54 protein-coding genes (2 of these 54 cut by a window edge) are annotated in these 55,918 nt (G+C 60.4%); 36 read left to right on the top strand and 18 right to left on the bottom strand.

The window, feature by feature from the left end:
* The 3 genes from GRAN_RS11855 to GRAN_RS11865 all read left to right on the top strand — a co-directional run.
* Window positions 1–173, top strand: the 3' portion of a protein-coding gene (locus GRAN_RS11855) for a permease (protein WP_241654523.1). Its footprint begins 139 nt before the window's first position; the window shows 173 of its 312 coding nt (coding positions 140–312); its start codon lies off the left edge, out of view; the stop codon is at window positions 171–173.
* Window positions 174–266: 93 nt separating this feature from the next.
* Complete coding sequence (locus GRAN_RS11860; RefSeq protein ID WP_277751224.1) at window positions 267–725, top strand: MarR family winged helix-turn-helix transcriptional regulator; 459 nt, start codon at window positions 267–269, stop codon at window positions 723–725.
* Complete coding sequence (locus tag GRAN_RS11865) at window positions 722–2,650, top strand: chloride channel protein (protein ID WP_128913268.1); 1,929 nt, start codon at window positions 722–724, stop codon at window positions 2,648–2,650. The genes GRAN_RS11860 and GRAN_RS11865 overlap by 4 nt, the downstream gene beginning before the upstream one ends.
* A gap of 13 nt (window positions 2,651–2,663) precedes the next feature.
* Here GRAN_RS11865 and uvrC read toward each other — a convergent pair whose 3' ends face one another.
* Complete coding sequence (uvrC, locus tag GRAN_RS11870; RefSeq protein WP_128913269.1) at window positions 2,664–4,703, bottom strand: excinuclease ABC subunit UvrC; 2,040 nt, start codon at window positions 4,701–4,703, stop codon at window positions 2,664–2,666.
* 91 nt (window positions 4,704–4,794) lie between these two features.
* Here uvrC and GRAN_RS11875 point away from each other — a divergent pair, with 91 nt between their 5' ends.
* From GRAN_RS11875 to menC, 4 genes are all read left to right on the top strand, one after another.
* The gene (locus tag GRAN_RS11875) at window positions 4,795–5,487 is read left to right on the top strand and encodes a YoaK family protein (protein WP_128913270.1); all 693 of its coding nucleotides are present in this window, start codon (window positions 4,795–4,797) and stop codon (window positions 5,485–5,487) included.
* Between the two features lie 70 nt (window positions 5,488–5,557).
* Window positions 5,558–6,409, top strand: a complete 852-nt coding sequence (gene mazG / locus GRAN_RS11880) for a nucleoside triphosphate pyrophosphohydrolase (RefSeq protein ID WP_241654525.1) — start codon at window positions 5,558–5,560, stop codon at window positions 6,407–6,409.
* Window positions 6,406–7,236, top strand: a complete 831-nt coding sequence (locus tag GRAN_RS11885; RefSeq protein WP_128913271.1) for a GNAT family N-acetyltransferase — start codon at window positions 6,406–6,408, stop codon at window positions 7,234–7,236. The genes mazG and GRAN_RS11885 overlap by 4 nt, the downstream gene beginning before the upstream one ends.
* A gap of 55 nt (window positions 7,237–7,291) precedes the next feature.
* Window positions 7,292–8,422 carry an o-succinylbenzoate synthase gene (menC, locus tag GRAN_RS11890; RefSeq protein ID WP_128913272.1) on the top strand — a complete coding sequence of 377 codons (1,131 nt, stop codon included), beginning with the start codon at window positions 7,292–7,294 and terminating at the stop codon, window positions 8,420–8,422.
* A gap of 6 nt (window positions 8,423–8,428) precedes the next feature.
* On the opposite strand, the gene GRAN_RS11895 is transcribed toward menC, so the two are convergent.
* The gene (locus GRAN_RS11895) at window positions 8,429–9,397 is read right to left on the bottom strand and encodes a hypothetical protein (protein ID WP_128913273.1); all 969 of its coding nucleotides are present in this window, start codon (window positions 9,395–9,397) and stop codon (window positions 8,429–8,431) included.
* Window positions 9,398–9,603: 206 nt separating this feature from the next.
* Between GRAN_RS11895 and GRAN_RS11900 the strand changes: the two genes are divergently transcribed.
* Together GRAN_RS11900 and GRAN_RS11905 are read left to right on the top strand one after the other, a co-directional pair.
* Complete coding sequence (locus GRAN_RS11900; protein WP_128913274.1) at window positions 9,604–9,972, top strand: bactofilin family protein; 369 nt, start codon at window positions 9,604–9,606, stop codon at window positions 9,970–9,972.
* A gap of 19 nt (window positions 9,973–9,991) precedes the next feature.
* A complete protein-coding gene (locus GRAN_RS11905; protein WP_128913275.1) occupies window positions 9,992–10,636 on the top strand; it encodes a class I SAM-dependent methyltransferase in 645 nt (214 codons plus the stop codon).
* Between the two features lie 146 nt (window positions 10,637–10,782).
* Here the strand turns inward: GRAN_RS11905 and GRAN_RS11910 are convergent, their stop codons facing one another.
* Window positions 10,783–11,031, bottom strand: a complete 249-nt coding sequence (locus tag GRAN_RS11910) for a hypothetical protein (RefSeq protein WP_128913276.1) — start codon at window positions 11,029–11,031, stop codon at window positions 10,783–10,785.
* Between the two features lie 170 nt (window positions 11,032–11,201).
* A complete protein-coding gene (locus GRAN_RS11915; protein WP_128913277.1) occupies window positions 11,202–13,607 on the bottom strand; it encodes an APC family permease in 2,406 nt (801 codons plus the stop codon).
* 374 nt (window positions 13,608–13,981) lie between these two features.
* Here GRAN_RS11915 and lnt point away from each other — a divergent pair, with 374 nt between their 5' ends.
* Both lnt and prfB read left to right on the top strand, forming a co-directional pair.
* Window positions 13,982–15,646 (top strand): apolipoprotein N-acyltransferase, encoded by a 1,665-nt coding sequence (gene lnt, locus GRAN_RS11920; protein WP_128913278.1) that lies wholly within the window; start codon window positions 13,982–13,984, stop codon window positions 15,644–15,646.
* A 4-nt stretch (window positions 15,647–15,650) separates the two neighbouring features.
* Window positions 15,651–16,779 (top strand): peptide chain release factor 2 gene (gene prfB, locus GRAN_RS11925; protein ID WP_128913279.1). Its coding sequence is split into 2 segments (ribosomal slippage): window positions 15,651–15,719 and window positions 15,721–16,779, totalling 1,128 coding nucleotides; the frame shifts between segments, so codons are not numbered across the junction.
* 41 nt (window positions 16,780–16,820) lie between these two features.
* Here the strand turns inward: prfB and GRAN_RS11930 are convergent.
* Complete coding sequence (locus GRAN_RS11930; RefSeq protein WP_128913280.1) at window positions 16,821–17,774, bottom strand: hypothetical protein; 954 nt, start codon at window positions 17,772–17,774, stop codon at window positions 16,821–16,823.
* Window positions 17,775–18,419: 645 nt separating this feature from the next.
* Between GRAN_RS11930 and eno the strand changes: the two genes are divergently transcribed.
* On the top strand, window positions 18,420–19,712 hold the full coding sequence (eno, locus tag GRAN_RS11935; protein ID WP_128913281.1) for a phosphopyruvate hydratase: 1,293 nt from the start codon (window positions 18,420–18,422) through the stop codon (window positions 19,710–19,712).
* A 160-nt stretch (window positions 19,713–19,872) separates the two neighbouring features.
* On the opposite strand, the gene GRAN_RS11940 is transcribed toward eno, so the two are convergent.
* A complete protein-coding gene (locus GRAN_RS11940; protein ID WP_128913282.1) occupies window positions 19,873–22,311 on the bottom strand; it encodes an ABC transporter permease in 2,439 nt (812 codons plus the stop codon).
* Window positions 22,312–22,574: 263 nt separating this feature from the next.
* On the opposite strand from GRAN_RS11940, the gene GRAN_RS11945 reads away from it, so the two are divergent.
* The 4 genes from GRAN_RS11945 to GRAN_RS11960 all read left to right on the top strand — a co-directional run bounded on the left by GRAN_RS11945 (window position 22,575) and on the right by GRAN_RS11960 (window position 26,086).
* Window positions 22,575–22,862, top strand: a complete 288-nt coding sequence (locus GRAN_RS11945; protein WP_128913283.1) for a hypothetical protein — start codon at window positions 22,575–22,577, stop codon at window positions 22,860–22,862.
* Between the two features lie 113 nt (window positions 22,863–22,975).
* Window positions 22,976–24,595 carry a 2,3-bisphosphoglycerate-independent phosphoglycerate mutase gene (gpmI, locus tag GRAN_RS11950; RefSeq protein ID WP_128914151.1) on the top strand — a complete coding sequence of 540 codons (1,620 nt, stop codon included), beginning with the start codon at window positions 22,976–22,978 and terminating at the stop codon, window positions 24,593–24,595.
* A 150-nt stretch (window positions 24,596–24,745) separates the two neighbouring features.
* Window positions 24,746–25,750, top strand: a complete 1,005-nt coding sequence (locus tag GRAN_RS11955) for an MBL fold metallo-hydrolase (RefSeq protein ID WP_128913284.1) — start codon at window positions 24,746–24,748, stop codon at window positions 25,748–25,750.
* Window positions 25,751–25,825: 75 nt separating this feature from the next.
* Window positions 25,826–26,086, top strand: coding sequence for a helix-turn-helix domain-containing protein (locus GRAN_RS11960; protein ID WP_128913285.1), 261 nt, complete (start codon window positions 25,826–25,828; stop codon window positions 26,084–26,086).
* 170 nt (window positions 26,087–26,256) lie between these two features.
* On the opposite strand, the gene GRAN_RS11965 is transcribed toward GRAN_RS11960, so the two are convergent.
* Window positions 26,257–27,171, bottom strand: a complete 915-nt coding sequence (locus tag GRAN_RS11965) for a metallophosphoesterase (RefSeq protein WP_128913286.1) — start codon at window positions 27,169–27,171, stop codon at window positions 26,257–26,259.
* 66 nt (window positions 27,172–27,237) lie between these two features.
* Here GRAN_RS11965 and GRAN_RS11970 point away from each other — a divergent pair, with 66 nt between their 5' ends.
* From GRAN_RS11970 to GRAN_RS11995, 6 genes are all read left to right on the top strand, one after another.
* On the top strand, window positions 27,238–28,350 hold the full coding sequence (locus GRAN_RS11970; protein WP_128913287.1) for a M24 family metallopeptidase: 1,113 nt from the start codon (window positions 27,238–27,240) through the stop codon (window positions 28,348–28,350).
* 30 nt (window positions 28,351–28,380) lie between these two features.
* Window positions 28,381–28,902: an acetyl-CoA carboxylase biotin carboxyl carrier protein gene (gene accB / locus GRAN_RS11975; protein ID WP_128913288.1), complete on the top strand. Its 522-nt coding sequence runs from the start codon at window positions 28,381–28,383 to the stop codon at window positions 28,900–28,902.
* Window positions 28,903–28,997: 95 nt separating this feature from the next.
* Window positions 28,998–30,353: an acetyl-CoA carboxylase biotin carboxylase subunit gene (gene accC / locus GRAN_RS11980; RefSeq protein ID WP_128913289.1), complete on the top strand. Its 1,356-nt coding sequence runs from the start codon at window positions 28,998–29,000 to the stop codon at window positions 30,351–30,353.
* Between the two features lie 27 nt (window positions 30,354–30,380).
* Window positions 30,381–31,016 carry a thiamine phosphate synthase gene (gene thiE, locus GRAN_RS11985; protein WP_128914152.1) on the top strand — a complete coding sequence of 212 codons (636 nt, stop codon included), beginning with the start codon at window positions 30,381–30,383 and terminating at the stop codon, window positions 31,014–31,016.
* Window positions 31,017–31,097: 81 nt separating this feature from the next.
* Window positions 31,098–32,588 carry an APC family permease gene (locus GRAN_RS11990; RefSeq protein WP_128914153.1) on the top strand — a complete coding sequence of 497 codons (1,491 nt, stop codon included), beginning with the start codon at window positions 31,098–31,100 and terminating at the stop codon, window positions 32,586–32,588.
* Window positions 32,589–32,692: 104 nt separating this feature from the next.
* Window positions 32,693–34,291 carry an amino acid permease gene (locus GRAN_RS11995; protein ID WP_128913290.1) on the top strand — a complete coding sequence of 533 codons (1,599 nt, stop codon included), beginning with the start codon at window positions 32,693–32,695 and terminating at the stop codon, window positions 34,289–34,291.
* 137 nt (window positions 34,292–34,428) lie between these two features.
* Here the strand turns inward: GRAN_RS11995 and mug are convergent, their stop codons facing one another.
* Window positions 34,429–35,139 carry a G/U mismatch-specific DNA glycosylase gene (mug, locus tag GRAN_RS12000; protein WP_338323450.1) on the bottom strand — a complete coding sequence of 237 codons (711 nt, stop codon included), beginning with the start codon at window positions 35,137–35,139 and terminating at the stop codon, window positions 34,429–34,431.
* Between the two features lie 252 nt (window positions 35,140–35,391).
* Here mug and GRAN_RS12005 point away from each other — a divergent pair, with 252 nt between their 5' ends.
* From GRAN_RS12005 to GRAN_RS12015, 3 genes are read left to right on the top strand one after another with little or no spacing between them, the layout of a single operon-like run.
* Window positions 35,392–35,859, top strand: coding sequence for a DoxX family protein (locus GRAN_RS12005; RefSeq protein WP_128913291.1), 468 nt, complete (start codon window positions 35,392–35,394; stop codon window positions 35,857–35,859).
* A gap of 2 nt (window positions 35,860–35,861) precedes the next feature.
* Window positions 35,862–36,485 carry a sigma-70 family RNA polymerase sigma factor gene (locus GRAN_RS12010; protein ID WP_128913292.1) on the top strand — a complete coding sequence of 208 codons (624 nt, stop codon included), beginning with the start codon at window positions 35,862–35,864 and terminating at the stop codon, window positions 36,483–36,485.
* Entirely contained in the window at window positions 36,476–36,742 is a 267-nt protein-coding gene (locus GRAN_RS12015; protein ID WP_128913293.1) for an anti-sigma factor family protein, read from the top strand. The genes GRAN_RS12010 and GRAN_RS12015 overlap by 10 nt, the downstream gene beginning before the upstream one ends.
* Here GRAN_RS12015 and GRAN_RS12020 read toward each other — a convergent pair.
* On the bottom strand, window positions 36,739–37,194 hold the full coding sequence (locus GRAN_RS12020; protein WP_241654526.1) for a hypothetical protein: 456 nt from the start codon (window positions 37,192–37,194) through the stop codon (window positions 36,739–36,741). The genes GRAN_RS12015 and GRAN_RS12020 overlap by 4 nt on opposite strands.
* Window positions 37,195–37,482: 288 nt before the next feature.
* Here GRAN_RS12020 and GRAN_RS12025 point away from each other — a divergent pair, with 288 nt between their 5' ends.
* Window positions 37,483–38,079: a redoxin domain-containing protein gene (locus GRAN_RS12025; RefSeq protein WP_128913294.1), complete on the top strand. Its 597-nt coding sequence runs from the start codon at window positions 37,483–37,485 to the stop codon at window positions 38,077–38,079.
* 171 nt (window positions 38,080–38,250) lie between these two features.
* On the opposite strand, the gene GRAN_RS12030 is transcribed toward GRAN_RS12025, so the two are convergent.
* Window positions 38,251–38,820 (bottom strand): TetR/AcrR family transcriptional regulator, encoded by a 570-nt coding sequence (locus GRAN_RS12030; RefSeq protein ID WP_161570947.1) that lies wholly within the window; start codon window positions 38,818–38,820, stop codon window positions 38,251–38,253.
* Window positions 38,821–38,993: 173 nt separating this feature from the next.
* Here GRAN_RS12030 and GRAN_RS12035 point away from each other — a divergent pair, with 173 nt between their 5' ends.
* Genes GRAN_RS12035 through GRAN_RS12045 form a run of 3 tightly spaced genes read left to right on the top strand, consistent with a single transcriptional unit; the run spans window position 38,994 to window position 45,201 of the window.
* Window positions 38,994–40,304, top strand: coding sequence for an efflux RND transporter periplasmic adaptor subunit (locus GRAN_RS12035; RefSeq protein ID WP_128913296.1), 1,311 nt, complete (start codon window positions 38,994–38,996; stop codon window positions 40,302–40,304).
* An 8-nt stretch (window positions 40,305–40,312) separates the two neighbouring features.
* Window positions 40,313–43,474: an efflux RND transporter permease subunit gene (locus GRAN_RS12040; RefSeq protein ID WP_128913297.1), complete on the top strand. Its 3,162-nt coding sequence runs from the start codon at window positions 40,313–40,315 to the stop codon at window positions 43,472–43,474.
* The gene (locus tag GRAN_RS12045; protein WP_128913298.1) at window positions 43,471–45,201 is read left to right on the top strand and encodes a TolC family protein; all 1,731 of its coding nucleotides are present in this window, start codon (window positions 43,471–43,473) and stop codon (window positions 45,199–45,201) included. The genes GRAN_RS12040 and GRAN_RS12045 overlap by 4 nt, the downstream gene beginning before the upstream one ends.
* Before the next feature lie 78 nt (window positions 45,202–45,279).
* Here GRAN_RS12045 and GRAN_RS12050 read toward each other — a convergent pair whose 3' ends face one another.
* Complete coding sequence (locus GRAN_RS12050) at window positions 45,280–46,560, bottom strand: phosphoserine transaminase (protein WP_128913299.1); 1,281 nt, start codon at window positions 46,558–46,560, stop codon at window positions 45,280–45,282.
* 294 nt (window positions 46,561–46,854) lie between these two features.
* Window positions 46,855–47,595 carry an SDR family NAD(P)-dependent oxidoreductase gene (locus tag GRAN_RS12055; protein ID WP_128913300.1) on the bottom strand — a complete coding sequence of 247 codons (741 nt, stop codon included), beginning with the start codon at window positions 47,593–47,595 and terminating at the stop codon, window positions 46,855–46,857.
* A gap of 224 nt (window positions 47,596–47,819) precedes the next feature.
* Between GRAN_RS12055 and GRAN_RS12060 the strand changes: the two genes are divergently transcribed.
* The 4 genes from GRAN_RS12060 to GRAN_RS12070 all read left to right on the top strand — a co-directional run bounded on the left by GRAN_RS12060 (window position 47,820) and on the right by GRAN_RS12070 (window position 50,521).
* Window positions 47,820–48,782: a LysR family transcriptional regulator gene (locus GRAN_RS12060; RefSeq protein WP_128913301.1), complete on the top strand. Its 963-nt coding sequence runs from the start codon at window positions 47,820–47,822 to the stop codon at window positions 48,780–48,782.
* A 61-nt stretch (window positions 48,783–48,843) separates the two neighbouring features.
* Complete coding sequence (locus GRAN_RS12065) at window positions 48,844–49,128, top strand: PadR family transcriptional regulator (protein ID WP_241654527.1); 285 nt, start codon at window positions 48,844–48,846, stop codon at window positions 49,126–49,128.
* Entirely contained in the window at window positions 49,125–49,994 is an 870-nt protein-coding gene (locus GRAN_RS25505) for a hypothetical protein (protein ID WP_161570948.1), read from the top strand. Before GRAN_RS12065 ends, GRAN_RS25505 begins: the two co-directional genes overlap by 4 nt.
* A complete protein-coding gene (locus GRAN_RS12070) occupies window positions 49,991–50,521 on the top strand; it encodes a TlpA family protein disulfide reductase (RefSeq protein ID WP_161570949.1) in 531 nt (176 codons plus the stop codon). Before GRAN_RS25505 ends, GRAN_RS12070 begins: the two co-directional genes overlap by 4 nt.
* A 3-nt stretch (window positions 50,522–50,524) precedes the next feature.
* On the opposite strand, the gene GRAN_RS12075 is transcribed toward GRAN_RS12070, so the two are convergent.
* Window positions 50,525–51,154, bottom strand: coding sequence for a TetR/AcrR family transcriptional regulator (locus GRAN_RS12075; protein WP_206662758.1), 630 nt, complete (start codon window positions 51,152–51,154; stop codon window positions 50,525–50,527).
* A gap of 106 nt (window positions 51,155–51,260) precedes the next feature.
* Here GRAN_RS12075 and GRAN_RS12080 point away from each other — a divergent pair, with 106 nt between their 5' ends.
* The 3 genes from GRAN_RS12080 (at window position 51,261) to GRAN_RS12090 (ending at window position 53,120) form a co-directional block, all read left to right on the top strand.
* Entirely contained in the window at window positions 51,261–52,013 is a 753-nt protein-coding gene (locus GRAN_RS12080; RefSeq protein ID WP_128913304.1) for an SDR family oxidoreductase, read from the top strand.
* An 85-nt stretch (window positions 52,014–52,098) separates the two neighbouring features.
* Window positions 52,099–52,593, top strand: a complete 495-nt coding sequence (locus GRAN_RS12085; RefSeq protein WP_128913305.1) for a DinB family protein — start codon at window positions 52,099–52,101, stop codon at window positions 52,591–52,593.
* 119 nt (window positions 52,594–52,712) lie between these two features.
* Window positions 52,713–53,120, top strand: coding sequence for a DUF2256 and DUF3253 domain-containing protein (locus tag GRAN_RS12090; protein ID WP_128913306.1), 408 nt, complete (start codon window positions 52,713–52,715; stop codon window positions 53,118–53,120).
* Here the strand turns inward: GRAN_RS12090 and GRAN_RS12095 are convergent.
* From GRAN_RS12095 to murI, 5 genes are all read right to left on the bottom strand, one after another.
* Complete coding sequence (locus GRAN_RS12095; protein ID WP_128913307.1) at window positions 53,117–53,620, bottom strand: DinB family protein; 504 nt, start codon at window positions 53,618–53,620, stop codon at window positions 53,117–53,119. The two genes, GRAN_RS12090 and GRAN_RS12095, sit on opposite strands and share 4 nt — an antisense overlap.
* 32 nt (window positions 53,621–53,652) lie before the next feature.
* Entirely contained in the window at window positions 53,653–54,429 is a 777-nt protein-coding gene (locus tag GRAN_RS12100) for an enoyl-ACP reductase FabI (RefSeq protein WP_128913308.1), read from the bottom strand.
* A gap of 76 nt (window positions 54,430–54,505) precedes the next feature.
* Complete coding sequence (locus tag GRAN_RS12105) at window positions 54,506–55,390, bottom strand: aldo/keto reductase (RefSeq protein ID WP_128913309.1); 885 nt, start codon at window positions 55,388–55,390, stop codon at window positions 54,506–54,508.
* A gap of 33 nt (window positions 55,391–55,423) precedes the next feature.
* Window positions 55,424–55,810: an EVE domain-containing protein gene (locus tag GRAN_RS12110; protein ID WP_128914157.1), complete on the bottom strand. Its 387-nt coding sequence runs from the start codon at window positions 55,808–55,810 to the stop codon at window positions 55,424–55,426.
* 18 nt (window positions 55,811–55,828) lie between these two features.
* Window positions 55,829–55,918 carry the final stretch of a glutamate racemase gene (murI, locus tag GRAN_RS12115; protein WP_241654528.1) on the bottom strand. Its footprint extends 732 nt past the window's final position, so 90 of the gene's 822 nt are visible here — the last part of the coding sequence; its start codon lies beyond the right edge, outside the window — the gene reads right to left on this strand; it ends in the stop codon at window positions 55,829–55,831.

The following is a 55,918-nucleotide window of genomic DNA, read 5'->3' on the forward strand; positions in this document are numbered from 1 at the left end:
TTCCGGCTCTCGGCGCGCTCGCCGGCACCGCAGATACCATTCGCTGCATGCAACGGCAGTGGAACTTCTACCACGGCGGCGTGATCCTCTGCATCTACATGGATCTGATGGCCCTCGTAGCGATCGGCTTTCTCCTGATCTACCCCTACGCAGACTGGATCAGCTTCCACTAAGTTCCCGTTCGGGACTTCTGTAACGATTCGATTTCTGTTGATGACTCTTCAAGGTATGTCGTGGGGCGATATAATACTCCTATGAGCAGGTCAATGCAGGAGGAGCCTCCAAGCGCGACATCGTTGAGATTGCAGGAGCTTGCCGAGTTCCGGTTCCAGGTTCGTCGTTTTATAGGATTCAGTGAGTCAGCGTCCGAGGCCGTTGGCGTTCCCGGTCAGCAGTATCAGATGTTGCAGGTCGTGGCGACAACTCCGGCTGGCACGCGCGCCACGATCTCGTACGTTGCCGAGCGGATGGTGCTTCGGCATAACAGCGCGGTGGAATTGGTTACCCGGGCCGAACGCGCCGGGCTCGTCAAGCGGGTAGGCGACGACTCCGATCACCGGAGATCCGTGGTCGAGTTGACCGATGCAGGCAGGACGGTGTTCCTTCATCTCGCCGAAATCCATCTGCAAGAGTTGAATCGGGTCGGCCCGGCAATTACCGAAGCGCTCGAGAAGCTGATCGGCAAGCAGGTCGAGGCCGGCAACCTGACCGAGGTGGCGCGATGAAGCCCTCGCCGACAGCTACGCTGCGCGATTACTCGGCCGACTCGCGCATCCTTTATGTCAGCGTTCTCGCTGCCGGGCTCGGCGCCATCAGCGCAGTCCTTGCGTGGGCGTTGCTCGAAGCCATTGCCCTCTCGACGAACCTCTTCTACTTCCAGCGATGGAGCTTCGTCGAAGTTGACCCGTGGCAGAGCCATCTGGGCTGGTGGCGTGTGTTCCTGCCCGTCCTTGGCGGCCTTCTGGTCGGCTTGATTGCGCGCTATGGTTCGCCCAAGGTACGTGGACACGGCATGCCCGAGGCCGTCGAAACGATCGTCTTCAACGGCGGTAAGGTGCAGCCTCGGGTCGCCATCCTCAAGCCCCTCGCGACCGCCATCTCGATCGGATCGGGCGGACCGTTCGGCGCGGAAGGCCCGGTCATCATGACCGGCGGCGCGGTCGGCTCCGTCCTCGGCCAGCTGCTCCCCATGACCGACTCCGAGCGAACCGTGCTGATGGTCTCCGGAGCCGCGGCCGGCATGGCCGCGACGTTCAATTGCCCCATGTCCGCCGTCCTTCTCGCGGTCGAGATCCTGCTCTTCGAGTGGAAGCCGCGCAGCCTGGTGCCGGTCGCGATGGCATGTGTCACCGCTGGCGCGGTGCGTCGTCTTTTGCTCGGCCCAAGCCCGATCTTCCAGATGGTTCCGACCGGTGCGCCGGTGTATCACATGGCCATGCTTGGGGCGCTCGTCGTCGGGATTCTCGCGGCGTTCGTCGCCTTTGGCTTGAGCCGCGCCATCCATTTTTCGGAGGAGATGTTCGAGCATCTCCCCATCCACTGGATGTGGTGGCCCGCGATCGGCGGTCTCGGTGTTGGTCTCGGCGGATTGATCTTTCCGCAGGCCCTTGGCGTGGGCTATAGCGTCATTCAGCAGATGATCTCCGGCAACGCCGCCTGGCAACTGCTCGCGGGGATTCTTGTCGTCAAGAGCTGTATCTGGATCTTCTCGCTCGGCTCGAACACCGCCGGCGGTATTCTCGCGCCCCTGCTGATGATTGGCGGCGCATTAGGCGCAGCCGTCGGACACCTGATGCCGGCCATGAGCACCGGGGCCTGGGCCCTCGTCGGCATGACCGCCGTCCTCACCGCGGCCATCGGCTCTCCACTCACAGCGGCGATGCTCGCTGTCGAACTCACGCACAACGGCGGACTGATGCTTCCCGTGCTTCTGGCCTGCGTGTCGGCCTATGCCATCTCGGTCCTGATCCTGCCGCGCAGCATGTTGACCGAGGGCCTCAGCCGCAAGGGCAAGCACCTCAGCCGCGAGTACGGGGTCGATCCGCTCGAACTCGTCATGGTGGCGCAGGCGATGCACACCAGCGTCTTCGCCCTCAGCGCAAGCGCCACGCGCCGCGATGCCTTCGAGTGGCTGCGCAAGATGGAAGAGCGCGGCGCGGAGGCCTGGTCGCACTGGCAGAGGCTCTTTCCTCTGGTCGAACCCGACGGAACCCTCGCTGGTCTCCTGACACGGACCCAGATGATGCAGGCGGCTCGCCAGGCCGACCTCGATCGAGCGCTGCTCCACGATGCGAACCGGAGACCCGCGACGATTGCTGGCACCGACACTCTCCGGCAGGCAGCGGTAGCCATGGCCGAATCGAAGCTCTCGCACTATCCTGTCGTGGACCCGTCGAACAAGTTCATGGGGCTGCTGACGATCGAAGATCTTCTCCTCGGTCGCAGCCGTGAAGCGCTTCGTGAAGGGGATCGGAACCGTGTGCTGCGGCTCCGCTGGCCATTTGCTCCAAAGGAACATGCGAAGGTGGCAAGGGTCGGGAAGAACAGCGCTCCTCCAAGTGAGCACGCCGCGAAAGAAACTCAGCTGGAGAAACACGGCGAAGAGGTCCTGACGGAAACTGCCGCTGGCCACATGGACTCCAGAGACTAACCACTCTGCTGAACTAACTCAGAACGCGCAGCACTGGCGCAGCCTTGTCCGGGGCTGCGCCGTTTCCGTTCTCGACGCCGTCGAAGTAAGCCCGTATCTTTGTCGCGACTCCCGGAGCTACCACCGCCGTCAGCGCATCGAGGCTCGCTTGGCTAATCGCGCGCACGCTGCCGAAGTGCTGCACAAGTCTCTGCCGCGTAAGCTGTCCCACGCCTGGAATGGTGAGCAGTTCGCTGTCCCGGTCGCGCATCTCGCGGCGCTTGCGATGGTAGCTGACGGCAAAGCGATGGCTCTCGTCGCGAATCTTCTGCATCAGGTGCAGCACCGGCGAGCGCCGGTCGAGCACGACGGGATCGCTCTCCTGCCCGTAGACGTAGATGATCTCCTCCCGCTTCGCAATCGAGGCAAGCGGCTGCAGCGTCACGCCAATTTCCTCGAGCGCCGCATACGCCGCATGCAACTGCCCCAGGCCGCCATCGATCAGGATCAGCGAAGGGAAGGTCTTCTTCTCATCGAGCAGCTTCTTGTACCGCCTCTGGATCACCTCGCGCATACTCGCGAAGTCGTCGACGCCGGTCACGGTCTTGATCTGGAACTTGCGATAGTCGGCCTTCTTCATCGCGCCGTCCTCCCACACCACCATCGACGCAACCGTCTCCGCCCCCTGGATGTGCGAGATATCGAAGCACTCGATGCGGCGCGGCAGCTCTTCCAGCGTCAAAGCCTCCTGCAAGGCTTCCTGGATCGCCTTCATCCCCGGCTGCAGCACGCGGAAGCGCTGATCGTACGACTGCTTCGCGTTCTGGCAGACAAGATCGACCAGCGACCTCTTATCCCCTCGCTGCGGCGCAAGAATCTCCACCCGGTGATGCGTCCTCTCGCTCAAAGCCTCCGACAGCAAGGCTCGATCGGGAAAGTCCACCGGCACAAGCACTGACCTGGGAACATAGCTCTGATCGAGATAAAGCTGCTTCAGCAACGCCGAGAAGAAAGCCTTGGGAGAGAATGCCTCGCCAAGCTCCGAGATCGCCGTATGCTGCGTCCGCTCGCCCTCTTCCTCGATCTCAGGCGCAGCCACCACGGGGTTCGGTTCCAGCTTCGCCTCCGCCTCCACTTCAACAGGCGCATCCGCAGGCTCGCCAAGGTTCCCGGGCGTCTCGCCGAAGTCGTTTAGCGTGGCTGAGAGCACCTCCTGCAGATCTTCCCAGAAGAAGTCCCGACGATCGACGATCTTTCCTCCGCGCATGTGGAAGAGATTTACCGCAAGCATCTCCTGCTCGTAGTGAAAGCCGAAGACATCCGCGTCTTCGTTGTCAGCGGTAGCGATGCGTTGCTTGTCCTGCATCTGGTGTACGGTGACGATCTGGTCGCGTAGCCTGGCGGCAAGCTCGAACTGTTCGTTCATCGCCGCATCCATCATGCGTTCGGTCAGCGCGTTCTCAAGCTCCTGCGGCTTGCCATCGAGAAACAACTGCACATCGCGGATGGTCTGCTTATAAAGCTCGGGAGTCGTCAGCCCATCCACGCACGGGCCAAGGCAGCGCTTGATGTAGTACTGCAGGCACGCGCGGGGATGATAGCGCGAGAGGTCAACCTTGCAGCTCGGAATGAGGAAGCTGCGATGAATCAAATCGACAAGCCGATGCGCCAGGTTCCCTGGGAAATAGGGCCCGAAATACTGCCCTCCATCCTTGCGCAGCTTGCGCGTGACGAAGACCTTCGGATAGCGGTCGCCCATCGTGAGCTTGATGTAGGGATACGTCTTGTCGTCGCGCAGCAGGATGTTGAATCGCGGCTTGCGCTGCTTGATGAGGTTGTTCTCAAGCGCCAGGGCCTCGCGCTCGTTGTCGACCGTGATGTACTCGATGTCGACGGCCTCGCGCATCAGCGAGCCCGTCTTCGCGTTCGCCTGCGACGCCTGCAGAAAGTACGAACGCACCCGCGAACGCAGGTTTTTCGCCTTGCCGACGTAGATCACTACCCCTTCGGCGTTCTTATAGAGGTAGCACCCCGGCTTGGTCGGGATGGTTCGAATTTTCTCCTGGAGGTCCATCGTCCTGTTCTAGTTTAGTGGGTTTGCGGCGGCGGCGGTTGAGCCTGCGGCGGATCGATTCGTGCCGTTCCGGCATCTACACTGACAACGCATGGCAGAACCGGAAACCCCGCTCGACACGATCCTCGGCGCCTGCCTGCTTGCCTCGACCGGCGGCATGCTCGACGTCATCGTCTACCTCAACCACGGCCACGTCTTCGCCTGCGCGATGACCGGAAACGTCGTGCTGATGGGCATCGCCGCGCTTCAGCACGACTGGTTGCAGGTGGCCCGGCACGTCTCCCTGCTCGCCGCCTTCTCACTCGGGGTCTTCGCATCGATGTTTCTGCGATCACGCCACGCCATCATCACCAGCCTGACGCTCGAGATCCTGGCTCTGATCCTCGCGGGAGCGCTCCCGGCTGACTTCTCCCCGGTCTTTTTCGCGGCGTACATCGCGCTCTTCGCCTCGCTTCAGTCGGCGACCTTCCGCCATGTCAATCACTCGTCCTATAACTCGACGTTCCTCACCGGTAACTTGCGCACGGCGATCGAAGGGGCCTACCTCCAGATCTTCCCGGCTGCAAAGGGACCGACCGAAGTGCTCACACCCGCGGAAAAGGGACGCGCCCAGGCCCACGAACTCGGCTTCGTCTGCCTAGCGTTCTTCCTCGGGGCGCTCTTTGGCGCGTGGTGCGCTCCGCGCTTCGCGAACCGCAGCTTCTGGGCCGTGCTTCCCGCGCTCGTCGCTGCCTTGATCCTGACAATTCGCAATCAGCGAGAAGCGTCTCAGCAGGCAGCTTGATCTCGCCGGATGCCAGTATGCCGGATTCCCCGCTCCATCCGGTAAACTGAAAGCAATGCGTCCTGACGCCATGCCAGCCCTGCCCGAACTCCCGGAGATGACAGAGACAGGGGTACGTGTCGCCGAGGCCGCTGCCCTGATGGCTCATCTGCGCGGACCGAACGGGTGCCCCTGGGACCGCGAACAGACCTTCGATTCCATCAAGCGCAACACCCTCGAAGAGACCTATGAGGTCTTCGACGCCATTGAGCGCCGCGCCTGGCCCGACCTTCGCGACGAGCTTGGCGACATGCTCCTGCAAGTCCTCTTCTACTCGCAGATGGCCTCGGAAGCCGGGCACTTCACCCTCGCCGACGTTGCCTCCGGCCTCTCGTCGAAGCTCATCCGCCGTCATCCTCACATTTTCGGCGATGCCACCGCCGAGACCCCCGGCGCGGTCCAGAAGACCTGGGATGCGGTCAAGCGAGAAGAAAAGCGCCTCGCCGGAACCACCGCCAAGGGCCTCCTGGACGATGTCTCGCGCGCCATGCCCGCGATGATTGAGGCAAGCAAACTCGGCTCACGCGCCGCCCGCGTCGGCTTCGACTGGCCCAACCCCGATGGCCTTATCGACAAGCTCCGCGAAGAGACAGCCGAACTCCAGGCCGAGCTCCCCACCGCCGCAAACCCAGCCTCGACAGATGCCCTCGAAGACGAGCTTGGCGACCTGCTCTTCACCGCCGTCAACCTCGCCCGTCATTTGCATCTCGATCCCGAGACCGCCCTCCGCCGCGCCAACGCGAAGTTCCGCCGCCGCTTCAACGCGATGGAGCAGGCCGCCGGCGGACGCGAAGCTCTCGAAACCCGCACACCCGCCGAACTTGAAAGCCTCTGGGCCGAGGCCAAAGTGGCGACCAACACCACGGAAGGCACGACCGCATGAACGCCGAAGATACTCTGCTCCGCGATAAACGGGACATCAGCCCCGTGTCCCTCCGCATCGCCCCGCTCACAATCCAGGACGAGTTCGAGCGCTGTGTCGAGCTCCAACTCGCAGTGTGGAAGTACGACGCGGCCGACCTCATCCCGCGCCGCGTCTTCCTGCTCGCCCAGCGCATCGGCGGTCAGGTCTTCGGAGCTTTCGACGAAAGCAGGGAAGGGCAGCCCGACGCCATCGTCGCCTTCGCCATGAGCCTTCCTGGCTACCGCGACGGCATGCCCTACCTCCACTCGCACATGCTTGCCGTCCTGCCCGAGTACCGCAACTTCGGCATCGGCCGCCGCCTTAAGCTCGCCCAGCGCAACGACGCCATCGCCCGCGGTTTCGATCTCATGGAGTGGACCTTCGACCCCCTCGAGATCAAGAATGCCCACCTGAACATCGCCCGTCTCGGCGCTATCTGCCGCCGCTACGCCCCCGATTTCTACGGTTCGTCATCCTCCCCGCTTCAGGGTGGGCTGCCCACCGACAGACTTTATGCCGAATGGTGGCTGCGTTCCGAGCGAGTCCAGCGTATCCTGAACCCCGACACGGCAAAACAGACGGACGAGGCTCCCCGCACGCGCGTCACCGTCCCACATCAGATTCAAAGCTGGAAGCAGGACCCCGCGCACAATGCGGATGCCCTCGCGCTCCAGACACGCAACCGCGAGGCGCTTCAGGCAGCCTTTGCTTCGGGCCTCGCAGTCACCGGATACGAACGTACCCCAGAGGGCGATGGAGCTTTTCTGCTTGGTCCCACGACCCTCAATCGATCGAACCCTACGTAAGCACCCCTTTCACCCAGGCCGTTTGGCCAGAAACACATCAGGACAGGAACGACTCATGCTCAAAATCGACCGCATCCACCTTCGCGAGATCAACATGCCGCTCGCTCATCCGTTTGAGACAAGCTTCGGACTCACCACCACGCGTCGTATTCTGCTGGTTGAGCTTGAGGCCGAGGGGCTCACCTCCTGGGGCGAGTGCGTCGCGGGCGAGCACCCCTACTTCTCCGACGAGATGATCGACACCGCATGGATGATCACCGAGACCGAGCTCGCGCCGCGCCTTCTCGGCACGACGGTCGAAGGCGGTGGATCGGTCCCTCATCTTCTGAAGCAGGTACGCGGACACCGCATGGCCAAGGCTGCTCTCGAAGACGCCATCTGGGACCTGGAATCGCAGATCGAACAGATCCCTCTCGGGCAGCTTCTCGGGGGCACCCGCGAGACCATCCCGTGTGGCGTCTCCATCGGCATTCAGCCCAGCCCGGCGCACCTGATGGACAAGATCGCGACCGAACTCGAAGCCGGCTATCAGCGCATCAAGCTGAAGTGCAAGCATGGCTGGGATGTCTCCATCTTCGAGGAGGTCCGCAAGCGCTGGCCCGAGATCCTTCTCTCCTGTGACGCCAACTCCGCTTACCGCCTCCGCGACATCGACCACATCGCCACGTGGGACGAGTTCAAGCTCCTCATGATCGAGCAGCCGCTCTGGTACGACGACTTCTACTTCCACTCCATGCTGCAGAAGCGCATCGAGACCTCCATCTGCCTCGATGAATCCATCCGTAACCGCCGCGACGCCCTAGCCGCCATCGACATGGAGTCCTGCCGCATCATCAACATCAAGGTCGGCCGCGTGGGAGGCTTCTCCGAGGCCATTGCCGTCCATAATGCAGCCTCCGAGCGCGGAATTCCCGTCTGGTGCGGCGGCATGCTGGAGACCGGCATCGGCCGCGCGCATAACATCGCTCTCTCGTCCTTGCAGAACTTCTCGCTTCCCGGCGATGTCTCCGCTTCAAGCCGCTACTGGGCCGAAGACATCATCGAGCCGGCAGTCACAGTCAGCAAATCCGGCGAAATCATCGTTCCCACGGTACCCGGATTGGGCTATGCCGTCCGCAAGGATCGCATCGAAGCCCTCACCGTTCGTCGCGCCACGATCACGGCAAACGCTGCAGTCCTGGTTTAGCGGAGGTTATTTCGGCAGAGGGGTTGCCAGGAGAGTCCGGATGGCGTCCTGGTAGCTCATCTCGTTCACCGGCGTATGATCGCGTGACTCGACGTGCTCGTTCTGACGAATCGTCTTCAGCATGAGTGCGCGCACCGTGATCTGCTCCGTGAACTTTGTAAAGATCCACTTTCCCCCGAATGGCGCCTGTTCGATCGTAAGCTGACCTCCCGGGTAGATGTGCGCCAGCATGCCCCAGCCGAGGTTCACTCCCTGGAAGATCTCGCCTTCCATCCGAACCATGTGGTGCGTCTTGATATCGATCCACACCCTCCCCTGGAGGCCCGTGAGTGCCTCCGCGGTCGTGCTTGGTGGCTTCCATGCCGGATTCGGCTTGAAGTCGATCACCACCTGCTGTCCAGCCGGATGGTCGATCTGTGGCTGACCGGGCGTATAGCTGTACAACATTGCGTCGGGGAGCATCTTGATCAGCTCCGCCGCTCGCTTCTTTCCACTGACATCGTTGGCGATGTGCTTTTGAAAGGCGCCGGGGGAGGCGATCATGTCGTTCAACCGCTCCTGCTCGGCTTTATCTTCCGCCTCGGTGAGAGGACGATCATCGCGCTCGATCAGCCTCGCCACGGAGCCGTCCCTGCTCTCGATCACATCGCGGAGCATCACACCCTTCTCGTCGGCCAGGTGCATCTTGTAGCGCAGGTAGACGGTGGAAGGTTCGACGACCGGGATCTCGTTGTTGGAGGAGTCAACCGCCCAATCGCGCGCTGGAATAGCGAGCGGCCCTGTTGTCGACTTTGGCTGCGAAGCCATCTGTGGAACCGGAGGAGACGCGGGATGTTGCCCAAAGCCATGCGCCTCCACGCAGGGCAGGGAAGCAATGGCGAACGCCAGACACAAGGTGCGAGTGCCCCTGCCGTTCCAGGCGCTTCGCTGGGTCGTTCCATCCATGCACGCCATCGGCTTATAGCCAGCTTTCATCGCTTCCCATCCACCCGAGAGATCCCGGACCGTCGTGGGGCCCCGGGGAACGCAGCACCGCTATCGGCATCCACCGCCTCTATGATCACATGTTGGACGTTGCATGGAGGGTGTGGGTTTCCCGGTTTGCTTCGCGGCATCGCGCTTGAGTATAGTTCGGGCAAGGCGGGAAAATTCCCCGCCGGTTATCCCCAGGAGAAGCAAGCATGAAGCCAGCAGAAGGTTCCACCGTCATTGGAAAGTCCGTCATCATCCGGGGAGAGCTCTCCGGGAGCGAGGACCTGTTCATGGACGGGGAAATCGAAGGAACCATCACGCTGACGGACAGCCGCCTTACCGTCGGTCCGAACGCCCGCATCCATGCCGATATCAATGTGCAGGACGTCATCGTCTTCGGCACCATCGAAGGCAACGTCAAGGCCACCGGACGGCTGGAACTACGGCAATCGGCAAGTGTTACAGGAGATATCCAGGCAGGCAGGCTCTCCATCGAAGAGAGTGCCTCGCTCCGTGGCCGCGTCGAATTGACGGGCGCTTCCACTGTCACGCCGGTAGCCCGGCCCGTCTCCTCCTAGACGAAAAGGAGCCGGCGCAATGCGCAGTCTCTTCAAAGGTTCTTCGTCTCAGAAGACCAGCGATGTTCGCACCCCGCGGCATTCGAGCGGCTGGGTCGAACTTCTCAAGTATCTGCAAACCACCGAGTCGCTCCGCATCCTCGATGTCGGAGCGACTTCGCCGAATAACATCAACTTTCTGACCGGCCTCGGCCACAGCGTCTACATGGCGAACTTTGTCGAAGATGCGGCGCGTCCGGAGTGGCGCATCGCAAATGAGGACGCCGCCCCGGACTCCGCTCCCGGGGCCACCCATTTCGACACGCAGTCCTTCATCAAGCAGAACCTGGATTTCGGAGGACGCAACTTCGACGTCATTACCTTCTGGGATACGGCCGACTATCTCCCACCCGAACTTGTCGCTCCGGTAATCGACCGTCTCTTCGAAGTACTCTCGCCAGGCGGCAAATTACTCGCGTTTTTCCACACAAAGAACGCAGTCGACACTTCGTTCGTCCGCTATCACCTGACTCCGGAGAGCCACGTCGACATGCAGAAGACAGGAAACTACCCCATTACGGGGAAGTTCCAAAACCGCCAGATCGAACAACTCTTCCATGCCTACGCAAGCTATCGATTCTTTCTCGCGAAAGATAGCCTTCAGGAAGTAATCGTTACACGCTAGCTGGCAGGGGGACGGAAGGCCGATCAAAGCGGCGGGAGCCTGTGTCTCAATACATAGTCAGATTCGCTCGCCGCTTCTCTTATCCCTGGGGAGGCCCTCTTGACGTCGGGGCTGCGGGAAAGATGGGAAAAACTTTTCAGCTACAGTTAGCTCTGCTTACGACGCTCTGCCCAACGCTTCTTCATAGCATCCGCGATGCGCTTGCGCCCTTCAGGGCTCAACTTGCGCTTCCGCGGGGTAGTATCAACGGCTGGAAGAGCAGGAACAGCATTCTTGCTACCCTTTGGACGGCCACGTCCGGGCTTGCCCGTTCCAGTCCCCGAAAGAAGTTGACGTGCCTGTTGCAGCTTCGCAATCTGAAGGTCGATTTCAGCGATGATTCGGCTTACTTCCATAAGAATTCTCCAACTTTCATTCAATAATCTCTAAGTCGTGTAGATCAAATCGAGCCTTGGCGACGGGCACGAACAGTTTCAGACGATACAGAAGCATTATCTCGAAAGCAAATAATCAAGGAAATTGTTCGAATATTGGTTGCGCCCAATGGATAACTCTTTCACCAGACTCACCCAGCGGAAGTAACCTCTGTTATTTCTGCGGCGGTTCTCGCAATATTCCCTGAATTTGCATCCTGCTTGGGCTGACGCAACGAATACCCTGGTCCGCCTTCCTCCTGCCGGTCATAGCGTGTACCGCCAAGCCCGCGTGGAACAAGCCTTTCGTCGATAGATTGCTGTAACCCCTCCAGCGTTCCCTGCCGGTCGCGAGCGAACTCGCTCGCCATTCGGGTCAGGGCGTAGGTCACAATATCGCTGTGGTGAAGATGATGCATGTTGGGGGCCCGACGCATATTTAACCAGAGGCGGTGCACGAGCTCCACTTCACTGGCATTAATCGTTGGAGCATGTGGCCCAATATGGAAACTTAATGCCTCGCCATCCGGTTTCACCACGTAGAACGTGAACTGCCGCTTCGGCTCCGGAAGCGCTTCCCAGGCCTGTCCCACGTGATACGCCTGCTCCTGCGCGGTCAATTTCGTCGAAAGACCGGAGACAACCGCCGCCGCTTCGAGCGAGTTAGCTGTTTGCACTAACGCCGCAAAGATATCGCCCGCCGGTACAACCAAAAGCGAAACATGCTTTCCAAAGCTCTCCGCAACGGAAACTGCCTTGGTGAACAACATCTGCTCGTGCTCGCTGAATAACTGGTCACACGCATCCACGTACTCCGGACCACCGGGCGCCATCATGCGCGCGGCCAGCACAACAAGGTCCTGCTCCTCCGTATCCGTGTTCGAGAGAGCCCATTTCAGCGCGAATGGCGCGGCCGAATCACGCATCGTGACGACAACCCCGCCCGGCCGGATTGCAAGTGACTCGCGCCCAACCTTGTCCTGATGCTCCAGTTGGAAGTGCTCCTTCATCTGCCGCTTCGTCAAATCGTGCCGGCGCTTATTATCCCGCTCCGACAGCGAGAAGATCAGGAAGAAGGAAGCCGCAAAGATAATGCCACTCACCGTGGCGACAGACTTCGTCAGCAGATTCACGACGGCGGTCGTAAACAGCACTAGAAACACGAAGATTAGTCCAAGAGGAATCTCTGTCTTGCCGATGCGCAGGTTCAAAGGAACCTTCGCGGCGCGCTCGCCCTTGTACTTCCAACGCAGCACAAGCATGGCCAGTGCATTGAACGTGAAGCTCCAGATCACACCAAACGCGTACGCCTCACCAATCATCACCACGTTGCCATGCGTCAGCACAATGACCACAAGCTGCATGATGGCGACAAGGTTGACGATGCGATAACTCGTGCCGAACTTCTTCTGCGGCTTGCGAAACCACTCCGTCAGCACGCCATCTTCAGCGACGCGCATCAGTACGCCGGTCGAACCAACGATCGCGGTATTGACCGCGCCGCCAAGGATCAGGAACCCAACAACAACCACGAACGCACGAAACGTAATCCGTAGAGCCTCCGGCCCGACCATATACATCGCCATGCCGGCGATCAGGTTATCCCGATACAACGGAACCCGCACGCTATCCGGAATGATCATCACAGCCAGCAGCGAGCAAACGCCCGTGAACAGGAAGCTATAGATCGCAATCACGATCGCGGCCCGCTTCAGGTTCTTAAGCTTCGGGTGCTCGATCTCGCGATTTACCTGCGCCAGCGACTCTTCGCCGCTCATCGCAAGCACCGAGTGCCCGAAGGCCATCAGCACACCGAACAGCCCCAGCTTCTTCGCAAAGCTCGTACCCCTTAGAAATCCAAGCGCTCCATCGCTGAAGTGCAGGTTACCCGCTGTCGGCAGTGGAGGAAGCGCCGCGCCGCGATGGAGCACAGTATAGATACCCCAACCAAGCAGGATCACCACCATCACGGTCGTGATCTTCATGATGGTAAGTGCCTTCTCGCTAGACTCCTCGATGCCCTTGATGTTCTGCCACCAGAAGTAGACGGTAATAGCTACCGCAAGAGCGGCAGACGCGCTATCCTCCGGAAGTTGTAGACCGTAACCCAGGTGATATTTATGTGCATAAAAAGTAGTTAGCTCGTTCAGCGCGCCAATAATGTAGTGCCCCGCCGAAACTCCCGAGATAGGTCCTGTCAGCACATAGTCGAACATGAGTGCCGAAACACTTACCTTCGCAAACGTCCCACCCAGCGCTTCCTTCACAATGCGGTACACGCCACCGCGCGTAAACATCGAGCAGCTCTCGACATATACCGCACGCACTGCGTAGGAAAAGAACATCACGCCCAGGATGAACCAGGGAGCGGACTTACCCACCGCTTCTTCCGCCAGCCCACCCGCGTAGAAAGCTGACGAGCCAAGATCGTTCAACACGATCGCAGCCGCTCGCCAGAAAGAGATGAACGTCAACATCACCGAAGATGCAACGACAAGACGAACCCGTGTGCTTTGGTCGGGTAAGGGGGCTACGAAGGTCTGTTTCCTAGAGGCCATGGGTGTCCGGACGCTTCAGCAGCATCCACAAAGTACAACAACGGGAATTGAAAGAGTGGGGGATAAGAGAGATAAAAGCTGCCGGCTCGGTGGAAGGTTCCACCTGCACTTCACTTTGCACTGACAACCTTCTCAGGAGAGGATATTGCCTCGTCTTCCGAAAGAACCTCGTGTAGATCGCTGACAATCGTGATAGCAACAACAACGAGCGAGCCACCCAGTCCTATAAAGAAAAGCGGTGTCAATAGGATAGAAAGCACGCGTGCTATAGAATCAATCACCGTTTCAGTGTAACTCCGAGAACAATCCCGTGCTAGAGAACCTTTGATTTTCCGGGGCAGAACCTTAGAAATCCGGATGGTAGACTCGTCCCGATGAGATCCCTCCCTGCCCGTCTCTGGGCACTTGCAGCCGTTTCGGGCGTTCTACAGGTTCTCCCATTCCCCATCGCCGGTCCCGTTCCTCTCTGGCGGACCGCGTTCTGCTGGTTTGCGCTCGTCCCCCTGATCTACTCGTCGCTTTCGACCGAAGACTCCGGCCGCCCGGTCAATCCTCTCCACGCAGCCTTCCTCGGCTACCTCTGCGGCTTCGTCTTCTATCTCGGCAACTGCTACTGGATCTTCCAGACGATGAACCTCTACGGCGGGCTCCCGCAACCCGTCGCCGGTGGCATCCTCGCCCTCTTCTGCCTCTACCTTGGCCTCTACCACGCGCTCTTCGGAGCTCTCCTCGCCGCCGTCCGCATCCGTTTCGGCCGCCAGAACGCGCTCCTCCTCTCGCCATTCCTCTGGGTTGCCGTCGAACTCGCCCGCGCCCGCATCACCGGCTTCCCCTGGGACCTGCTCGGCATCACCCAGGTCGACAACCCGCTCCTCACCCGCCTCGTCCCGTTCACCGGAGCCTACGGCCTCTCCTTCCTCATCGCGTCGGTGAACGCCCTATGGCTCGTACGCATCCGCCTGCGCCATCGCCCATACCTCCGTCCCACCCTGACAGCGTCCGGAATTGTCTTCGCCGTCCTCTACGTCTACTTCCTCCGGCTCATCCCGCCCGTCCAGAATGCCCCCGCCTCCGCCTCTGCCACCCTCGTTCAGGAGAATCTCGAGGTCGGCGCCGCCAACACCGGCCCGCAGGAGACCCGCGAAGAACTTCTCGCCTCGTTCTCCAACCTCAGTCGCAACCCCGTCCACACCGAACTCAACGGAATCCCCGGCCTCCCCTCTACCAGCCTCGTCCGCATCACCGAGTTCCCCTACGTCGAAGGCCCACCCGGCTACCAGCCCGCCGACCTCATCGTCTGGCCCGAATCCCCCGCCGGCTTCCGCACCGACGACCCCACCTTCCGGGCCGCCACCTCCAACCTCGCCCGCGCCACCTCCGCACCGCTCGTCCTCGGAGCGTTAGGTGTCGTCCCCGACCCCACCACCGAGCGCGGCGGCCACGTCTACGATTCCGCCGCCCTCATCACCCCCAACGGCACCCAGGCCGGCCGCTACGACAAGATCCACCTCGTCCCCTTCGGCGAGTACATCCCCTTCAAGAACCTCTTCTTCTTCGCCCGCAAGCTCACGGCAGGCGTCGGCGACATGGACCGCGGCGCGGATCGCACCGTCTTCCGCGCGGCGACGTCATCCGGCACCCACGCCTTCGGCATCTTCATCTGTTACGAGTCCATCTTCGGCAACGAGGTCCGCCAGTTCGTCGCCAACGGCGCCGAAGTCCTCGTCAACATCTCCGACGACGGCTGGTACGGCGACTCCGGCGCTCCCTGGCAGCACCTCAACATGGTCCGCATGCGCGCCATCGAGAACCACCGCTGGATCCTCCGCGCAACCAACACCGGCATCACAAGCACCATCAACCCCTCCGGCCACGTCGTAGCCGCCCTCCCGCGCCACATCCGCTCCTCCATCAATGTGCCCTTCGCCTTCGAGCAGGGGACCACCTTCTACACCCGCCACGGCGATCTCTTCGCCTACCTCTGCGCCCTCGTGACGCTAGCCGCTCTCGCCTTCACCTTCGAGCCTCAAGTAAACTAACCAAATGCTCGACGATCTCGAATACCGCTACTCCCCGGTCCGCGACAGAATCCGCGAACTGCGGGAGTATCTTTGACGCTCCCCGACTCCGCCGCGACCTCGCCGTCATTGAAGAAAAAATAGCCGACCCCACCGTCTGGGCCGACGCCACACGCTCGCAGCCGCTCATGCGCGAGCGCAAGCGCCTCGAGACCCTCCTCGCCGACGACACCGAACTCGCCCGCCGCTCAGACGACATCGAAGCCTACTTCGAACTCGCCCGCGAAGGCGAAGACACCGAGCCCGACCTCGTCCGCGAGATCCCCGCCCTCGTCGACTTCTCCGAGAAGCTCGAATCCAAGACCATGCTCTCCGGCGAGACCGACCCGCTGAACGCCATCGTCACCGTCCACCCCGGCGCAGGCGGCACCGAGAGCCAGGACTGGGCCGAGATGCTCATGCGCATGTACATCCGCTGGGGCGAGCGCCAGGGCTTCAAGGTCGACATCAACGAGATCCAGGATGGCGACGAGGCCGGCATCAAGTCCGCCACCTTCTCCATCACGGGCGAGTTCGCCTACGGTCTGCTCTCAGGCGAAACCGGCGTCCACCGCCTCGTCCGCATCTCCCCCTTCGACTCTGCCAAGCGCCGCCACACCAGCTTCGCCAGCGCCTTCGTTTCGCCCGAAATCGACGACACCATCGTCATCGACATCAAGGTCGAAGACCTACGCATCGACACCTACCGCTCAGGTGGAAAGGGCGGTCAGCACGTCAACACGACGGACTCGGCCGTCCGCATCACTCACATCCCGACTGGCCTCGTCACCGGCTGCCAGAACGAGCGCTCGCAGCATAAGAACAAGGAACGCGCCATGAAGATGATGCGTTCCAAGCTCTACGAGTACGAACTCGACAAGAAGAAGGCGGCCACCCGCAAGATCGAGGATTCGAAGCTGGAAATAGGCTTTGGCTCCCAGATCCGCAGCTATGTTCTCCAGCCCTACCGCATGGCGAAAGATCTTCGCACGAGGGTCGAAGTAGGCGACGTGGACAAGGTACTCGACGGCGACCTCGAACCCTTCATCCGCGGCTACCTCCGCATGCGCCGCGAAGGCAACCTGCCCGCCAGCGTGGATCCCGAGGAAGACTAAGGACCTGTCGAACTGTCGACTGGTCCTCAGCGCAATCTTGTTTAGTTCGCGGTGACAGTTCCGACAGCGATCGGCTCATTGAGGCTGAAGACGACGCCAGTATCCTTCGGGAGCGTGGTCTGGCGGTCCTGCTTGAGCCACCAGGCGGTGCTGATTCCGGCTCCTATGCCCGCTCCAACCACGGCTCCAACTCCTCCGCCGATCATGGCTCCGGCGACTGCGGCGGTGCCGGTCGAGGCTCCGAGGACGGCGAGGGTGGTCTTGATATGGTCGCGGCGGCTGATGGTGCCTTCACTGTCGATACGCGTGGCGAAGTGCTGGTCGGTGTCGATGACCTGGGCGTGGATGAGGTAGTGGCTGCCATCGGGCAGGGTGAGCTTGTGGGGCTCGAGGTGGATCGTGGCGGTTCCGCGGATGCGCTTCCCTCCGTGGATCTCGGTGACACGGCCCTCGAGGGTGGTACCGCTTGGGATGAGAATGCGACCGTCTTTGAGGATGGGCTCAACGAGTTCGGCGGTGAAGATCGTTCCGGGTTGTGTATCCGTGGTGGTGATCGTCTGCTCCATGCGCGCTTTGAAGCGGGTTCCGGCGGGAAACTCGTTCGGGCCAGATGGAGGAGCTTCCGTCACGATTCCGGCGTCCGGGTCTACCTTGGAGGGCAAGGGACGGTGATTGCCGCTTGCGACGTAGGCGCTGGAAGGCACCGGTGCTGGCGTTGTATCGGGCTCGGCGATCTGCGCGTCGACGTCGGGGCGCAGGGCGCGGCGTCCTTCGGATGGGGTGGTTGTGGGGCGGACCGTCGTTGGCATGGACGCGGGCGGCGGTGTGGGACGGTATCCGTCGGGATAGGAGTTGTCGGTGGAGGCCTGCGCGGGAGAGTTCTCGGCGGCGACGGGCGGCGGGTTCGAGACACCGGTGCGGGAGTCCTCGGCCGCGCTCTGGGCGACGGCGGGAAGGGAGCAGGCAACGACGGCGGCAACGGCAATCAACTTCATGAATGGACCTCGCAAGAGCTTAGACCGAGGGTAGAGCTTCGTAGTTGTGGTTGGGGAGAGAATCGGTATCCGGGAATCGCATGGGTAACCTTGTGGTTTGTTCTGCATGTCGCGACCCGGGGTACCCCCCCTCCCCATAGCCCGGGCGTAAGTCTATTCGTTTGTGTCGGTTACACCGAGCTTTGCGTTGTAAGTTATTCATAACACGTGGCTTACGGCTAAATATTAGTAAGCGTTGAGGTTAGCAGTCTTTCTCGGCCTTTCCAGCGAAACTCCCTCTCACTTTGATGACTCTCTTAAATTGTAGAAGGCTCACCATAACTAAAAGGACACTCACTTTTCCTTTTGCTTTGAACGACTTGCCTCAATTTGGCCCTTGACAAGCGTTTTTGCCCGGAAATTCGCGAAAGATTTCCCGCGGCTGGTTTCCGTTACGAAACGGCGTTGATGGTGCTTTGCTAGAATGCCCCAAGGCAGAGCCTGGCAGGTGGGGGAGCGATGGAGATCGTGGAGACAATCGGGAGCGCGCGCGGGGATATCCGCGTCGACCGGCGACCGAAGCTTAACGAGCGGCTGACGCATCGGATTATCGCTTCGCAGGCTAGCCCCAACGAAGGATCCAACACAAGTTCAAACAGGAGCAACATGACCGAGATCGTCTCTATCCGTGCACGCGAAATTCTGGACTCCCGCGGGAATCCCACTGTTGAAGCTGACGTCACCCTCGCCGGGGGGGCGATGGGGCGGGCAGCGGTTCCGAGCGGTGCATCCACCGGCGAGCACGAGGCTGTCGAGCTGCGGGATGGCGATAAAGAGCATTACCTCGGCAAGGGTGTGCTGCAAGCGGTAGACAACATCGAGACGGCGATTGCGCCGGAGCTTGCAGGGATGGACGCGGCGAACCAGAGGCTGATCGACGCGACGATGATCTCGATCGACGGCACGGAGAACAAGGGACGGCTGGGCGCGAATGCGATCCTGGCGGTCTCGATGGCGTGTGCGAGGGCTTCGGCTACGGCTCTGAAGATGCCGCTGTACCGCTATCTCGGCGGCGTGAATGCGTGCATTCTGCCGACGCCGATGATGAATATCCTGAATGGCGGCAGCCATGCGGATTCGAACGTGGACTTCCAGGAGTTCATGGTGATGCCGGTGGGCGCGGAGACGTTCTCGGATGCGCTGCGGTGGGGCACCGAGGTCTTTCATACGCTGAAGGGCGTGCTGAAGAAGAAGGGGTACAACACGGCGGTTGGCGATGAGGGTGGGTTTGCACCGTCGCTGGGGTCGAATGCCGAAGCGATCGACCTGATTCTCGAGGCGATTCAACTGGCTGGGTACACGCCGGGCGAGCAGATCTCGATTGCGCTGGATCCGGCTTCGAGCGAGTTCTACGACAAGTCGACCGGGATGTACGTGTTCAAGAAGTCGGACAAGTCGCAGAAGAGCTCGGCGGAGATGGCGGCATTCTGGGAAGACTGGGTTCGGAAGTATCCGATCGTTTCGATCGAGGACGGACTGGCCGAGGATGACTGGGATGGATGGAAGATCCTGACGGAGAATGTCGGGGACATCGTGCAGCTTGTGGGCGACGATCTTTTCGTGACGAATACGAAGCGGCTGCAGCAGGGCATCGAGGCCAAGGTCGGGAACTCGATCCTGATCAAGGTGAACCAGATTGGCACCGTGACGGAGACGCTCGAGGCGATTGAACTCGCCCGGCGGTATGGGTACACGTCGATCATCTCGCACCGTTCGGGCGAGACGGAGGATACGTTCATCGCGGATCTCGCGGTGGGAACGGGCGCGGGGCAGATCAAGACCGGGTCGGCGAGCAGGACGGACCGGATTGCGAAGTACAACCAGTTGCTGCGGATCGAAGAAGAGCTGGGTGGGGCGGCTTCGTTTCTTGGGATGGAAGCGCTGAACGCGGGGCGGTAGCGGCGGTTGTTTGTTGGGGAAGGCCCGGCTTTTGCCGGGCCTTTTGCTTTGGCACTTCCGTTGGCGGTAAGTAGCTGCAGAAGCAGGTGCAAGAACAAAGGCAAGTGCAAATGCAGGTCCTTCGACTTCGCTGCCTAAGCAGTGAGCCTGAGCGACGAAGTCAGTGGCGGAGAGCCTCTACGGGGTCGATGAGGGAGGCACGGCTTGCGGGGAGGGCGCAGGCGATCGCCGCTACCGTGCATAGGACGACTGTGACCAGGAGAAGGATCAGCGGGTCGTGGGAGCTGCCTTCGGCCCAGTGGGAAAGGAGCTTGTTGAGAGCGAGGGTGAGGGCTACTCCGGCGGCGAGGCCGGTTCCTACGCTGACGGTTGTCGAGGCGAAGACGATCTGCAGGACGTGGGTGCGCTGGGCTCCGAGCGCCAGGCGGATGCCGAACTCGTTGGTGCGCTGGGCGACTGTGTAGGAGACGACGGAGTAGAGGCCTACCGCGGCAAGGATCAAGGCGAGGAGGGCGAAGGCTCCGAAGAGGAGTGCGACGAGGTGCTCCTGCTGGTACTCCTGCTGGCCGGTGATCCACTGCTCCAGATCCTGGATGTTGCCGGAGATCTGCTGGTCGGGGTCGACGGAGATGACCTGGGAACCTACGGCGTGGAGGAGGGTGAGGGGAGGGACGGAGGAGCGGACGAGGATCTGGGTCCACATGCGGAGGGACAGGGTGTACGGGATGAAGGCTTCGGGGAGGATGGGCTTGCGGAGGCCGTCGTCGCGCTTGTCGGCGACGATGCCGATGATCTGAAGCCATCCTTCGGCTCCGGGAGCGACGAGGTTGTAGGGTGGAGCGTCGTGGAGATCGGGAATCTTGAGGGCATGACCGACGGCGTCGCCGTTGGGGAAGTAAAGCTTGGCCATGGTCTCGTTGATGACGACGAGGGGAAGACCGTGGAGGTTTTCGGTCTCGTCCCAGATGCGGCCCTGGAGCCTGGGAACGCCGAGGACGGGGAAGTAGTTTGGGCTGACGAAGTTGATGCGGACCTTCTGGTCGTCGTTGGTGGGCTTGCCGAGGAATTGGACTGCCGTCTCCCAGCCGTTGGCGGGCGGGGTGGCGTTGGTGGAGATGGCGGTCATGGTGACGCCGGGGACTTCGGAGATCTTCTTCTGGAGCTGGTTGAAGTAGGTGGAGCGGGCTTCCCAGGTGGGGTAGGTGTTTTCGTGGACAGGGATGCCGACGGACATGACGTTGTGCGGGTCGTAGCCGAGTGGGGCGTGCATGATCTTGAGGAAGCCCTGGATGGAGGCTCCGGCTCCCGCGAGCAAGAGAAGAGTGAGCGCGATCTGGGTGGCGATGAGGGCGTTGTTGGTGGCTTTGCCGGAGAGGCTTCCGGCTACCTTGCGAGAGCCGGACTGGATGATCTCGCCGATGTTGGGGCGAGAGAGCTGAAGGGCGGGCCAGAGTCCGAAGAGCACGCCGGTGAGGAGAGCGAGGACGACGCTGAAGGCAAGGACGGGGATGTCGAGGCGGATGGCGGCTTCGTGGGGGAAGGAGTATTCGGGGAGTTGCTTGATGATGAAGGCGAGCGAACGGTAGGCGAGGAGGATGCCGAGGGCGGCTCCGGTGGCGGAGAGGAGTACCGCTTCGGTGAGCATCTGGCGGATGAGCCGGCCACGGGTGGCTCCGATGGCGACGCGCAGGGCAAGTTCGTGCCGGCGGCCGGCGCCGCGCGCGAGCAGGAGGATGGAGACATTTCCACAGCCGATGGCGAGGAGGAGCACGACGGCGCTGAAGAGGAGATAAAGGGTTCCGCCGAGGTTTTGGACGGTGTCCTCGTTGAGGCCGTAGAGGCGGAACTTGTAATGGCCGCCGGTGGGGAAGTGCTTGGGGGTTTCTTTCTGGAACTGCTCGATGAGGGGAGCGATGGCCTCGGTGCCGGCCTTCAGAGAGATGCCGGGTTTGAGACGGATGCCGACGTAATGCTCGGCGACCTGGTCCTGCGTGATCTTGAGGGGAAGGTAGACGTCGCCGTCATCCCAGGTGAAACGCGGGTTTGCGACGCCGACGATGGTGTAGTTCTTGCGGACGAGCTGAAGAGTGTGGCCGACGACGGTAGGGTCGGAGTTGAAGTGGCGCTGCCAGAACTTGTAACCGAGGACAACGACGGGCTGTGGATCCTGGCCGTCGATGGCGTCGGCGGGGATAAGGCCTCGGCCGTAGAGGGCGGGGACGCCGAGGAAGTTGAAGGCGTTCGAGGAGAGGAAGCTGCCGTTGACGTCTTCGGGGAGGTCGTGGCCGGTGACGGTGAGACTCCAGTTGTCGGTGATGAAGGCGTCTTCGACGGCGGGGGATTTGCGGAGCTGTTGCCACTGCGGGAAGGAGAGGTTGGCGCCGCGGTTGTCGGTTGGGCTCTGCTCGAGGCGGAGGTGGGCCATGCGCTCGGGTTTGGCATAGGGGTAGGGGTCGACGAGGATGGCGTGGACGACCGAGAAGACGGCGGTCGTGGCCCCGATGCCGAGCGCAAGGGAGAAGATGGCGGTGAGGGCGAAGCCGGGGCTCTTGAGGAGCTGACGGATGGAGAAGCGGAGGTCCTGGAAGATGCTCTTCATGTGGGTGCCCCTGGAATCGCTGATCGTAGCAATAACGTACGGATGCACGTGCGTCGCCGTTGCGAGTGCCTGGTTTCTTCTTTGTTTTCGCAATCGATGCGATCGACGGTGGCCGGAAGTGAGATGGGCTGACCGCGAATGGACAGCGGATCTCTGATTCCAGGGAATTTTGGGCAGAGAGATCGCAACGAATCGGAGGCGGCAAGCACCATCCTGTATCCGATCTCCAAGGCGGATACCTGATAGAAGAAATGAGGTTTGCTATGAATGAAGGACGTTTCATCATTATCGGTAACATTGGCAGCGATGCCGGGTACTGGGTTTTCGACGGTCACACGTTCCGGCATGTTGGCGGCTGGCCTCCGTTCGAGCAGGCGGAGTTCAAGGAGGCTCTGACGATCCTGGGCGCGGCGAGCCGGTTGAAGACGACGGGGCTGTCGGAGAGGATTGCCGAGACGGTCTCGGGGTTTGTGAGGCGGCAACTGGAGACGCATGTTACGGCGAACCAGGTCGACACCGGGCTCCCTGTCGTTGTGGTGATGTCGGCCTAGATGCATGGCGCGTGAGGGCGAGGACAGCTCGTTGTGAGCATCGCCCTGGCGCGGCGTTTCCCCGGAATGGTGGGCTCCGTGTGCAAGAATCATCTTGGAAAGATGCAAGGATGATGATGCCGAAGAAGCCGATTGTTCTGACGATTCTGGATGGGTGGGGGTACCGGGCGGAGACGCACGGGAATGCGATTGCAATGGCGCGGAAGCCGGTGTACGACGGGCTGCTGCGGGATTATCCGAACACGCTGCTCAGGGCGAGTGAGCACTTCGTGGGCCTGCCGGATGGGCAGATGGGGAACTCCGAGGTGGGGCACCTGAACCTTGGGGCGGGACGCATCGTTCGCATGGACATGACGCGGATCGATACGGCCATCATGACGGGGGAGTTCTTCGACGATCCGACGCTGGTACGGGCGTATGAGCTTGCCGGTCAAAAGGGCAGGGCGCTGCACCTGATCGGGCTGCTGTCGGATGGCGGCGTGCATTCGCACCAGAGGCATCTGTATGCGCTGCTGCGGATGGCGGCGAAGCACAAGTTGAGCGAGGTTTACGTCCATGCGTTTATGGATGGGCGGGACACCATGCCCACGAGTGGGGTGGGTTATCTGGAGGAGTTGACGCAGAAGTTTGCGGAGTATGGGGCGGGGCGGCTGGCTTCGGCTTCGGGGCGGTACTTCGCGATGGATCGGGACCTGCGGTGGGAGAAGGAGAAGCAGGCGTTCGATGCGATGGTGACGGGTAAGCCGGAAGGTGGGGTTTACCAGGATGCGATTGCGCGGGTGCGGGAGTGTTATTCGAACGGGGTGACGGATGAGTTTGTGCCTCCGTTTACATGTGTGGGCGGGGATGGGAAGCCGGTTGGGCTGATCGAGAATGAGGATGTTGTTGTCTGCTTCAACTACCGGGCTGACCGGGTAAGGCAGGTGACGCGGGTGTTGACGCGGCGGTCTGGGCTGACCGCGGATCCGGTGGGGAGCCAGGGGCTTGGGCTGCCGAAGGGGGCGGAACTGGATGAGGCTATTCCGCTGAACACGGTTCCGGTGGGGCTGCATTACGTCTGCATGACGCAGTATGACAAGAACTTCAAGCTGCCGGTGGTGATTCCGGCGGAGTCGATGGATAACCTGCTGGCGAACCTGATGGCGCAGGCGAATCTGCGGAACCTGCGGGTGGCGGAGACGGAAAAATACGCGCACGTGACGTACTTCTTCAACGGCGGGATCGAGAAGCCGTTTGCGGGGGAGGATCGGGAGCTTGTGCCGTCACAGAAGGTGGCGACGTATGACCTGGCTCCGGAGATGTCGGCGGCTGGGATCGCGGATGCGGTGATCAAGGCAGTGAACGATACGGCGTTCGACGTGGTGATCGTGAACTTTGCCAACGCGGACATGGTGGGGCACTCGGGGATGATGGAGCCTACGGTAAAGGCGGTTGAGACTGTCGATACGCAGTTGGGGCGGATCTATCAGGCGGTGAAGCAGCATGGGGGGGCGTTACTGGTGACGGCGGATCATGGGAATGCGGAGATGCTGATCGATCCTGTGAGCGGGGGGCCGCATACGGCGCATACGACGAATCCGGTGCCGTTTTTGCTGGTTACGGATGAGGGGCGGAAGGTTTCGGTGCGGGATGGGGGGAGTCTGCGGGATATTTCGCCGACTATGCTCTCTCTGCTTGGGTTGCAGAGGCCGGATCAGATGACGGGTGGGGATTTGCGGGTGGTGGCGGGGTAACGGAAGACAGCCGCAGATTCCCTTCGGGAATGACAACCAGAGAGGCAAGAGCGGATGCAGGTCCTTCGACTTCGCTGCGCTTCGCTCAGGATGACAGGTTTGTGATTGGGGAGTTTTGAGGCTTTCGCGAGGGAAGGGCATCTGAACGGCATGGGGTTTTTGCAGCGAGCGAAGAAGGTGGGTCGGAAGTTTGAAAATCCGGTCCCGACGCAACTGGGTGGGTTTCGGTTGATGGTGAAGCTGCTTCCGCTGTACTACGCGAACCGGGAGCAGAAGACTCCAGCAGAGCCAGTGGGGCCGTTTCGGACGGATGCTTCGGCATACGACATGCTTCCGGCGAGTGGACTGCGGGTGACGTGGTTCGGGCATAGCGCTTCGCTGGTCGAGATCGACGGTGTGCGGGTGCTGATCGATCCGGTTTGGGACGAGCGGGCGGCGCCGGTGCAATGGTTCGGGCCGAAGAGGTTTTTTCCGCCGACGCTGCCGCTGGAGAGGCTGCCCCGGATCGATGTCGTCCTGATCTCGCACGATCACTATGACCATCTTGGCAAGGGAACGATCCGGCGATTGGCACGGCTTCTGCCTGGCGTGCAGTGGGTGACGTCGAAAGGCGTGAGCGCTAGCCTGAGGAAGTTCGGCGTGGCGGCGAGTTGTATCACGGAGCTTGATTGGACGGAGAGTGTCGCGGTTGGAGAGTTCTCCGTCACGTCAGTGCCCTCGCGGCACTTTTCCGGAAGGGGAATGACGAACCGGAACGAGACGCTTTGGGGATCGTTCGTGCTCAAGGGACCGAAGCACACGGTGTACTACGGAGCTGACTCGGGGTGGTGGGACGGTTTTGAGGAGATTGGGAAGGCGTATGGGCCGTTCGACCTCACGATGCTCGAGATCGGGGCGTACCACCCGCTGTGGGGGGATATCCATCTTGGTCCGGATAACGCGGTGAAGGCGTTCGAGGCTCTGGGCGGCAAGGGGCTGTTTATGCCGATCCACTGGGGGCTGTTCGACCTGGCGCTTCATGGTTGGAGGCAGCCAATGACGCGGCTGCTGGAACTGGTGTCAGAGCTGGGAACGATGGTCTGGTCGCCCGAGCCGGGGCGTCCGACGGAGGTCGTTGCCGGGACCACGGTCCAGGCGGATTGGTGGCGCGGGTAGATTTGGCTTGTGTGCCTGTGCAAAACGGGGTACAACGGGGTGACTGAGTGACTGAATTCACCCTAGGGGGCTTCGATGGCAGGGACGGTACAGATGATGGTCCGCGAGGTAATGGATATCCGGCAGGCTTCGGAATATCTTGGGATCAGCGGGGATACGCTGTATCGCTATGCTTCGGAAGGGTTTATCCCGGCATTCAAGCTTGGGAACCGGTGGCGATTCAAGAAGAGCCTGCTGGATAGCTGGATGGTGGAGAAGAGCGGGAAGCGGGCCGAGGTGGAAGCTCCGACGCCGGTGGCCGTGGTGGAGAAGAAACCGGTGCGGCGGGCCCGGTAGAGCAAAGCGAAGGCAGACGCAGATTCCCTTCGGGGATGACAACCAAGAAGACAACGACAAGAGCAAAGGCTGCTGTCTGGCTACCTGCGTTCCAACTTTCCCGCGATGGTACCGCGCGGGAAAGATGGGGCACCCTTGGGTTCGTGGCAGTCGAAAGGCCCAGGTTGACGCTATGTGGCTCTCTGCAGTGTGAAGACCGTCAGCTCCGGGCGGCAGTTGAATCGGAACGGGACACCTACCGAGCCTACCCCCCGATTGACGTAAAGCTGCGTGTTGCCGAACTGGTAGTGACCCATCACGTACTTGCGGCCCATGGGCGGCAACGCGAGGGGACCGAGGAATGGGACGCGGACCTGGCCGCCGTGGGAGTGGCCGGAGAGCATATAGTCCACGAGGTGCCCGTTGGGGTAGACGACGAGGTCGTCGGCGAAGTCGGGCGCGTGGGCCATGAGGATGACAGGGCCATCGGGCTTGGGCGGGATGGCGAGATCCAGGTTGGGATGACTGGTCGAGGGGTCCAAGACCCCGCCGATCCAGAGGCGCTGTCCGTCGCGCTCAATGGGTACATAGCGATTGTTCAGCACGGCCAGATCATGGTCGTGGAGGACGCGCGTGATGAACGAGGCTCCGACGGTGCAATCGTGGTTGCCGAGGATGCCGAGGCGCTGCGGGCATTGGATGGCACTGAGTTCCTGGGCGCATGCGTAGATGGCGTGCTCGGGAACGATGCGCGGGGGGCCGTGGGTGATGAAGTCGCCGGTGATCAGAACGAGGTTGGGGGCGAGGGCGTTGATCTCGGCGATGATCCGGCGGAGGTAGAAGGGCTCCGTGTACTCCTCGTAGTGGATGTCGGAGAGCTGGACGATGCGGAAGTTCTGAAACGCGTCGGGGAGATTGCGGATGACCATCGGGAGGTGGGTGATCTCGAGGTCGTGCCGGACGTACTCGCCGGAGTAAAGGGCAAGGGCCGCTGCGGAGAAGCCGGTGACCTGAAGGAAGCGGCGGCGAGTGAGGTGGTTGGTTGGGCCTGCCGTGCTGCGGGGCGCCGGGGTTGGCGACAGGCGATAGGGGGCGGCGGGAGGCATGGTTCATTTTAGCGGGTGGGCGGTTACGGCTAGGTGGGATCGCGGCGTGTCGCTAGAATGACATGGATGAATTACAAGCGAAGGCAGAGGTTGGCGGTTCGGCGGGTGGGCACGGATATTGAGGCTTTGTTGATCACGCACCTGCCGGATGTGCGGTATCTGTGCGGGTTTACCGGATCGAACGCGGCGCTTGTGCTCGCTGGCGCGAAGGCTGTGCTGTTTACCGACGGGCGCTATACGGGGCAGGCGAAGGCCGAGGCTGTCGGGACGAAGGTCGTGATTGCGGCGAAGAATGCGGTGATTGCCGCCATCGAGTGGTTGGAAGCGGCCGGGTTGGGACGGTGCGGGTTCGATGAGACGCAGACGACGGTGGCGGCGCTTGGGCGGATGCGTGGCGCGCTTTCGAAGTCGGTGAAGGCGAAGGCGCGGCGGGAGATGTTCGTGGAGGTTGGGCCTGTGGTGGCCAGGATCCGCGAGGTGAAGGATGAGGACGAGATTGCGATCATCCGGCGGGCGGCGGCGCTTGGATGCGAGCTGTTTGAGCACATGCTTGGGTTCATCGATGGTGGGATGACCGAACTCGCGGTCGCGGCGGAGCTGGAGTATCGGGCTCGTCTGCGCGGGGCGGAGGCGATGAGCTTCGAGACGATCGTGGCGAGCGGGGGGCGGTCGGCGCTACCGCATGGGCGGGCTTCGGGGGCGAAGATTCCACGGCGCGGCTTTGTGACGATGGATTTCGGCGTGGTGGTGGACGGCTACATGTCCGACATGACGCGGACGGTGCATATCGGGCGGGCGAACGTGGCTCGGAAGGGCGTTCCGGGGGAGCGGGACGTGTATGATTCCGTTCTGGAAGCGCAGGAGGCGGCGGTTGCGGCGGTCGCGCCGGGCGTGACTGCGGGCGAGGTCGATGAGGCGGCTCGGAGTGTGTTGCGGAGGGTGGGGTTGGATGGGTATTTCAGCCACTCGACGGGGCATGGGGTTGGGCTGGAGATTCATGAAGGGCCACGGCTTGCGGCGAAGCAGACCCAGGTGCTTGCAGCTGGGATGGTCATTACAATAGAACCTGGCGTTTATGTGCCGGAAGCTTTTGGTGTGCGGATCGAAGATATGGTCCTGGTGACGGCTGCGGGTGGAGAGGTATTGACCCCGAGCACGAAGGCCTGGATCGAGCTGTAACGGAATTGCGCTACTCGCGCGGGAGAGATGATGGACGGAAACAATCTGGATGAGTTGCGGGAGCTGATCGAGTTCCTGAAGGCGAATGAGATCGCCGAGTTTGATATGGAGCGGGCGGACCTGAAGGTTCGGATCAAGTTTGCGGGAGAGGCCCCTGCGGCACCCGCGGTTTCGGCTTTGGATATGGCGCAGTTGAGCCGGCTAATGGCTTCGGCAGGGGCTGCGGCTCCGGTGGCTGGTGCTGCTCCGGTTGCGGCTGCGGTTGCTCCGGCTCCAGCGGTGGAGGCTCCTGCTGCTTCGGTCGAGGAGAAGGTGCACGAGGTGAAGTCGCCGATCGTCGGGACGTTCTATGATTCGCCCTCGCCGGGTGCTCCTGCCTTTGTGAAGGTCGGGGACATCGTGGAAGTGGGGCAGGTGCTGTGCATCGTGGAAGCGATGAAGCTGATGAACGAGATTGAGTCGGATGTCGCGGGCGAAGTGGTGAAGAGGATCGCCTCGAGCGGACAGCCGGTGGAGTATGGGCAGGCTTTGTTTGCGATCAAGGCCAGCTAAGAGCAAATGCAGATTCCCTTCGGGAATGACAACCAGAAAAACAAAAGCAATGGCGGGCGCGTTGCGGGAACGGTACTTAGAAGGCTTCGGTAGGCATGTTTCGTAAGGTATTGATTGCAAATCGCGGGGAGATTGCGCTGCGGGTGATCTCGGCTTGTAAAGAGATGGGGATCCGCACCGTTGCTGTGTATAGCGAGGCGGATCGGAATTCGCTGCACGTGCGGTTTGCGGATGAGGCGATCTGCATCGGGCCGAACCGGAGTGCGGATAGCTATCTGAATGTTCCAGCGGTGATTTCGGCGGCGGAGATCACGGATGTGGATGCGATTCATCCGGGGTATGGGCTGCTGAGTGAAAATGCGAACTTTGCCGAAGTTTGCCGGGCTTCGAATATCAAGTTCATCGGGCCTCCTCCGGAAGTCACTCGGATGATGGGTGAGAAGTCGACCGCGCGGCAGACGATGAAGAAGGCCAAGGTGCCGATTCTGCCGGGATCGGACGGCGTGATCGCGGACGAGAACGAGGCGCTGGAGTGGGCGAAGTCGGTTGGGTATCCGGTGATCCTGAAGGCGGTTGCGGGTGGCGGCGGACGCGGGATGCGGATCTGCCGGAGCGCGGCGGAACTGCCTTCGATGTACCAGCAGGCGACGACCGAGGCTGCGAACGCGTTCGGCAACGGCGATATGTACATGGAGAAGTTCATCGAGAAGCCGCGGCATATTGAGTTCCAGGTGCTGGCCGATGAGCACGGCAACGTGATGTCTCTGGGCGAACGGGAGTGCTCGATCCAGAGGCGGCACCAGAAGCTGATTGAAGAGGCTCCGAGCCTCGCGATTACGCCGAAAGTTCGCGAAGAGCTGGGCAAGGTCATCAAGAAGTCGCTCGAGAATATCGGCTATTGGAATGCGGGCACGATCGAGTTTCTGATGGATGAGGACGGCAAGATCTACTTCATCGAGATGAACACCCGTATCCAGGTAGAGCACTGCGTTACGGAGATGGTGACCGGGATCGACCTGGTGAAGGCGCAGTTGCGCATTGCGGCGGGGGAGAAGCTTTCGTCGATCATCACGTCGCCGGTGGAGATTCGTGGGCATGCGATCGAGTGCCGCATCAATGCCGAGCATCCGGAGAAGTTCACGCCGTCCGCCGGGCGGATCACGGCTTATAACGTTCCGGGCGGAAACGGCGTTCGCGTGGATACGGCGCAGTATGCGGAGGGCGTGGTGCCCCCTTACTACGACTCGCTGATCGCGAAGCTGATCTGCCATGGCAAGGATCGCGAGGAGGCCATGAACAAGATGCAGCGGGCGCTCTCGCAGTTTGTGGTGGAGGGGATTCACACGACGATTCCGCTGCACCAGAAGATCTTCCAGGATGCGGAGTTCCGATCGGGCAAGATCGATACGAAGTTCATGGAGCGTTTTTTCGAACGACAGAAGCAGAGCTAGGCGGAGCACTCCCACACGGTGAAGTTGATGACGAACTGCTTTGGTGGACGGCTGTACCCGATTCTCGATGTGGGTCTGCTTGCCTCTTTGGGTGTCCGGGTGGAATCGTTCGCGTGGGAGATGCGAGAAGCGGGGGTCGGCTTTCTGCAGTATCGAGATAAGGTCTCGATGCCGGAGAGTGTGCTGCGGAATACCGCGCTTGTCCGCAAGGTTCTGGGCGGGAACGGCTGCCGCTTGATCTGCAATGATCGCGCAGACTTGGCGGTGCTTGCGGAGTGGGACGGGGTGCACGTCGGGCAGGGGGATCTGCGGCCGGAGGATGCACGTCGGGTGGTGGGGAATCGCCGTCTCGTTGGTGTTTCGACGCACACTCCTGAAGACGTTGCGGCAGCGGAGCTGAGCTGCGCGGACTACGTTGCCATCGGGCCTGTGTTCTCAACGAGAACGAAGGCCGATGCTGCTCCTGTAGTCGGGCTTGAGGGTGTGCGGATGGCGCGGGCGCTGACGGCGAAGCCGCTGGTGGCCATCGGCGGCATTACGCGTGAGAACGCGCGAAGCGTCATCGATGCGGGAGCGGACTGCGTGGCAGTGATTTCTGGTCTGCTGGCGAAGGGCGAGAGCCCGTCGCGGGTGGCGAGAGACTTTCTCGCGCTTCTGCGGTAGAACTGTTGATACGTGAATAGACAAAGAATCGAAGAGACGAGCCCGGTATCCGAGGCGGCGTCGCCGCAGTTCGTGCAGGGGATGGGCCTGTTCTCGGCGACGGCGATCGTGATGGGTTCGATGATCGGGTCGGGGATCTTTATTGTCTCGGCGGATATGTCACGCGCGCTGGGGTCTCCTGCGCTTCTGATCCTGGCGTGGCTGGTGACGGCGGCGATGACGATCATTGGCGCCTTGAGCTACGGGGAGCTTGCGGCGATGATGCCGAAGGCGGGCGGACAGTATGTCTACCTGCGCGAGGCGCTCGGGCCGCTGTGGGGATTCCTTTATGGGTGGACTCTGTTTCTTGTCATTCAGACGGGGACGATTGCTGCGGTCGGTGTAGCGTTTGGGAAGTTTCTCGGGGTGTTCTTCCCGTCGGTGAGCGCGTCGCACTGGATCTGGCATATCGGACGTGTGCCTGCCGTGCCGGTCGGGCCAATGGTCCTAGGGAACATGGAGATCGGGCTGAACACGGCGAACCTGGCCGCGATCATCGTAATCGTCGCACTGACGCTGGTGAATACCTTCGGCGTGCGGATGGGGTCGGCAGTGCAGAACGTGTTCACGTCGGCCAAGGTGCTCGCGCTGGGGGCAGTGGTGCTGGTTGGTCTGTTCGCCAGCAACGCTGCTGCGATCGCGGCGAACTTCGGGGCGGGGTGGAAGAACTTCTGGGCGGGAGCCGGATGGGGAACACTGCATTCCGTGCAGGTTGGAGTTGGCGGGCCTACGGCGTACGTGGGACTGTTGACCGTTGTTGCGGTCGTGCAGGTGGGATCGCTGTTTTCGTCCGATGCCTGGAATAACGTGACGTTTACGGCGGGGGAGATCCGGAACCCGAAGAGGAATTTGCCGCTGAGCCTGGCGATCGGTACAGGCGTGGTTCTTCTGCTGTATGTGCTTTGCAACTTCGTCTACCTGAGCGTGCTTCCGATGGCCGGAAGCGAAGGTGCGGCGACGGTGGTGGGGCGGGGAATTCAGTTTGCTTCCGAGGATCGAGTGGCGACGGCGGTGATGTCGCAGGCGTTCGCGGGGTATGGCGCGAAGCTGATGGCGGGGGCGATCCTGGTGTCGACCTTCGGGTGCGTGAACGGGATGCTGCTGGCCGGGGCGCGGGTGTACTACGCGATGAGCCAGGATGGCTTGTTCTTCAAAGCGGTGGGCAGGCTGAGTGAGAAGTCGAAGACGCCGGTGAACTCGCTTTGGGTGCAGTGTGTGTGGACGTGCCTTCTTTGCCTGAGCGGAAGCTACGGGCAGTTGCTTGACTACGTGATCTTCGCGGTGCTGATCTTCTACGTGCTGACGATCGCAGGTTTGTTCGTGCTGCGCAGGACGCGGCCCGATGCGGTGAGGCCTTATAAGGCGATCGGGTACCCTGTGCTGCCGGCCCTGTATATCGTGATGGCTTTGTGGATCTGTGGGGTACTATTGCGGTACAAACCGCAGTACACGTGGCCGGGATTGATTCTCGTTCTGCTCGGGGTACCGGTGTATCTGCTTTGGTCGAAGGCTGAGCGGGTCGCTGTTGCCTGATCGGGCGTAGCTAAGAGCAAGCGCAGGTCATTCGACTGCGCCGCGCTCAGGATGACAAGGTGTTTGTTGATAGCGGTTTGGGTCTAGAGGAGAACTGGCAACGCATGGGAAATATTTTTGCGAGGAAGTCGATGGAAAGCCTCATGTCGGAGGCGAACGAGCATGGCGAGCAGACGCTGGAGCGATCGCTCGGACCGTTTGCTCTGACGGCTCTTGGCATCGGGGCCGTGATCGGGGCGGGAATCTTTGTGCTCTCCGGTTTGGGAGCAAAGACGGCGGGGCCAGCCTTGATGCTGGCCTTTGTGCTGTCTGGGCTTGGCTGCGCGTTCGCGGGTCTCTGCTATGCGGAGTTCGCCGCGATGATCCCGCTCGCCGGTTCGGCTTACACCTATGCTTATGCGACCCTCGGTGAGTTGTTCGCATGGATTATCGGCTGGGATCTCACGCTCGAGTATGCGATGGGCGCGAGCACGGTGAGTTCGGGCTGGTCGAATACCTTTGTCGAGTTCCTGGCGATCTTTCATCTCAAGTTTCCACTGTGGCTTGCCTACGACCATTGGACAGGTTTGAAGAAGGCGTTCGATGCGGTGGGACGCGCGGCGGTCCATGCCTCCAACCCTGACCTGCTGCCGGGGACGAAGGCGTTCAGCGATGCGCTGGCTGCCGTGCTCGCACATCCTTCGGCGCAGATGGTGGCGAACGCGCATGCTCTGCTGAATGCGCCCACGATCGGGGGGGTTGAGATCGGTTTCAACCTTCCGGCGTTCTTCATCGCGCTTGTGATCACGACGGTGCTTGTGATCGGGATCAAGGAGTCGGCCAACTTCAATGCGGGTATCGTCGTGCTGAAGGTGGCGGTGGTGCTCTTCGTTCTCGGTCTCGGGTCGCACTACGTGAACAAGGCGAACTGGGGTTCGGACTGGCACACGTTCGCGCCGTTTGGCATGGGTGGAATCGGCCTCGCGGCGGGGTTGGTGTTCTTCTCGTATATCGGATTCGACGCGGTGTCGACGACGGCGCAGGAAGCGAAGAACCCGCAGCGGGACATGCCCATCGGGATGATCCTTTCGCTTGCCATCTGCACGCTTCTTTACATCGGCGTGGCCGCGGTTCTGACAGGGATGGTGTACTGGCCCGACGTGAACATCGAGGCTCCGCTGGTGCGGGCGTTCCTTGATCGCAACCTGAACTCGGCGGCGAACGTGATCACGATCGGCTCGCTCGCCGGACTGACGAGCGTGATGCTTGTGATGCTGCTTGGACAGAGCCGCGTGCTCTACTCAATGGCCAAGGACGGGCTTCTGCCGACGGGCTTCTTCGGCGCAATTCATCCGAGGTTCCGGACGCCGTGGAAGGGAACGATCCTCGCTGGAATTCTCGCGGCGATTGTGGGGTCGGTAACTCCGATCGACGACATCGGCAAGATGGTGAACATCGGAACGCTATTTGCCTTCGTGATCGTATGTATCTCGATCATGGTGCTGCGGCATAAAGATCCGGATCGCCCGCGGCCGTTCCGTACGCCGTTCATGCCGGTTGTGCCGATCCTTGGCATCCTGTTCAACGGCTACATGATGGTCGAGCTTGGCGCGGCAAACTGGATACGGCTGATCGTGTGGCTGATCATCGGCTTGTTCGTTTACTACTTCTATAGCCGTAAGCACAGCAAGGTGCAGCGTGCGCTGAACGGGCCCGGCGCCTAAGCTTTACGCGACCGGAAGATTGCAACATGGCCAAGCCGCTTTCTTCAACAAGCGACTTGGCCATGTTTCGTTTCAGGGGTAGAGAGTTGCGGGTTTGATCTCCGATGAGCCCTCGTCCGCATGCTGCAAGAGCTCGGCTAACTCTCCACGCAATTGCTTCGCCGTCTCCAGGTACTCCTTGGAATTGAACCTGCTTCTTGAGAGGCCTTCCGAAGCTCTCGGTAGGCGGACACCAGGGCATCGAGCGTGAAGGCCCGGTTCAACCCACTCGGGTTCGGCAAGACCCAGACTTCGGCACCGCCAAGTGTGAGCTCCTGGCGACCCCAACGGACGGATCTCGTGTTGAAGAGAGCTGCGAATGCGGGTTTCCCGAGAAAGGCAAGAAAGCGCGGACGACAGCGCCGCACCTTTTCTTCCAGCGTCTCAGCCGCTGCGCGATACTCGTGGAGTGCAAGCTCGCTTGCCTTGACGGTTGGTCTTTCAACGGCTGTCGTTAACCCACATCCATAGAGAAGGATGGTGTGGTCGTCTTCGGGTTGAATGCGGTGCGGCGTAAATTCCGCGAGATGAAGCGCTCGCCAGAACCTGTTGTTGCGATTGGAGAAGTGATGTCCTGATCGCGCAGCACTCAAGGCCGGGTTTATTCCGCAAAACAAAATATCGAGATCCTCGGCGAGCAAATCCAGCAATCGCTCCGGTGATCCTTTCTCGCCCTGTGCCTCGCTCCCATCCATCACAACACCCAACCTCGCCATGGCTCTCTTCACAGTATCCCGTCCGCTCCAACGACTGCAAAATCGCAAGTTGTCTTTGCATTCCGATCGACACCTGACCGGGGCGTAAACCATCGCCACGGAACCCGGGGCGGTCTGCTCAGAAATCAGATCAAGACACTCCGGACAGGATCGATGCAATTCGCCATCATGCCTAGAGAGGATTTCGGCCGCACCATCGTCGTCTCAGCACTGCTCATGACGTGGATTGGACACCCTTGTAACTATTCGGGCCGTTGCCTCTCTAACGCGTTGAATAGCCTTAACGGGCAACGACCTCTGGTCCAGCACAGGCCACTCCGACCCTTAAGGCCCCGAGAGATAAGAATGAAACGTTTGATCGCAATGTACGCTGAACTATCAGGAATGCTGTCTCGTCTCCAATCGCCGTTCCTTCTCGCGGTCCGGCTGTATTGGGGTTGGCAATTTGCCCAGACGGGCTGGGGCAAGATGCACGATATCGCGAAGATTACTGCGTTCTTTACGACTCTGAACATTCCATTCCCGGCATTCAATGCCCATTTCGTCGCGGGCCTCGAATTCTTCGGCGGAATCCTTCTGATCCTGGGTCTGGGTGCCAGGCTCGTCAGCCTTCTTCTGGCTGCTAACATGTTTGTGGCTTACTGGACCGCCGATCGCGAGGCATTGGGCTATTTCTTTTCCGATCCGGGCAAGTTCTATGTAGCCGATCCCTTCACCTTCCTGTTTGTGTCTCTGATCGTTCTGATTTTCGGCGCGGGCTTTCTTTCCCTCGACCACCTCATCGCGAAACGTCTGAAGGAGCAGGCCCGCTAGCTATGGACGCAGAACTCTCAGTCCGGGATGAAGCGCGGATGATCGCCTCTATACTTGCTGGTGAGAGGGAACAGTACCACGAGTTAGTCCGCCCGTATGAGCGCAGCGTCTACAAGATGGCACTTTCATTCATGAAAAATGAAGCTGATGCCGAAGATGTTGCGCAGGAAGCCTTTCTGAAGGCCTTTAGAAAGCTTGCGGACTTTCGGGGACAGGCGAAGTTCAGCACGTGGCTCATCACCATTACCTTGAACGAGGCGCGAGGCCGTTTGCGGCGGCAGGCGATAGCGCGGACGGAGTCGCTTGACGAATCCCCGGAGGAGGGCGGTCACATTTCGCCAGCGCTGCTCAGGGACTGGCGCGAGGTCCCCTCAGCGGCGCTCGAGAGGCAGGAAATCCGCCAAATGCTTCAGGACGCAATTGCCAATTTGTCACCGTTATATCGAGAAGTTTTCCTTCTGCGGGACGTAGAAGAGTTCTCTATTGAGGAAACGGCCACAGCACTCGCACTCACAGCCGGCACGGTTAAGGTTCGGTTGCATCGCGCCCGAATGATGATGCAGAAGGAGCTTGCGCCGAAACTCAAGAACGCCGGGCCCCGGAGGAGGTGGTTTCAATGGTCATAGAATGCAAGCACGTTTGGGACTACATCTCCGACTATCTTGATGACTCGTTATCCCCCGAGACGAGGGAAATGGTTCAACGGCACTTGGAACACTGCGAGATTTGCTCTGCAATCCTCGATTCGAGCCGCAATATCATGGTGCTCATCGCGGACGACCAGGTGTTTGAGTTACCGCTCGGCTTCAGCGAGCGTCTGCACGCGAGGCTATCCGAAGAGATTGAGAGTAAGCCAGAAAACATCGTCAAGGATTCTGGCTAGATGGAGCCGTGCAGGTAGATGTGTATTCCCCATTCCGCCACCAGCAAGCCCAGTGTGAGGATGGCAAGAGCAATCTGGATCCGTTCGGCGCATATCGTCTCCGCAGGAACTTTTCCCATCCGCCATTGAGACGAACCTCGGGCACGCAACGACCGTACACGCCAAATTGCGTACAGGTTCACGGCAGACCCGCAAACAGCAACGATCTCCATGGGGATTCGAATGGCCTCGCCGTGGATCGAGGCTAGGAAGCGCATACTAGTCGTCGCAGCAGCCAATGAGCCAACTCCAATCAGCAGGCGGAGGCCGCTGATCGCCATGAAGGCTGCGCATGCACTCTGGAGCAAGATGAAAAACAAGCTCGTGAGCCCAATAATCCAGGACCGGCTCTTCGCATCGTTCAGTGGTCGAGTATCGGCTGGCGCGTTCTGTTCGAGCAAGGTGTTCTCCATGAGCAATGCTACCTCCTTTTGAACCCGCACTGGATCCCGATCCGCGCTGTCATAGGAGCCTGCTCAAGCTCTTTACGTCGTAGAGAATCACTCTTTCCAAGCAAGTTCGCGCGGTTGCCGTGCACGGAAGTATGATGACCTCCGCAAGGCAACTTAATGTCTTCCAAATCTGGAGTAAGCGGGCATATGCGTACCAGCTCCGCTAGGGGATTGATCTCCAGATTCAACAGAGTTATCTGCCCACGAAGCAGTCGTGATCCGCAACCGATTGAAGGAGATCTCAAGAACATGCGAGTCGACATCATACCCGGAGCCCGCTTCCCTGATTACCAGTTAACCGACCACACCGCGACACGACGGAAACTCTCCGAACTTCAGGCTGCGGATCCCATGATCGTCGTGCTCAGTCGGGGAGGCTTCTGCCCAAAGGATCGACGCCAGGCGGAAGGGCTCCTCCAGCTACATCGTGAAATGGAAGTTGGCTACTGCCGCCTCGTCACCATCAGCACGGATAACCTTACGGAGACGAATGAATACCGCAACGGAGTCGGTGCTCACTGGCCTTTCCTGTCCGACGCTGGCCGTGTTATCCAAAAGGATCTCGACATCGCCGAATACACGGACACTTTGCACAATCCAATGATCCCCCACGTTGTTGTGCTTGAGCCGGATCTCATCATCCACAAGATCTATAGCGGGTACTGGTTCTTTGGAAGGCCCACCATGGAGGACTTGCGCCAGGATCTGCGGGCTGTCACCAGGAAATGCAGGCCGGATTGGGACATTACGACGCCCGAGATGAAACGTGCGTGGCAGGAAGGTCGCAAGGAGCTGTTTTACCCATACGGCAAGACGTATGCCGAGACGATCCGTGATAAGGACTGATATGCGCGGCCAATACAAGAGAGAACACGCCACGGAGACTTAGACCGAAGATAACAACTCTCCTAAGCCGACTATCATGCCTGTACACGAGGGGCCGAGGACTCGTCGCTCTGGGCTGACGGCGTGATCAGCGCTCCAGCGCGACGGCTATCCGATCAAGCCGGCGATCAACTACTTCGATAGCTGGGATATCTCCCGAAAGACTTCATCGATCAACTCGAGCATCGGCCGGTCCTGTTGCTCCACCCACGTCGTCGAGCAGAGCTGCGTCGCAGAGAGGGTGATGCTGGCCAGAATACGGTCCTGGAGTGAGCGAATTCCCTTGCGCTTCGCCCGCAGGCTGAAGGCCCCCGCAAGCCTGTCCTCTACCTCGGACACAGCGAGATACTGTGCGCTTCGAGCCGCTGGGCTTCGCCGTCCAACATGGATCACGCGCTCCGTCGTCTCGGAGGGGAAGTGAGGAGCCAGCACCTCGCTCACGGCGAGCTTCGCACTCTCCAGAGGGGAGGCACCGGCTTTCTGCCTGGCGATCGCCTCCTCCAGCGCAGCGCCATAGCTCCGAATCGTGGCGGACATAAGGTCTTCCTTCGAGGAGAAATATCGAAAGAAGGTCCGCCGAGAAATACCCGCTTCGGATGCAATCTGTTCCACGGTGACGTTCTCGAACCCGGCGGAATAAAAGAGATTGACCGCCGCCTTCCAGATCTCCGTGCGCACCAGCTCCTGCTTTTTCGTTTGCATGGAGTCCGGCGAAAGATGTGCTGACGAAGCCATTGGTCCAGTCTACGACAAGTTGGCACTTTTAGCTCAGTGAGACCTAATTGGCTCAATAGGTTGACAGTGGCACTGTGTGCCATTATTCTGAGTTTGCCTGTGAGATCAAGATTCAGAAGGAAGAGCAGGGGACTATACCTATGCACCACCAAAGACGTGCCATAGAAGGGCAGCGCTGGCGGGAGTTCAGCCTCATCGCATGCTGCGCCCTTTCGCTCGGCACAGGATGTAAGAAGCAGGTGAACGCGGCGACCGAGACAAAAGCGCAGGCGATCGAAGTGACGGCCATCCGGGCAGCCGGCAGACAGGTTCCGGTAACGCTCGCAGAGACTGGCAGTTTCGTAGCGGATGAGGCCTCGAAGGTGGCGCCACCGGTAGCCGGCCGTGTCTTCAAGACCCCGGTCAACGTCGGCACCTTCGTCAAGACGGGCGACGTTTTGTGCGAACTCGATCATCGTGATGCTGAGCTGAAGCTTGTGCAGATGCGGGCGCAGCTTGCGGAAGCAACTGCGGGTCTTCGCCAGTCGGAGTCGAGGATCGGTCTTGGGTCCGGAGGCTTCGATCCCGCGAAAGTTCCCGAGGTCGCGGGTGCCCGCGCCAACTATGAATCTTCTGAGGCCCAGGCACAGCTTGCGGCGGCGGATGCGAAGCGATACGCCAACCTCATCGCCACCGGTGACACCTCGCAGAGCGTCTACGAGAAGATGCGGACGCAGGCGGAAACAGCGGCAGCCCAGGCAAATGCCTCACGCCAACAGTACGAGTCCGCGCTCAACTCCGCGAAGCAGGGCTATCAGGCGGTCAACTCCTCGCAGGCCTCTCTCGACGCCATGCGAGCCCAGGTTTCGCAGGCCGAAAAAGCCCTCGCCGACACCACTATTCGCGCGCCATTCGACGGCTTCGTCAGTGCGCGCCCCGTATCCGTTGGCGAATGGGTCGCCACAACGAACACTGTCGCGACCGTGGTGCGGGTCGGCGTGCTCAAGCTTCAACTGCAGACGCCCGAAAGGAATGCCGCAGGGCTCAAGATGGGTATGCCGGTGACCGCGCGTGTCGCTGCCTACGGTGACCGCGACTTCGTCGGAGAGACTTCAGCCATCAATCCGGCAGTGAATCCGGACTCCCGCTCCTTCATCCTTGAAGCGCGTTTCCAGAACACCGATAACTCCCTCCGTCCGGGGATGTTCTCGACGGCACGCGTCGTGCTTCCCGGCACGGAGGCCGCTGTCTTCTTGCCCAAGTCCACCGTCTTACGTGACCGCACCACGGACTCGAACCAGATCTACGTCCTCGACGGAGGGAAAGCTCATCTCCGTATCGTCACGCTTGGCGAAATCGACAACAATCAGGTACGCGTCCTCTCCGGCCTCACTGCCAACGAGATGGTCGCAACCAGCCGTCAGTCCGAACTCTATGATGGCGCGCCCGTCGACATCCACGGAAAGCGATAGGTGACGTCATGCACGGTCTAGCGCAACTCTGTGTCCGCCGCCCGGTCTTCGCCACGATGCTGATCATGTCCCTGGTCGTGGTCGGGGCTTTCTCTTACTTCAGCCTCGGCGTCGATCTCGTGCCTAAGGTTGATATTCCGGTGGTGTCCATCTCCGTCTCGGATCCGGGCGCATCGCCGGAGGAGCTTGAGACCGAAATTACAAAAAAGATCGAAGATGCCGTCAACACTATTAGCGGGATCGATGAGTTACGGTCCACTTCTTCTGAAGGAATCTCGCTGGTCGTCATCAGCTTCGATCTCTCAAAAGATGGCGACGTAGCCGCGCAAGAGGTCCAGAACAAGATCAACCTCATCCGCAACGATCTGCCGCAAAATGCCAAGGCGCCCGTGGTGCAGAAGTTCGATCCTGATGCCACGCCCGTCATGCAGATTGCGGTCTCCGCGCCTCGCTCTCTTCGCGACCTCACGCTCATCGCGGATAAGCTCATCAAGCAGAAGCTGGAGAACGCGCGCGGCGTCGGTCAGATACAACTCGTCGGCGGAGCTCGCCGCGAGATACACGTCGACGCTAACCCGGAGTTACTCAAAGCCTTCGGTCTCACCATCAACGATGTTGTCAACGCTGTACGAGAGCAGAACTTCGAACTCCCAGGCGGATCGCTCAACGCAGGTGCGCGGGAGTTCACCGTGCGCACCATGGGCAAGGCAACCGACGTGCGGCAGTTCAACGATATCGCCATTGGGATACGCAATGGTTATGTCGTCAAAGTAAGTGACATAGGGACCGCCGAAGATAGCTACGAAGAGCCGCGAACCTCCGGTCGACTGAACGGCACACCGGCGATTACGCTTGTCGTGTCGAAGCAATCCGGTGCGAACTCTGTCGCCACCGCCGAAGAAGTAAAGGATCGGCTGGCCGAGGTAGAACCGACCCTTCCCAAAGACGTCCGGGTCCGCATCGTCGCCGATCAGTCTGTCTTCATCAACGCTGCCATCGAAGCGATCAAGCATCACCTCATCGAAGGCAGTTTCTTCGCATGCGTCATCATCTATCTCTTCCTTGCGAACTGGCGCACAACCCTGATCGCAGCCATCGCGATTCCAACATCCATTATCTCGACCTTCGCCCTCATGAAAGCGATGGGATTTACGCTCAACCAGATCACCATGCTTGCGCTAACGTTGATGGTGGGCATCGTGATCGATGACGCGATCATCGTGCTGGAGAACATCTATCGCTTTATCGAAGAGAAAGGTATGTCTCCCTTCGAAGCAGCCATTGAAGGCACAAAGGAGATCGGTCTCGCCGTGATGGCGACCACGTTTTCACTTCTCGCCGTCTTTCTGCCGGTCGGATTCATGGGCGGCATCGTGGGCCGCTTCATGAGCTCGTTCGGCTTCACCTCTGCCTTCGCCATTGCCGTGTCGCTGATTGTGTCCTTTACGCTTACTCCGATGCTGTGTTCGCGCTTCGTCAAGGTGCGTCCGGCGTCAGAGCGGCACGAAGCCAGTTCGAAGGAATCGAAACTCTTTCAGTTCATCAACGGGCGCTACATGCGTCTGCTGCAATGGTCGATGGCGCATCGCAAGGCAGTGCTCATCACCTGCGGCTGCGTTATCCTGAGCACCATCCCGCTCTTCATCATGGTCGGCAAGGACTTCACGCCTACCGACGATCAGTCTCAATTCAATGTTTTGGTCCGTGCACCAGAAGGAACGTCGCTCGCCTCAACAACACAGGAGGCGGAGGCCATCGCTCAATCCATTCGGAGGCTGCCCGGCGTTCAGAACACACTGACGAGCGCGGGCGGTGGCACGGACGGCGCAGTCAACAGCGCCTCCATCTTCGTAACGCTTATCGACGTGGGCAAGCGCCACGACTCGCAGGAGCAACTCATGCAGAAGACCCGCGCCCTGCTCAAGACCTTCCCCAACCTGCAAACCAGCGTGGAACTCGTAGCGACCATCAGCAATGGAGCAAGTAATGCGCAGGTGCAGTACTTTATCGGCGGACCCGACCTCGCCAAGCTGGCGCAGTACTCGGATGACCTTCTCGCTCGCATGAAGAAGATTCCCGGTGTCACCGATGCGGACTCTACCCTGCGCAGCGGCAAGCCCGAGATACGGCTTGATATCGACCGTGCGAAGGCAGCCGACCTTGGCGTATCCGTCAACAGTATCGAGCAGGCGCTCAACACGCTCATCGCGGGTGAAACCGTGTCGACCTTCAACGCAGGCGACGACCAGTACGATGTGCGTGTTCGAGCCGGCGAACAATATCGCACACGCGAAGAGGAGTTGAAGAAGATGACCGTCTTCTCCACCCGACAGCTTGGCTCAGTCGGCCTCGACGAAGTTGTCTCGACGACGGCGGCCACCGGACCCTCTTCCATCAATCGCATCGCACGTGAACGCCAGGTCACCCTGAGCTGCAACATCCTTCCCGGCTACTCTCAGTCAGCCATTCTAAGTGCGCTGCAGAAGCAGGCAGATGAGTTGCACATGGAGCCCGGCTATCACACTGGCCTCGCCGGCACGTCGAAGGAACTTGGCCGCGCCGGGTACTACTTCCTCGTGGCCGTCTCGCTCACCTTCATCTTCATGTACATCGTGCTGGCGGCGCAGTTCGAGTCGTTCATCCATCCCATCACGATCCTCCTCACGCTTCCACTTGCGGTCCCGTTCGGCATCCTCTCGCTCCTGCTCGCGGGCCAGTCCGTGAACTTGTTTTCGCTTCTTGGCTTGTTACTCCTCTTCGGCATCGTCAAGAAGAACGCCATCCTGCAGATCGACCATACCAACGGCCTTCGCGCAACCGGTATGCCTCGCGCTCAAGCCATCCTGCAGGCGAACACGGACCGCCTGCGCCCGATCCTCATGACGACCCTCGCGCTCGTCGCGGGGATGCTGCCTCTCATCATCTCAAGCGGCACCGGTTCAGCATCAAACCGTTCCATCGGCGTACTTGTCGTTGGCGGCCAAACGTTGTGCCTGTTGCTTACTCTGGTCGCAGTCCCGGTCTTCTACTCCTTCTTTGAAGACCTCGCGGCTCACCCATTATGGAGACGACCCGCAGCAGCCGCGCATAAGGTTTTCGCAAGGCTCAACCCCATTCGCTCACGGATCGGAACAATGCGGAACCCTCGTCCAGAAGGGCCGGTCGCATGAAGATCCTGCTCGCCCTAACCTTTTTCCTTGGCTTGAACGTAGAAGCCCAGTCGACCCTCGGTAGAGGGAATGATCCTGTCCCACCGCCGCTCCCGCCATCCGCGCCACTGCAGCTTGCGCCACGTCTTGGCATTACAGGCGATGTCGATATCACGCTCACAGATATCATCCGCGCGGCCCTCGCGAACAACCGCGACATCGAGGTCTCGCGCATCGCCAACATCAAAAGCGTGCTTGGCGTGAAGTCCGCGAAGGGATACTTCGATCCGGTCGTCGGAGGCACAGGCTACAAACTCAGAAATGTATCTCCGCAGTCTTCATCGCTGGGCGGAGGAACGAACGGACGTCTGACCCAGAAGGAGCTCTTCGCCGACCCGCAGATCAACGGGAGCTCTCCATGGCTCGGCTCGACGTACAAGCTGGACCTCTCGTCCTCCCGCCAGGAGAGCGATAGCACTTTCAATACGTTGAATCCCACCTATGTCACGTCGGCGAACCTGAACCTCGTGCAGCCCCTCTGGGGCGGGCTCCTCTTCGACGCCAATCGAGAACGCGTGGCTGTCGCGAAGAAGAGCCGGACGCAGACCCAGGAGCAATTTCGCGATCAGGTCATCACCGTGACCACGCAAGCCATTCGCGCTTATTGGGAGTTAGAGTACGCGCAGCGCAGCGTTGAAGTACAGACCGAAGCGGTGCGCCTCGCCGAGCAGCAGGACGCAAGCAACCGTCGCCAGGTCGCGCAAGGCATTGAGGCTCCCGTCGACGTCATCCAGACCCAGACGCAGATATCTACTTACCAGCAAAACGTCTTCAATGCGCAGGAGCAACTTACCCGCGCGGAGAATACGTTGAAGGCCCTAGTCCTCCCAAACCGCGATGACCCACTATGGAGTACCGCGCTTCACACAAAGATCGACCTCGGAGAAGCGGACGCAACTCCTCCGCTCGACGAGGCGATGCATCAAGCTCTTACCCATCGCCCCGATGTCTCTGCCGGACGCATCGGCATTCAGCTCAGTGAGCTCGATGCGCGTCTCGCCAAGGAACAGGTAAAGCCTCAGATCAACCTAACCGCGCAGCTTAGCTCGCAGGGGCTCGCAGGACAAACCGTAGCGCAGACCACGGACATCTTCTCCGCACTCTTTGGTCCCATCATCGACAGGGTAAACACCCTTTCCGCCGCCGCCGGTCTTCCGCCGGTCTCTTCGTCCACGGGGGGGACGAGCACGATCCCACCCATCTTCGTCGGCGGCTACGGACAATCTCTTTCGAACCTGCGAGCGGGATCCTTTCCTATCGTGAAAGTAGGTCTGCAGGTCTCAATTCCCATTCGCAATCGCACCGCGATCGCCCAGTCAGGAATTGCCGAGCAGAACAAGCGTCAGTCCATCACGCAGCAGCAGCGACTCGAGATGAACGTCGAAAGCGATGTCCGCAACACCCTGCAACAACTCGTCAATTCAAGGCTCGTTCTGACTGCCTCACAACGCGCACGTGCCTTGGCCGAGCAGCAACTCGCAAGCGAACAGAGGCAGTTACAGGCTGGAACCTCTTCGGTGTATCTTGTCCTGCAGCGGCAGAACGAACTGGTGAGCGCGAAGCTGCGCGAGATTCGCGCAACGGCGGATTGCGGAGAGGCCGAGGCAGACTTCGATCGAGCCACGGCAAACACGCTGACGAAACAAAACATCGACATCGCCGCCGTTGATAAGGGCAAGATTAGCTGAGATTCCAGGACGGATGCGGCCGTGAAAGCGGACAGTCCCGCTATCACGGCCGCAAGCCACGAGCCTCAAACCTCAGGCTTAAGTAAGCTTTGCCTTGGTAGTCGCAAACGCGTAGTCAAGCCAGGCCAGCAAACTCTCGATATCACTCGTCTCGACCGTAGCGCCACCCCACACCCGCAGGCCCAGCGGAGCATCCCGGTACGAAGCAATATCGAACCCGGCGTTCTCCTTCTCAACCAGGCTAGTGAAGTCCTTCAAAAACTGCGCCTGTTGCTTCGCATCCCACGTAACAAATGCTGCATCCACGATCTTCAGGCAGATCGAAGTGCAGGACCGTGTAGCCGGCACTTCCGCGAGAAAGTCAACCCATGAGCTCTTCGCTTGCCAGTCGACGATCGCCTTCAAATTCGCCTCCGACCGCCGAATCAGCTCCGGCAAGCCCCCAATCGATTTCGCCCAACGCAGACCGTCCAGCGCATCCTCGACCGCAAGCATCGACGGCGTATTGATCGTCTCGCCCTGGAAGATTCCTTCGATCAGCTTGCCGCTCTTCACCAGCCGAAAGATCTTCGGCAGCGGACGTCCCGAGTTATAGCTCTCAAGCCGCTCCACTGCGCGCGGGCTGAGCACAAGCATGCCGTGCGCGCCTTCTCCTCCCAGCACCTTCTGCCACGACCACGTCGTAACATCCAGCTTCTGCCACGGGAGATCCATCGCGAACGCAGCCGAAGTCGCATCGCAGATCGTGAGCCCCTCCCTCGAGTCCGAAATCCAATCCCCATTCGAAACGCGAACCCCGGAGGTAGTCCCGTTCCACGTGAACACGATGTCCCGGCTCGGATCGACCTTTGAGAGGTCGGGAAGCTCGCCATAGCCAGCCTCGTAGACGTTGAGATCCGTGAGCCGGAGTTGCTTCGTGACGTCTGTCACCCACTCCTTACCAAAGCTCTCCCATGCCAGCACGTCCACGCCGCGCGCCCCCAGCAGCGACCAGAGCGCCATCTCCACCGCTCCTGTATCCGACCCCGGAACGATCCCGATGCGGTACTCGGCAGGAATGCCCAGGATCTCCCGCGTCAGTTCGATCACCTCTTGCAGCTTCTGCTTGCCGGGTTTCGAACGATGCGACCGGCCAACGAGCGCGTCGTTCAGCGAAGCAGGCGCCCAGCCGGGCCGCTTCGCGCACGGGCCGGAGGAGAAATGCGGATTGACAGGCAACGTCGCTGGTTTGTTCGGGAGTTCGGGCACTTGATTTCCTTCCAGGGATTCAGGGAGTTGATCGGCGATCAGGCCGATGAGCCAGTGATTGCGAAGCGAGCGCGCGGGCTCGCCGCACCGGTTACGCGCAGAAACGCGCATCTCCGTTGCAGGCTCATTGATTTTTGGGGTGTGTCTGGATCGGCTCGTTCCCGGTACGACGCTTCGGTCGTCGAGAAAGAGAGAGTCACAGGATGGGTCGTAGCGCTTTTCACGATGGTCCTAACGATGTCTCCATCATAGTCCATCCGTCGCGCCGCAGGCATGCCTGAGCCTCCACCGGGAGGAACAAACGATACAGCCTGGCGGACGCTCACGACACAGGAGCAATCCGTCAGGCTGGTATGACAAGCGAAGGGAATCGCTCTCCATCGGATGCAGCAAATCGCAGCACCCTTAGGCGTTGGTGCCGCCGTCAACGGTCAGGTTTGCCCCCGTGATGTAGGAGGCTTCCGGGCTCGCCACAAACGACACAAGCGCCGCGACTTCTTCCACGGTCCCATACCGATTGAGCGCCGTGACGGCTTTTTGCGGAGTCGCCCAGTCGCCCGCCGCCGGGTTCAGATCTGTGTCGATCGGCCCCGGCTGCACGTTGTTGACCGTGATGCCGCGCGCACCAACCTCTCGGGACAGTCCCTGCGTAAACATCTTGACCGCACCCTTCGTCGCCGAATACGCCACAAGTCCCGGCGTGAGCACGCGTTCTCCCACGCACGAGCCGATCATGATGATGCGGCCGCCATCATTCATATGCTTCAACGCCTCCTTCGTCGCGACGAAGATGCCACGGAGGTTGATGTCGACCATACGGTCCATCTCTTCTAACGTGGTCTCCTCGAACGGTTTTGGGATCGCGGTCCCGGCGTTGTTCACCAGCACATCAAGCCGCCCAAGCGAAGCAACGGCCTGCGCAACCGCGGCGGCAACGGCCTTCGCGTCGGCGGCGTCTGCCTGGATCGCAATGGCCTTTCCGCCTGCCCCTTCAATCGCCTTGACCACGGCCGAGGCCGAGGTGGCGTCCTTTGCATACGTGATAGCGACACTCGCTCCGTCGGATGCCAGGCGCTTTGCAATCGCCGCGCCAATACCTCTTGAGCCACCTGTAACAAGAGCAACTTTGTTAGCTAACTTAGACATGGAACCCCTTCTCTTTCTTGTCGAATAACGCTATTTATTGCGAAATGAATCATCATTCCGCGCCGCACTGAATACTTTCTGGATATCTCCTCGCTCGCGGTGCTGACTTACCCGCGGGCTGCCTGGCCATAATCTCCTACGTATGCAATGGATGTGTTTCTAAGTAACGCGGATCATACTTTGAAGGTCTAGAATCTATGCTCGGGAAGCATGGAGCTGGATCTATGGAATTAAGACACCTTCGCTACTTCGTAGCGGTTGCGGAGTCAGGCAGCCTCACCGTCGCAGCCAGCGAGAAGCTGCACACAACCCAACCTTCTCTCAGCAGGCAGATAAAAGATCTGGAGTCGGAGGTAGGCGCACAACTCCTGACACGCAGCGTTCGAGGCATTGAACTTACCCCCGCCGGACGAGTCTTTCTCGACCACGCCCGCGTGGTGCTCTCGCAGGTCGAGATCGCCGTCGAGTCGGCCCGTCGTCTCGCCGAACCCACGAAACCGTACTTCGTCCTGGGCTTCCTCACGGGGCATGAATCGACTTGGCTGCCCGAGGCTCTTCAGCTTCTCCGAGATGAGTTGCCGAATATTCACATCGTGGTCTCGAGCCAGGTATCTCCACAACTCGCCGTGGGTCTCTCGAAAGGCACGATCGACGCTGCTTTCCTGCGCCGCGAGGAAGGAACCTCAGACCTCGCGTTCCGCCTACTGGTCAAGGAGCAACTGGAAGTCTTTATGCCGGTAGGGCATCGCCTCGCCTCTCGGGATGGCGTCGACCCACGAGAGCTCCGAGGCGAAATCTTTCTCAGCATATCGGCCAAGGCACTCAACGGAGTTGGTGGTCCGCCAGCACTACGTATCGTGATCGACGCCTATCTGAAGAAGTGTGGTATCTCTCTCAAACCAAGTCACGAAGTAGATAATCTGGCCGGTATTATGTCACTTATTACATCAACGGGCGGCGTCGCGCTTCTCCCGACGTATGCAAAGAACCTGCTTCCCGTGGCCGTCATAAGCCGGCCCCTCAAAGGAGTCATCCCAACCGTCGATCTTTGCATCGGCTACAAGAAGGACAATCCGTCCCCCGTGCTACAGATCTTCCTCTCCCGATTGGAGGAATTGATCGATCGTGTCTCCCGCAAGACGCATCAAGTCTCGCCCGGTGCTCGAGTGAAGCATCACCATGGTTGACACCTTCGCCTATTAGAATCACAATGTAGTTATTATGCTCGGGGAGTTCGAATACCTCCTGATGACCGCTGCCGCTCGCCTTGGAGAAGACGCCTACGGAGCCGCGATTCGCCGCGAGATCGAACTGGCGACAGAGCGCCGCTGCTCCATCGGAGCGCTCTACACAACACTCGATCGCCTCGAAAAGAAAGGGCTCGTCAAAACCTGGATGGGCGAGGCGACCGCCGAGCGGGGCGGCCGCGCGAAGAGGATGGTGCAGGTCACGGCAGAGGGCATCCGCGCGGCAACCGCCTTCTATGAGGCCGTACGGCGCGCCAGCCGGGATGTCTCTTGGGAGATCAAATGAGGAGCCTATCGCGGCCGGCAGAGTTCGCATCGCGAATGCTCGAAGCAGCCGAGCGCGAGGCCGTGTGTGGTGATCTCAACGAAGCCGCGGGCACCAGCTTAGAGGGGCTCCGTGAAGTCCTCGGCCTCGTCGCGAGGCGTCAGGCGCAACTCTGGCTTGGTTGGCGCCCATGGTTATGCCTCGCTATCGTTCTGCCCCTCGGAATTCTTCTGTCCGTGGTGTCCCATAGGATCAGTTCCGGAAACGCCGTAACGCTCTGGCTCACCGCCAACAATGTAGATGCCTACCTCCTGCGCAACGAGGGCTTCTGGAGCGGTGTGCGTGATAGCGTCCCCGGCGTCTTCCTGGCGTGGCTGGCAATCGGCTGCTGGAGTTGGACCTGCGGATTCGCCGCCGGCGTCCTGTCTCGCCGCGCCGTCTTGTCGACAGGCGCAATCTTCTGCGTGGTGTTACTTGCATGCGCCGTGCCCGGTGTCCTCTCTGCAATGGACTACAAGCCCGCCTTTATCCGAGCCGATCTGTATCACGTCAACGACGCGGTCTTCCGCCTAGCCTTCTACCGCTGGATGCTTCCGCTCTTCGTGCAGATCGCGCTCGTCCTGATCCCCGTCCTACGCGGAATGTGCGACGGGACACGCAGTAGTTTCATTCCGCGCGCCCTCAAAATCGTCATGTGGCTCTCGGTCTCGCTTACCGTCTTTAGCCTCGTCACGCAGGGGATGTTCTGGTGGATGGTGCGCGTATGGATGATGTATCCCCTGCGCTATCCGCTTCTGCCTTCGCTTCTGCCGTTCGCCATGCTCGGACCGATGGCGTATCTGCTAAGTCTTACAACCCAACAAAGAAAAAAGGTGAGCACGCGATGAAACGTGGCCTCTCTGTAGGAGCTGTCTTTCTCTTAGCCGTGATGTCCCTGGCGCAGGATCATCCGGCACCCGCCGATGTGAAGACCACGCCCGACCGCATCACGCCAATTCCCGAACGCAAGCCCGCTGCCGACTTCTCGCTTCCCGACGCCCAAGGCAACACCATCACGCTCTCCGGGCTCAAGGGCAAGGTCGTGCTCCTCGACTTCTGGGCCACCTGGTGCGGAGGATGCAAGCTCGAGATCCCCTGGTACATGGAGTTCGACAAGAAATATCGCGATATGGGCCTCTCCGTCATCGGCGTCTCGATGGATGACGAAGGCATGAAGGTCGTCAAGCCCTTCCTCGCCCAGAGACACATCGATTATCCCGTCGTCATCGGCGACGAGGCCATGGGCAAGCGTTTCGGCCTCGGGCAGATGCCTCTCACCCTCCTCATCGACAAGCAGGGAAGAGTCGCCATCGCGCATTCCGGCGTCGTCGATAAAGATGACTTCGAATCCCACATCCGCGAGTTATTGCAGTAATTCCTAGCCTGGGAGCGCACGCAGCGTAAGATCCACCACGCGCTGCATCTCGGCCTTCGTCGCGCCGTTCGAAGCCTGCGTCCCAAGCCCGGAGAGGACGGTGCAGAGATAGCGCGCTAGGTCGCCCGGATGAATATCCGCAGGCAAATCCCCTTCGGCCCGCGCGCGCCTTAGACGCTTCTGAATCGCCGCCTCAGCCGCCTTCTGCCACTCGATGATGTCTTTGGTGACAGGCTCGGAACCTCTCCCCGGCGTAATCGGATGAACCGACATCCACCCGCGCGGATTCCGCGGATCGGCCAGAAGATTCAAGGCTCCGCGTAGCAACGCTTCAACGACTCCCCGCGCTGTCGGCTCTTCAAGAGCCGTATGCAGATACGACGCCGGCCCCTCGGTATACAGGATAAAAGCCCTCCGAAAAAGCGCTTCCTTATCCCCAAACGTCGCATAGAGGCTGGGCCGATTGATCCCCATGGCCTCGGTCAGATCGTTCAGCGACGCCCCTTCATACCCTTTCTCCCAGAACACTCGCATCGCCGCCTCGAGCGCAGTGTCCTCACAAAAGCAGCGTGGCCGCCCCATCTTCGCAGGTGCTGTCGAGCTCGGTGCTGCGGTCTCGGGAGTCTGTCCCATGATCGTTAGATGAATTTTATACCGCGAGGTTCAAAAGAGTTGCATCCTACCGCTTCGCAGTGACATCTTTATCGTGCGGTACAAAAATAGGCCGCCTGGAGGATGTATGTCGAAGAAGCTTGAAGGAAAGATTGCGCTGGTCACCGGCGGAAGCACCGGGATCGGTCTCGGGACAGCGCGGCAGTTCGTCGCCGAAGGCGCGTACGTGTTCATTACCGGACGCCGTCAGCCTGAACTCGATGCCGCCGTCAAGACAATCGGTTCGAATGTAACCGCGATCCAGGCCGACGCCTCGAAGCTCGAAGACCTCGATAAGCTCTACGCGCAGATCAAAAAGGAGAAGGGTCGCGTCGACATCCTGTTCGCCAACGCAGGCGGAGGCCAGTTTGCCCCGCTTGGACAGATCACGGAAGAGCACTACGACAGCATCTTCAACACCAACGTCAAGGGGCTCCTCTTCACCGTGCAGAAGGCTCTTCCGCTGATGCCCGATGGCGGCAGCATCATCCTCAATGCATCGATCGTCTCCATCAAGGGAATGCCGGCGTTCAGCGTCTACTCCGCCACCAAGGCAGCGGTCCGCTCCTTTGCGCGAGGTTGGACCAGCGATCTGAAAGACCGGAAGATCCGCGTCAACGTCATCAGCCCCGGCCCTATCGAAACCCCCGGCGTCGACGGCCTCCTCCAGACGGAAGAGCAGAGGCAGGGCTTCTACGCCACCATGGCCGCGCAGGTTCCGCTTGGCCGCGTCGGCCGCCCCGACGAGATCGGCAAGGTCGCCGTCTTCCTGGCATCGGACGACGCGAGCTATGTCGCCGGCGTGGAACTGTTTGTCGATGGCGGAATGGCCCAGATCTAAGCAAGTCGTACGTCAGTCGACCTCAGGGTGCGGTCATGGGAGCGCACCCTGCTTTTAGCAGCGCTTAGTCAGAGAGAGGCACACAATGTCAGCAGCAGAAAATCAATCAGACCAATTCGCGTCGCTCGCAGTCGGCGTCTTCAAGTCCACCGTCGAACGAACCGCCAAGCTCTGGTCTGGCCTCACCGAAGAACAGCTTCATAGCGAGATCGCTCCGGGCAAGAATCGCGTGATCTACATCCTCGGACACCTCACCGCAACCGCGGATGCGATGTTCAGCCTCCTCGGCTTCGGCCCACGTCTTCATCCGGAACTCGACGAGATCTTCATCAAGGCCCCGGATAAGTCCATCGCCATCCTTCCTTCATCGGATCACCTGAAGGCACAGTGGGACGAGATCAACGCTGCCGTCCTCTCCCACAGCGCGAAATTATCCCCATCCGAGTGGCTCCAGAAGCACACCGCTGTCTCCGAAGAGGACTTCGCCAAAGAGCCCCATCGCAACCGCTTCGCGATTCTCCTTGGCCGCACCAGTCACCTCGCCTATCACCTCGGCCAGATCGTCCCCGGAACAAAGTAGCACTAACCCGACCTGACCCGCCAAGCCCTGCCGCGCCCTCGCGTGACAGGGCATTTTTTCTGCCGCTCCGCAGTCCCTCGCGCCTGCATTCGCATCTACGGTTTAAGTGAGCACAGCGAATGCCCGATCCGAAGCCATCCCCCGGCGCACCCAACGGACCACACGCGGACAAGCACTGCGCCACCTGCGGGCGCACCATCACCTGGCGCAAAAAGTTCGCGAGCAACTGGGACGAGGTGAAGTTCTGCAGCGACGGCTGCCGCAGGCACAAACCAGACAGCACGGACACGGCTCTCGAAACCGCGATCCTCGACTTACTCAAGGCACGCGGAAGAGGCAAGACCATCTGCCCTTCGGAAGCGGCCCGAGCCATCAAGGAGACCGGCTGGGAAGACCTCATGGAGCCCGCACGAAGAGCAGCCCGCCGCCTTGTCGCCGCGGGCCGCATCGACATCCTGCAGAAGAACAAAGTCGTCGACGGATCAACCGCAAAGGGCCCAATCCGCCTACGGCTACGGGGTACCTAGAAGCCCATCTTATCGTCCGCCGAAGGCCCATACAGCCCAGGAACAGGCTGGTTCAGCAGACGCAGATACACGCCAAGCTGCGCCCGATGATGGATCATGTGGTTGATCCCCATCAGCCTGTACGCATGAAAGCGCGTGCCGGAGAAGATCGGCTGATCGTTGTACGTCAGCTTCCATATCTCTTCGAACGCCTCGTCCGACGTCCCCGCCAGATCGGACTGAGCCTTGGTAGCGAGCTCGTCGAAGGCCGCAGCGATCTGCCCGGCAGATTCGAACACGAGCGACGGACTCTTCGTCTTGCCGAAGTCATACGCCGGCGTCGTCAGGATGATGGACATGAAGCTCGGCAGTTGCGCAACGTGCCCCGCCAGCTTCCCCAGCGGCATGGACTTGTCGTGAGGCCTGAACTCGCCCTGACTATCCGGAAGCCGTTCGAGTATCTTGCGGGTGTTTTTGAACTCACTGGCGAGCTCTGCCGTCAGAAGCGTTGAAAAGGGCATCGGGACCTTTCTGCTAGACCGCGTGACGAAAGCTAAATCCCGGTAATGTTGAAGCCGCAATCGACAAACGTAATTTCGCCCGTAATCCCCGAAGCCAGGTCGGATGCAAGAAATAGCGCAGCCCCGCCAACCTCGGACTGGTCCACATTCCGCTTCAGCGGCGCACGCTCCGTCACGGCATCCAGAATCTTGCTGAAGTCGCCGATACCGCGCGCCGCCAGCGTCTTGATCGGCCCCGCCGAGATCGCGTTCACCCGAATCCCCTTCGGCCCAAGCGAAGCCGCCAGGTACCGCACCGTCGCCTCGAGCGCGGCCTTCGCCACACCCATCACGTTGTAGTTCGGAAACACCTTCTCCGCGCCATAGTACGTCAGCGTGAGGATCGACCCACCCGACTCCATCAACGGAGCCGCCGCTCGCGCCACGGCGATCAGCGAGTAAACACTCACATCATGCGCAATCCGGAACCCCTCGCGGCTGGTCAGCAGGAAGTCGTTCTTAATCTCATCGGGCGGTGCAAACGCCACCGCGTGTACGACGCTGTGAATCGTCCCATAGGTCTCTTTGATCTGCGCGAACAGTGCATCGATCTCTTCATCCTTCGACACGTCGCACTGGAACGCCTTGGCGCTATGCTCCTGGGCTAGTTCCGTAATCAGCCCTTCGGCTTCTTTGCGCAGCCTCTCGGACTGGTAGCTGAGCACGAGCGTCGCGCCCGCCTCCGCAAACTTCTGGGCGATGCCATACGCGATGCTGCGCTTATTCGCGAGGCCGAAGATAACGGCGACTTTGCCTTTGAGATCGATCATGCTGTGGCGATGCTCCTGTGTTCCGTCGGTAAGGATACCAGCCGGACCGGACTGTGTGTCTAACGTGCCTGCATATCTAGCTTGCCTGCGTATCGAGGATCAGATCGATGTCATCCCAGTCCTCATCCGAAACATCCAGCTTCGCCGCCGCAAAGTTCTCTTCCAGATGCTCGATCGAACTCGTCCCGGGAATCGGAATGATATTCGCCGACCGATGCAGAAGCCACGCCAGCGAAAGTTGCCCGATCGTAGCCCCGTGATCCCTCGCAAGCCCCTCCAGAGGATGATTCGTTGACGCCGAATCGCTCGAAGGCCGCGTCAGCTTCCCCGCGTTGATCGGGTACCACGGAATGAACGCCAACCCATGCTCTTCGCAGTAGGAAAGCGTACTCTCCGACTTGCGTTCGACGAGGTTGTACCGGTTCTGCACGCTCACAATCGGAACGATCTTCCGCGCCTCTTCTATCTGCACCGGCGTCACCTCGGACAGCCCGATGTGCCGGATCTTCCCCTGGCTCTGCGCGTCCTTGAGCGCACCAAGCGTATCCGCCAATGGGACCGTCGGGTCGATCCGGTGAAGCTGGTACAGATCGATCCGTTCCACCTTCAGCCGTCGCAGGGAAAGCTCCAATTGCTGCTGCAGATAATCCGGCCGCCCACAAGCCTTCGACTTCGCCGGTCCCTGCCGCGTCAACCCGCCCTTCGTCGCAATCACCAAGCCAGCCGGATAGGGATGCAGCGCCTCCGCGATCAGATCCTCGGCGATTTGCGGCCCATAGGCATCCGCCGTATCGATGAAGTTGATCCCCAGATCTACGCACTTCCGCAAGACAGCATGCGCCGCCACCAGGCCAGTCGGCGGCTCGCCCCAGGCACCCTCACCCGTCAGGCGCATCGTGCCATAGCCCATCCGATGCACCGGCAGATCACCACCAAGAACAAACGTATCCCTCAAAGCCATAAGCCCTCTACTCCCTATCCCCTGCTCCCTGCCTTAACCATGCACAAGCCAGTCATACTGCTCGTCCGTCAGAGGAACGACCGAAAGCCGGAACTGCCGGAACATGATCGACCCCGTAAACACCGGAGCCTCGCGAATCTCCGCCAGCGGCTTCTCCCGCTTCAACCTCTTCAGCGGCTTGATCCGCACCAGCGGAAACTTCGGATCATCGGGATTGGTACCATTCGACACGATCTCAGCCGTCCCGACCGCCGCCTTGCCAACATTCGAGTGATAGATGACAGCCTTCTCACCCTTCTTCATGTTGCGCAGCGTGATCAGCGCCTGGTTATTTGTGATCCCGTCCCACGTCGTCTCGCCATCCCGCAGCAGGTCGTCGTAGGAGTACTTGTCCGGTTCCGTCTTCAAAAGGTAGGGCATAGACATAGGGTATAAGCCCTAGCCGCCAAGGTCTATCAAACTCACCGGCGGCAGCACCTGTCCAAGAAACCGCGACCCGAGCCGCTGGAACTTCTCGATCGAATCCGT

Source organism: Granulicella sibirica (assembly GCF_004115155.1).
GTDB lineage: Bacteria > Acidobacteriota > Terriglobia > Terriglobales > Acidobacteriaceae > Edaphobacter > Edaphobacter sibiricus.

Excerpts from the sequence above, each read along its gene's own strand:
- GRAN_RS12090 (WP_128913306.1), top strand. The coding sequence starts at position 52,713 with ATGCCCGATCCGAAGCCATCCCCCGGCGCACCCAACGGACCACACGCG.
- GRAN_RS12020 (WP_241654526.1), bottom strand. The coding sequence starts at position 37,194 with ATGGAGAACACCTTGCTCGAACAGAACGCGCCAGCCGATACTCGACCA.
- GRAN_RS12010 (WP_128913292.1), top strand. The coding sequence starts at position 35,862 with ATGGACGCAGAACTCTCAGTCCGGGATGAAGCGCGGATGATCGCCTCT.
- accC (WP_128913289.1), top strand. The coding sequence starts at position 28,998 with ATGTTTCGTAAGGTATTGATTGCAAATCGCGGGGAGATTGCGCTGCGG.
- mug (WP_338323450.1), bottom strand. The coding sequence starts at position 35,139 with ATGGTTTACGCCCCGGTCAGGTGTCGATCGGAATGCAAAGACAACTTG.
- GRAN_RS11930 (WP_128913280.1), bottom strand. The coding sequence starts at position 17,774 with ATGAAGTTGATTGCCGTTGCCGCCGTCGTTGCCTGCTCCCTTCCCGCC.
- eno (WP_128913281.1), top strand. The coding sequence starts at position 18,420 with ATGACCGAGATCGTCTCTATCCGTGCACGCGAAATTCTGGACTCCCGC.
- GRAN_RS11875 (WP_128913270.1), top strand. The coding sequence starts at position 4,795 with ATGGCAGAACCGGAAACCCCGCTCGACACGATCCTCGGCGCCTGCCTG.
- GRAN_RS11965 (WP_128913286.1), bottom strand. The coding sequence starts at position 27,171 with ATGCCTCCCGCCGCCCCCTATCGCCTGTCGCCAACCCCGGCGCCCCGC.
- GRAN_RS12050 (WP_128913299.1), bottom strand. The coding sequence starts at position 46,560 with ATGCGCGTTTCTGCGCGTAACCGGTGCGGCGAGCCCGCGCGCTCGCTT.
- thiE (WP_128914152.1), top strand. The coding sequence starts at position 30,381 with ATGACGAACTGCTTTGGTGGACGGCTGTACCCGATTCTCGATGTGGGT.
- gpmI (WP_128914151.1), top strand. The coding sequence starts at position 22,976 with ATGATGCCGAAGAAGCCGATTGTTCTGACGATTCTGGATGGGTGGGGG.
- menC (WP_128913272.1), top strand. The coding sequence starts at position 7,292 with ATGCTCAAAATCGACCGCATCCACCTTCGCGAGATCAACATGCCGCTC.
- GRAN_RS11945 (WP_128913283.1), top strand. The coding sequence starts at position 22,575 with ATGAATGAAGGACGTTTCATCATTATCGGTAACATTGGCAGCGATGCC.
- GRAN_RS11860 (WP_277751224.1), top strand. The coding sequence starts at position 267 with ATGCAGGAGGAGCCTCCAAGCGCGACATCGTTGAGATTGCAGGAGCTT.
- GRAN_RS11960 (WP_128913285.1), top strand. The coding sequence starts at position 25,826 with ATGGCAGGGACGGTACAGATGATGGTCCGCGAGGTAATGGATATCCGG.
- GRAN_RS12005 (WP_128913291.1), top strand. The coding sequence starts at position 35,392 with ATGAAACGTTTGATCGCAATGTACGCTGAACTATCAGGAATGCTGTCT.
- GRAN_RS11910 (WP_128913276.1), bottom strand. The coding sequence starts at position 11,031 with ATGGAAGTAAGCCGAATCATCGCTGAAATCGACCTTCAGATTGCGAAG.
- GRAN_RS12055 (WP_128913300.1), bottom strand. The coding sequence starts at position 47,595 with ATGTCTAAGTTAGCTAACAAAGTTGCTCTTGTTACAGGTGGCTCAAGA.
- GRAN_RS12030 (WP_161570947.1), bottom strand. The coding sequence starts at position 38,820 with ATGCAAACGAAAAAGCAGGAGCTGGTGCGCACGGAGATCTGGAAGGCG.
- GRAN_RS11990 (WP_128914153.1), top strand. The coding sequence starts at position 31,098 with ATGGGCCTGTTCTCGGCGACGGCGATCGTGATGGGTTCGATGATCGGG.
- GRAN_RS12025 (WP_128913294.1), top strand. The coding sequence starts at position 37,483 with ATGCGAGTCGACATCATACCCGGAGCCCGCTTCCCTGATTACCAGTTA.
- GRAN_RS11900 (WP_128913274.1), top strand. The coding sequence starts at position 9,604 with ATGAAGCCAGCAGAAGGTTCCACCGTCATTGGAAAGTCCGTCATCATC.
- GRAN_RS11995 (WP_128913290.1), top strand. The coding sequence starts at position 32,693 with ATGGGAAATATTTTTGCGAGGAAGTCGATGGAAAGCCTCATGTCGGAG.
- GRAN_RS11895 (WP_128913273.1), bottom strand. The coding sequence starts at position 9,397 with ATGAAAGCTGGCTATAAGCCGATGGCGTGCATGGATGGAACGACCCAG.
- GRAN_RS11905 (WP_128913275.1), top strand. The coding sequence starts at position 9,992 with ATGCGCAGTCTCTTCAAAGGTTCTTCGTCTCAGAAGACCAGCGATGTT.
- GRAN_RS12100 (WP_128913308.1), bottom strand. The coding sequence starts at position 54,429 with ATGATCGATCTCAAAGGCAAAGTCGCCGTTATCTTCGGCCTCGCGAAT.
- GRAN_RS12035 (WP_128913296.1), top strand. The coding sequence starts at position 38,994 with ATGCACCACCAAAGACGTGCCATAGAAGGGCAGCGCTGGCGGGAGTTC.
- GRAN_RS12015 (WP_128913293.1), top strand. The coding sequence starts at position 36,476 with ATGGTCATAGAATGCAAGCACGTTTGGGACTACATCTCCGACTATCTT.
- GRAN_RS11940 (WP_128913282.1), bottom strand. The coding sequence starts at position 22,311 with ATGAAGAGCATCTTCCAGGACCTCCGCTTCTCCATCCGTCAGCTCCTC.
- GRAN_RS12045 (WP_128913298.1), top strand. The coding sequence starts at position 43,471 with ATGAAGATCCTGCTCGCCCTAACCTTTTTCCTTGGCTTGAACGTAGAA.
- GRAN_RS11885 (WP_128913271.1), top strand. The coding sequence starts at position 6,406 with ATGAACGCCGAAGATACTCTGCTCCGCGATAAACGGGACATCAGCCCC.
- GRAN_RS12040 (WP_128913297.1), top strand. The coding sequence starts at position 40,313 with ATGCACGGTCTAGCGCAACTCTGTGTCCGCCGCCCGGTCTTCGCCACG.
- mazG (WP_241654525.1), top strand. The coding sequence starts at position 5,558 with ATGCCAGCCCTGCCCGAACTCCCGGAGATGACAGAGACAGGGGTACGT.
- GRAN_RS12065 (WP_241654527.1), top strand. The coding sequence starts at position 48,844 with ATGACCGCTGCCGCTCGCCTTGGAGAAGACGCCTACGGAGCCGCGATT.
- GRAN_RS11915 (WP_128913277.1), bottom strand. The coding sequence starts at position 13,607 with ATGGCCTCTAGGAAACAGACCTTCGTAGCCCCCTTACCCGACCAAAGC.
- GRAN_RS12105 (WP_128913309.1), bottom strand. The coding sequence starts at position 55,390 with ATGGCTTTGAGGGATACGTTTGTTCTTGGTGGTGATCTGCCGGTGCAT.
- GRAN_RS12070 (WP_161570949.1), top strand. The coding sequence starts at position 49,991 with ATGAAACGTGGCCTCTCTGTAGGAGCTGTCTTTCTCTTAGCCGTGATG.
- accB (WP_128913288.1), top strand. The coding sequence starts at position 28,381 with ATGGACGGAAACAATCTGGATGAGTTGCGGGAGCTGATCGAGTTCCTG.
- GRAN_RS11865 (WP_128913268.1), top strand. The coding sequence starts at position 722 with ATGAAGCCCTCGCCGACAGCTACGCTGCGCGATTACTCGGCCGACTCG.
- GRAN_RS12060 (WP_128913301.1), top strand. The coding sequence starts at position 47,820 with ATGGAATTAAGACACCTTCGCTACTTCGTAGCGGTTGCGGAGTCAGGC.
- uvrC (WP_128913269.1), bottom strand. The coding sequence starts at position 4,703 with ATGGACCTCCAGGAGAAAATTCGAACCATCCCGACCAAGCCGGGGTGC.
- GRAN_RS11955 (WP_128913284.1), top strand. The coding sequence starts at position 24,746 with ATGGGGTTTTTGCAGCGAGCGAAGAAGGTGGGTCGGAAGTTTGAAAAT.
- GRAN_RS12110 (WP_128914157.1), bottom strand. The coding sequence starts at position 55,810 with ATGCCCTACCTTTTGAAGACGGAACCGGACAAGTACTCCTACGACGAC.
- GRAN_RS12085 (WP_128913305.1), top strand. The coding sequence starts at position 52,099 with ATGTCAGCAGCAGAAAATCAATCAGACCAATTCGCGTCGCTCGCAGTC.
- GRAN_RS25505 (WP_161570948.1), top strand. The coding sequence starts at position 49,125 with ATGAGGAGCCTATCGCGGCCGGCAGAGTTCGCATCGCGAATGCTCGAA.
- GRAN_RS12075 (WP_206662758.1), bottom strand. The coding sequence starts at position 51,154 with ATGGGACAGACTCCCGAGACCGCAGCACCGAGCTCGACAGCACCTGCG.
- GRAN_RS12080 (WP_128913304.1), top strand. The coding sequence starts at position 51,261 with ATGTCGAAGAAGCTTGAAGGAAAGATTGCGCTGGTCACCGGCGGAAGC.
- GRAN_RS12095 (WP_128913307.1), bottom strand. The coding sequence starts at position 53,620 with ATGCCCTTTTCAACGCTTCTGACGGCAGAGCTCGCCAGTGAGTTCAAA.
- GRAN_RS11970 (WP_128913287.1), top strand. The coding sequence starts at position 27,238 with ATGAATTACAAGCGAAGGCAGAGGTTGGCGGTTCGGCGGGTGGGCACG.
- lnt (WP_128913278.1), top strand. The coding sequence starts at position 13,982 with ATGAGATCCCTCCCTGCCCGTCTCTGGGCACTTGCAGCCGTTTCGGGC.